This window comes from Pedobacter folensis (assembly GCF_056490665.1).
This window is the reverse complement of record NZ_JBWJIF010000003.1, coordinates 230,685-288,355: the sequence shown is the minus strand read 5'-3', so window position 1 is coordinate 288,355 and position 57,671 is coordinate 230,685. Positions and strand designations below refer to the sequence as shown.

Below are 57,671 nucleotides of genomic sequence, written 5' to 3'. Positions count from 1 at the left end.
CATATCGCCCTTTTTTAAACTTTACGACTACGGAGTCATTGTATTTTGTTTCATTTTTAATCTTCTTAAGTACCTCCGATAACTTTGATGTACTGTTTTTTCCATTGTTGGGTATAATTCCGTAAGTAGAAAGATGATAAACTTTCACTTTTGTCTGCGCACTTAAGGAAAGGGTTAAACTAAAAAATATAGTGGATAGGCTTATAATTTTTAAGCGCTTCAATGCATTCGGTAAGCTCATCATATGATTATCTTAATATTAAATAGGCTTTGGTTAGAAATGACCATAGGCATATCATTAATATACCCTGTGCCATCATAATTGTTATGGTAAAAATTTGTTCTCTAAAGTTATAAAAGCAGCATCATTATTAGCCAAATAAAAGCCTTTAATTTTAGCTCAAACGTTTGTTCGACCGCAACAATATCAGGTACAAATAAAAAGCTGTCTGATAAGATTTCATAAACAAATAACTGATTTAAGCGCTATTAACCAAAACAAAAAACCATGGTTATGGCATACTTGTGAATTGTTGAGTTTATTATAAATATATTATCAGACAAACGTTTGCTGAAAAAAACTAAATGGCAGCAAAAAATGTATTGCAAGCAATTTACATTATCGCATCTGCATTTTATATTACTGTACCAGCGTTTTATATTATCGCATCCGCATTTTATATTATTGCATGTGCATCTTATATAATCGCATGCGCATTTTGTATTATCGCATGTGCATTTTATATTATTACATGTGCATTTTATATTATTGTATCCGCATTTTATATAATTATATCCGCATTGGCTTATATAAGCCTTCAATTTCCCATCGCGAACCAATTGTCAGATGGTTTTGTATTGAAGGATTATTTCAGTTTTTCGAACATCATAATGGTGGTATACAAAACGCCGGCTTCGCCCCTAAAAGTTCCCGAGCCTCTTGGTTTATTATCTACCGAATACCATTCATAGAAACCATTATTGTCTTTTACCCTTTTCACCATCGGAAGCATTTGTTCATACGCTTCTTCAACAAATCCATACTTAATTAACTGCTGAATCATTCGGCCGCCAAACCAGGTCCAATCGCCACCATTTTGGTAACTGTACTCGGGGTTCATAATTTTGTTTTCGAAATATCCCTTCGGGTAAGGCGGATATAAGGTTAATCCTATTGAGCCGGCGCCCGCCTGTTTTACCCTTTTCACCATTTCATCCAACGATACTTTTATTTCTTTTTTACTCAACAGTCCGGCTTCAATGGCAATGGTAGTCCCCCCGAAATAGTAGATCTTATGCTCATCAAAATCCGCAGGGAAAGGAGAACCTTTCAGATAAATATGCGGAATAAACTTTTGCGCTTTTTTATCCCATAAATACTTCCGGCAGTTTTGGGCTACTTCTTTTTTGATCACATTCCATTTTTGCTGACTTGCCGGCAGCATTTCCGTCAGGTTATTCAAAGCGATAAGAAACATGGCATTATCGTAAATATCAATAGCCGTGTGAGTATTGTGATCCAAATCAACTCCCCAACCGTGTTCAGGTTGTACATCGCCCCAATCGGCTGTTGTAGCGCCTATAATTAACCCGTATTGTTTGTTAAAACGGTTTTTCATCAGGAAATCCATAGCCCACTCCAATCGTTTACCAACCGTTTTATCGCCTACTTTTTCGCCCAAAATACTTCGATCGCCTGTTAGTTGAATGTATTTGTAAACGGCCTGAACCAAAGAGCTTTCCTGATCGGTTTCGACGGTATTCTTGTGCGCGGCATAACGAGACTCTAATTTCGAATATGAAAAATCGGATGCAGCAGTACCTACTTTTTCAATCGGGGTAAATCCATCTATTATATTGCCATCTTCCCCCTGCATTCTGCAAAAAACCAACAGGTTTTCTTTCAAAACTTCCTTTGGATTTACCTGGGCGGCCAGTTCGATAAAAGTGTTGTAATCGCGGATCCATACTTCGCGATAGCCATCGCCAGCATTAAATCCTGATTTCATTACTTCCAGGGCTTTGTTTTTTACAAATGGGAAATAAGCCTCGTTCTGGATTTTAAATTCACCATTTTTGACTTGTGCGGAACTACTTGCAAAGGCAAATAATAATCCTATTAACGCATAATAACTTCTCATATATTTTTAGTTTTTGAACCAGCTGATTAAAAATTATTTATTTCGAAATGATTTCCGGGTTGCCTATGGTTTTAATAATAAAGCGATTGGTTAATTCTTGATCTTCCGTAAACTGGCAATCAAATTTTATCATGTGTTTTCCAGCTTTTAGCACAGGAATCGTTTGTTTTAAAGCAATATTCTTCATAAAAGCACCTTTCTTGTTATACAACTTGATGCTGGTTCCATCACAAACCAATGAACTTCCCGCTTCGTAGTCGCCAGGTAATTCCATTTTAAAATAACCATCTAATTCGAACCAGGGATTGCTGATTTTCCCTTCTTTACCCATAAAGGTTAAGGTAAAATTAAGCGGCTGTTCTGCTTCTTTGTTTGTAAATTCCCATTGAGAAAAAGTAGGCTCGCCCGGTTGAAGGTTTTTCTTCTCATGTTCAAATTTGTATTTCTTAAAGGGATACAGTTTCCAGCTGTTATTTACTTTTTCAAGATGAAAATCGTTTTCCGGTTTTTTCAATCGGGCAGTCTGTTCAGCAGAGAAAATGTTCGACCTGTAGGCTTCCTGCCAAAGTTTAACCAATGCAAGTAACTTGCCCGTATTCGGGTTGGTTTGAAGGCTTTTATATCGGGCCACCAATGCAAAACCTGCATGATAACCAGCAGCACGGGCCATCATCCATTCAATATCCTCTTCGGTAGTTGTTGATGAAAGTAAAAACCATCCCAACATATTGGGCATGTAATTACGCTCAAGAAAAGGCTGGTTTTCTAAACGGTAATCGCCCTGAGATTCGCGGAATCCACCATACCAGGGCTCTCCCCAATTCCAGTAATGACAAAGATGCCAGTAGTAGTGGTAAGAGCGGCTTGTACCATTTACCAAAGTCTGTTTGGTATCCTTAATTACTTTATCGGCAAAAACCTGCATCCCATATTCACCTTCACCTGCCGACAAACAACCTTCATGGCCATCAAAATCCATATGCGAAACACCAGTTTCATTAAAGAAACGACTCAGATTCCCCGCGATTTCCTGTTGTAATTCGAAATTAGGAAACAAAGTATTATATGGATAATCGAACAGCATACCGGCCGTTTCACCTTTTGGATGATCAGCAGCTTTTGTACCATACATGCCCCGCTGGCAATCCAATAATTTATATGGCGCCACTGCCGAAACCTCTCTAAAGCGAATGATTTCATCTCCAATTTTTACCGCATGTAACGTACTGGATTTTATATTTTTAAAATATTGATCAGATAAAACCGGGATTTCATTTGCAGTTGCGCTTACATTTTCAGTCAAAACCGATGAACCTGTTATGGAAAGACGTTTATCGGGAATTGGTGTGACATAGGGGTCGTTGGTATTAATAAAAGTGCTCAAGGTATGTACCCCAATTCGTAAACCTTTTTTACTGGCTTTATCCACACAGGCTTTCATCCCCGCTAGTCCGTTTGGAAAAGCATTTGAATCCAAAATAAAATGCCCCCAGGATTTAAAGGGTCCCTCGTGATACAATGAAGCCAAACCGGCCTGCTGCGTATAATCCAGCATGGCATCGACTGTTTTTTCATTGAAATCAGAGATTAGATAGGCGCTTCCGGTTTCGGGCGATTGTTTGAACCAAACGCCGTTAATCAGTGCATGAGGGAGACCTTCTGCAACCTCAATGGCGCCAATGAGTGATAAAACCTGTGGCTCAGCACATCCAAAAAGGGCAATTTTAGAACCTATGGTGGTTTCGTTTGGAATGGCTTTTACAGGCATTTCAGGGCGGCCCCAAACAGTAATTTTTCGATCTTTCGAACGATCCAAACTAAAGGCCTGCAAACTACTTCCATAAGATTGTGCAAGCGCAGTTGAACCGCGTAATTCATTGGCACCTTCTTCATTATTTAAAATACCACCAATAGTTTTTGGATTTAAAGCCTGGATGCCGATAGCGTATTCCCCATCGCGCACCACCCCGACCACTTCACCAATCGTTTTATTGATAATGGTTGGGTAAGATCCCCAAATCACTGCATTTACTTTATCCTTCTCCTCCATTTTCAGCAACTCAAAAGTGAGGTGTGTTTTCTTTTGGGCTACTTTAACCTGAACTGTAACTTTTACCGGTTGATAAACGAGCGTAATTATGCCCGATTTAAAAGTAGCTTCAGCGGGCTGATACCACTCACTACCTACCCGGATTTGTAACAATGGTGCTTTTTCGCCAGTGGCGAGGTAATTTTTACCTGAACCAGGGTTCGACAATGCAGTTATTTGTCCTTTAGCAGACAAATTAAGGCTCAAACCTTCGCTTTTTAGACTGATCTGCTGTGCCGAGGTGCTCAGAAATGGTATAAAGAAGATTAAAAAAATAGTGGTTATTTTTTTCATGTATGCAATTGGTTAATTTTTAATTAATAAACAACCCTTGTTAATGGTTGATGGCAGTGGCTACTGTGGCTTTCCTTTCATGAAAATCCGGTTTCAAAATAAAGCTGGCAGGTGCATATGCTTTTAACGGAAGAATCAGCCTGCCCCCTTTTACAGGGATTGGCTTACCGACTATTTCGCCACGAAGATTTACAGGTGTTGCACTCGTGTAATTAGATCTGTTGGGCAAAGTAACGATGACGTTGTCCGAAATACCTCCCTGTTCCCACAAGCGCAAAAGCGTTCCCTTACCATCAGGATTTTCGCCAAAGGCGGTTACTAAAACACTTGCCCTTGAAATTGATATGCCCTGATTTTTTAAAGGTAGTTTTCCTGCTTCTCCGTTAGCAACTCCGGTTAACAGGGGTAAACGAGCCTCCCATGAATTTCGGGTGAGATTTGGAGCGGTTGGTGTATGCTGATCAATTGCCCATATGCGAACCCGTTCAGTCCATGAACCTTCCTGCCATAATGGAAAATTAGTATTCCACATGTTATTATAAATGTTGACAAATATGGATGGTGTCTTTGGTACATGATGCAGGGAAAATTTCCATAACCCAGGTTCGCCCAGGCTAATCAAAGGAGAATCCATTGGCGATAGGGCAACTCCTGACTGATCTGTCTGTGTAATTGAAACGCCAGAATTTACAGCCATCAAATAACTATTGGTGCCGGAAATAATATCTCTTGCCGGATTTACCGGACCTCCTAAACGCCCTACCGTAAATGTCGGTTCCTTAACCGCAAAAGGGAAACAAAGCCAGCCACCTTCAGGTTGTTTGTCTGGTGTTTTAGCATTAACAGACCATTCAACGTCTACATAAGCCGCATTTCGGGGAAAGGTAAATGTTAAGGTGTATTTACCGGCAAAACCTTTTGTATCAGAAACGGTCAGGGTTGCAATATCGGCCAAGTCAGCATGAGATACTAAGATTTTCCAGTCATCTGGCGTAAATGCAACATAAGGTGCTTTCTCAGCATTAAGCATTCCGGGTTTTCCCAAATCATTTAAACCCCAACCGTCTTTTATCCTGCTGTAGGCATTAAACCATTGATCTACTTCATTTGTACTGAAGCGTTCGTGTAAAAACTGCCCTACAACATATTTTGAAGATTGATCAACTAATTCACGACCTGTCTTTTTTTCTATTAATGACGATATGCCTCCTCTTTTTAAATCAAAAACTACGTTGAAATAGGGCGTACTAAACGACGTTTTTTCATCGGTAGAAATGGTTTCTTTTTTCATTTCCGAGGCCGATATGGAAACATATCCTCCTGCCGGCACATCTTTCACAAAAATAGATTCCCCTGGATTCCAGGGATTCGCAACCATTCCGGATCGGGCCCATGACAGTGGGTTGTATACCGTCATGCGTTTTCCTTTTATATTCACCGCTTTCGCCAGTAAATCGAGATGGGTCTTTAATTCGCCGCTTACGATGTCATTTGTGTTGAGGATATACTGACGTTTTACATCATAAGAATTCAGCCACTTTCTTTTACTCCCCGCTTTGGTATTATGCGCGTCGCTGTTTTTCAGTTTTGAATAATCTCCATTTTCAGGAACAGGCTCTGCAGCAGCTTCCGCCATCCACTTTTTCCAGTCCTCACCATAGCTATAACGCGGACCATATTCGGCATTCATACCCCAGGTATGTTCAGCATATAAAAGACTCTGTTCGTAGCTTTTGGCCAGTTTTCCTGAAATGGATCCGGCAGGTATGCCCCAAATCCCCATTTGTGTATGCAGTCCGTCGAGTGCTGATTCTAATGGACGAATATTGCGGGCAATTTTGGTTTCCTGCGGATTTGACAGTAATCCATGAATCCAGGTGTCTGGTGTATCTCCTTTGACCGTAGGCAGGTTTGGTTTTTCAGCTAAAACAGCTTTGGCAAAATCATCAAGGGTTCCAAAATGGATCTTTATCCCTGGCATTTCCTTTTTTGCGTAGGCTAATAATCTGGCGATATCTTGCTCATTAGGCGGGCCATGGTTATCACCGGTCATTTGCATGGCTAAATAATTTTTGCTGGGCCAGTCTTTTGTTGGTTTAATATCCGATCCGTATAAAGCGGTATAGTTGCATAATATCTTTGAACCATCAGCTCCTTCCCACCAGAAAAGTTCAGGAAAGCGCGGATACTGACTGGCGGGATTACAGCCCAACTGCAAAAATTTTATACCTGCATGGCTTAATAAAGTTGGCAATATCCAGGAATGGCTGGGCACATCGGTCATTTTTGCGCTAATGGTTAAGGGAATTCCATAGGTGCGTGAAATTTTAGATGAATAACCAAGACCTCGAACTAAATCCTCATAATCCAATGACTCTGTATGCGTACTAAACGGGAGTCCATGGGCTACAATTGAGCCCGCTTTAATTGCTTTCTCTATCCGTGCTTTACGTTCCGGACTTTGCAAAGGTCCCAGAATTTGGGCATACAAAGGCCAGCCAGGCACCGTCCAGGCAAACTGTTTTCCGTTTCCAGTGTTTTTTTCTATTACACTCAACGCATTATCCATCATTTCTTCACGGTAGCGTTTAAAAACATTTTCAGGTAAATCGGTAAAGCCCAGATCAAAATGCGTTTTAAATACGACCCATACATCGGTCACTTTTGAATTCACCGTTTTCTGCTCTTGTGCAGCTAATCCCGAAGTGAGCAGGACAAGAATAAAAAGTGCCTTTAGCTTCTTTATCATAAAAATTTCAATTCTACAGTTTCATTCATGGCTGTTTTAAAAGAAAGTTGAGCGCCTTCAATTATTTCAGCCTTTTTACCATTTCTGACCAATTGTACTTTGTGATCAGTCCATGGATTGACGACGTTACAACGTCTTCCTTTTTCACTTACAATTTTAACATCAGCAATAATTTCATTCTTTAAACTTGCGGAAACCAAAAAAGCACCCCATGTTCTGATGTTCTTAAAACTTGCCTGCTTATTTTTTGGGAAGCCGTTAAACAAACGAATGTTATTTCCTGCGCTCATACAAAACATTTCATTGATTGCATTGGCTACCGTACAACTGTTTTCGATACCATGCGGATTGTTCAACTGGAAGCCGTTTGGATGCGTGTGAAGAGCGTATTGATGCAGTTCGTTCAGAATCACTTCGCGATCATATCCTACCCTAATGGCGGCTACAAAAAAACTACTCGATGTATTATTGTCCTGCCAGCGTTTCATTTCTCCGATGGTATTTCTGGAAACGGTGAGTAATTCTTCACTGCTATCAAGCGTAACTGCATTCGCCGGATAAATATGTTGTATACCTAAACCATTGTCGTTCCACCAGGCCGTACCTACTTCGGTATAACGGAAAACCTTTTTCCCTTCCCGCATTTGAACCGGAAAAGCACTTAGATTGGCTAAAATTTCTTTCCACTTTGCCTGTTTGTTTTCATCTATTTTCAATGTAGAACTTAGGTCAATGATGAGGTTCAGCGCATTGCGGATCAACCCGAGCGATAAAACAGGGTTTTTATCATTTCCTGAACCTTCATGAATTGCATCTCCATAGATGACATATCTTCCATTTTCAAACTTTAGATAATCCTCCCAGAAATTCACAACCGCAAGTGCGTAGGGATATATCTTTTTACCGTAATTCGCGTCATAAGTACAGCGCCAGTGTTGTGCCATGTTTATTAACCCATAAGCTGCATTAGAGCGTTGACCTAAGAACAAACCTCCCTGTTCCTCATCTTTGCTATTCAGGTGAGCAGGGTGATTACGGGTTACTTCGATTCCAAGCGGACCAATGCCTACAGGATATAAAACTCCCCTTGTATGCGTTATATTTTTGGCATACCACTCACCTCTTTGCATAAAATCAATCAGCGGCGCATCATGTGGTTTTCCTTGCGCTAAACGGTTGGCAGAGTACAGGGCGTAAAACGGGGCCTGAAAATTATAATTCAAATGATAATCTCCGTTCCAGGCTGGTTTATCGGTAGTTGTCCAGCCAAATATTCCCGGTGGAAATTTTGGATCACGACTGCAGGCAGCCATGGTGTAAAGTCCCTGATAATAAGCTTTCATCAGTACAGTATCTTCCAGAGAAACAACCGATTTATTCCAATACTGATCCCACCATTGATTATGCTGCCGCATCAAGGTTACCGTAGCATTTTTATTGATTTTTTTGATTTGACCCAGCACATATCCCAGTGGTTCTTTCTTTTTAAACCTGCTTTCAACAGCCAGGGCAACAATCATTTTTTTTCCGGGCTGTATTACAAGGTTACTGCCAGTATAATTGATAGATTTTAAGGCAAGAGCCACTTCAGTAGCGATATCTACACTGTCGACAAATGCACGGGTAAGCCAGTAAGTATCATTTACTTTACCGCTTTTTAGTTTCGCATGTGGGGATTCAGGCGCTGTTAGCTTAATGGAGACTTTTGCGGCTTTATTAATCGCATTGAGTTCAATAAATATTAAATTATCAGTTGCCGATACCCATGATTTTATTTCAATTTTTTGCCCGTTTTTATGAAGCAGGCAAGTCGTAACACCATTCTTGAGGCCTTGTTCAGCAGAAAAACCGGCGCCATCAAAACCTCCAATGTTAAGATCAACAAAACCGGCTACACGCGGTCCGGACAAATTATCCGATTGTGATTTTAACCTCCAAAAATCATTTTTCGATACATAATAACGCAACTGATTGGTCTGATACCCTACACTCATTTCCACATCTCCATTTCCCATTAAAGGGGCATCAATAGAAACATGGTTTGGGATATGAACAGGTGGCTTTGTCCAGTTATTTTTAAATTCAGGGGCATAACTTTGCGCAAAAGCCACGCTATTGCCTAACAACAATAAAAAAAACAGCTTGATTACTTTCATGATTCTTTATTTATAGCTATAATTCCAGTTTATGCTTTTGTGATTTTCTCCTGCTTGATATCGTTATTACGCCAATCTAAATCTACTTCAGTAATAAAAACTCCGAAACACCCATAGCCGCCATATTCACTTTAGTTGTAGCTGACCTGTTCTCTCCTGATTTCATTTCGATAAAAGATTTTGGTTGCAATGATTTCCACACAAATTGTGTTTGCTGAACAGCTTGTTCCGGATTAAACAAACGCACTATATATGTTCCGTCTGCATTTGGTGTAATGCTGGTCACCACAATTTTTGGATTGCTTAATTCGAAAAGTGTTGCTGGAAGTGTCTGCTCCTTTTTAACTGGCACAGCAATTAAAGGCTGTGTAAACTCGGCTGCAGCTTTTTCCATTTCAACATCATTCACCATATTGTGTGGACGCAAAGCATATTTAAAATGAACCGCTCCTTCCTGATCAGCCTTGTAATTGGTATGCCAATAATTGTTCATCACATAACTGAACCAGGTTGAAGTGGGTTGCCCTTCTTTTTTCCATTCTTTATGCTTTGGTGGCATGGTTTGCCTTTCATCAATCATATTTCCTGGTTCTATTAAAGGCATTTCGAGCAACATCCATTGTATCCCTTTATCGGCTTTTGATACATCCAGCCACCTGCGACCATACAGATAATCCATATTCGAACCTGGCAACTGATCTTTTAAATAACGCATGGTGCCATAACCGGCATCGATAGTTGTTTCGGTTAGCGCGGCATCAAAGGGATAACCGAAGTGAACGGCTTCTTTAGAACGAACTGATTTTTTATCTAAAATATTCTCGATCAACAGGGCATCGCTCCCCGCGAATAAAGACAATGTTCTTTCCAGTTTATTCGCGCCTGGTGCATCCGAAATAATCGACACTTTGGTCAGCACCGGCCCGTTCTCTATTACTTTTACCTGCACCTTTCCATTACTTACGGCCTCTTGTGGATTCATGCCCGGCACATACCAATAGCTGTTTAATCCCTGGTTGCTAAAACCACCCGCATAATTGAAATTATTTTCTGCTTTTAATCCTGTAATACTTCCATTGATTTTGTCCCATGTAAATCCAATTTTCCCGTTCGAGATCGAATTTTCGGCAACAGTAAACTGACTTGCTGAACCATTTGGGGCATCATTAGAAATTTCATAAGTCGCGGTACCTAAAGCGGGTACATCGACCATAAACACATAGCTTCCGTTACTCAGTTTTTGCAAAGGTTTTTTGTTGCCTGCTGCATCTATTACCGATCGCCCTGCTACCGTTCCCGATAATACGACCGGTCCGGTCCGTTTCCAGGATGAAGTATTGAATACCGCAATTTTTTTAGACTTTGAATCGATTAAAGGTTGCAGTAAATTTTCTTCCAGATTATTAATTTGCGCGTCTCCATCGAGCATAAATTGTTTTTTAATGCGCCATTGTTCGGTAACAAATGGTACATCAGGCTCGGTGATGCTGTTGTACGCGCCCCAGGTATGCTCATGAAACATGATAATATTCGTCCAGGCCTCGTAAAACTGCTGCGCGTTGTATTGCTTGGCGTTTAACATCGAATACAATGTTGTTAATTGCTGCAAATGCAAACTATTGGCTCTGTTTTTTCCTTCTTCAGAAGCGGTAGAAACCGCCCCATCTTCCCAGTATGGACTAATATCTCCTTTAACCGTTGGGATCTGCGCTCCGTATCGTTTTTCAAAAGTTTCAAAAAGTTTTTCGGTTGTATTGAGTACAATTTTTGGAGAAGCATATTTTTCATTCCATTGTTTTACAAAATCGGAGATTCCGGTATCAATTGGTCCATTATCTGCCACAATATTGTACCTCCATTGTACTGTTTCATAAGGATAATTTTTGGCGGTAAGCTCTTGTAAATAGGCTGCTATTTTCTTTGGTCCGCGATCAAATACGCCACCTATGGCTGTTCCATGCCAGGAGGAATAGCCTTTGGCACCCGTCCAGAATAATACTTTTTCTTCTCCTGAGGGTGATGTCCACCATACCGGTTTATCGCCCCAGGCTTTCACAAAATATCCTGCCCTATCACCCAGATAAGGGTGATCTTCGCCCATAAAATTTGGTCCGCTCGAAAAATATTTTACTCCTCCTTTGGATAGAGCGGTTACTGTAGACCAGGCAAAACCCGGGATATCCGAAATCATGGCACTGTTAATTTCGAAACCAAATTCTTTTCTGAGTTGAGCAGCATAATCTGTGTAATGAAACATTTCTTCAGGCTGGCTTAAACCCGTAAGAATATTGGCATACAGAGCAGATAAACAGATACTTCCTTCTTTTACGGCTTTAACAAATTTTTCCTTTTGTGTTGGTGAGGCCTGTTTCAAATAATTTTCGACTGCCCATAACGATTCTATATTCCATTTGAATTTGGCTTCAACGGGATAATCTTTCGTTTTTTCGATCATCGCCAAAGCATCATCAATATTTTTAAGGTGAATTTTTAAAACCTCAGGTTGAAGGTGGGAATAACCAATATCGGTATGGGAGTGGTGTATGAAATTTAATTCGCGGTAAACAACCGGTTTTACGGCGATAAACTTATTAACCAATGTTTTTCCAGCCGAAACGGCCAAAATCCGAACACTGTCATCCTTTTTTACGGCATTTACGGGGATATCAAAATTGTTTACACCATCTTTTATCACGAAAGAATAAGATTCGCTATTATTTACTTTAACCTTAAGTTGTTCATCTTTTCCAAAATGCAAAGCGGTTAATACAATAGGCTGTTTTCCATTTTTCAACAGAAAAGGCATGGGATTAATATCTACTTTTTCTTCGAATGAAAATTTAAAGGTCATGTACCAATCATTGCTATTTTGCGCCTGGCCAATCACTTTAATCCGTATCGCCTGTCCCGGTTTTACCTTACTCGCAGGCAAGCGCAGGAAAGCCAGCCCGTGGGCATCATTGGCACCATCTCTTTTCGTTTGTTGAAAAACCAATGCAGAACCATCTACTGTTTTAAAAATCCAATCGGGTGTCTTATTTCCTGGTAGTGTAGTAAAGGTTAATAATTTCTGATCGTTAACATATAAATCAAAATTGCGGTTACCGCTACTGGTAGCCGTAGAATGTGCGGCTACCCAACTGAAATAAACATAATCACCTTTACTGTTTTGCGGAATTTTAGCAGTTTCCCATTCGATGGTTTTCTTTCCATCAGTAGCCCGGGTTAACAAAGCGCTTGTGGCATAATCCGGAAAAGCCGAAAAGTAAGTGATGTTTTCGCCACTTATTTCCTTTGCGAAACCGTTGATCCAGTTGATTTTCCCAAAATAGGGCACTTCCTTCTGCGCCAATGCTGTTTGCGCAAACAGGGTAATGATCAATAACAGTATTGCATTTTTAAGACTGCCGTAAAAGTTATTTAAAAACATATCTGATTTATTTAGATGTGGTATATAAAATTTCATTTTTAAGGGAAAAATATTTTTCGAATTATTGGGTATCGTAATCGTATAACTCCTTATAATCCACTTTAGGGATTGTTTTTCCGAAAGCTGCTAATTCTTTATCTCCATCAAATAAAAGGGGGAAAAATTTACTATCAAGCTGTTGATCCTGGGGCATTGGCGGAAAGCTGCTTAAGGCTTCCTGCCTATGGTACCCCGCAGTGTTTCCAAGCGTATGCGCATTCATTGTATTCAGCACTGTTGCTCTTCTTGGTCGGTTAGCAGTATTGGCATAAGAGCCGTGCACCATCAGGGGGTGATGAAAACTGGCGTAACCCTTTGGCAGTTCATTAGGTACCCGTTTTTCAAATGCCGCCAATTGTTCTTTACTTAATATCGTTCTTACGGCATCCATATCACCTGTTAATCCGGTAATGGGGAGCAATCCCCATTTATGACTTCCTGGAACAAAATAAAGGCAGCCATTTTCGGTATTGGCATCATCCAATCCGATCCAGCAGGTAAGGTGATGCATGGGCTTGGTAAAGGTCCAGTAGGAGAAATCCTGATGCCAGGCCACTACGCCGCCATGTTTAGCCGGCTTGCAGAACAATTGATCATGAAAAATCCTAAAAGATTGCCCCAACAACTGATAAGCAGCCATGCGAAAGGCAGGTGCCCATAATAAATCGTGAAAGCCAGGCGTTAAACGCCAGGCGCCAATGGCATGAAAAAGTACTTTGTCAGGATCTTCTGATTCGTTGCTTTCATAGTGGTAAAATAGTTTTTTATCGGCTTCATTTAAGGACTGTAATTTAATCAGCTCTGCATTAAGCAGATCTACCTGTTCTTCAGACAAAATTTTAATCCCTTTGATGAAACCGTCTTTTTTAAAAGCAGCCACCTGTTCATCAGACAACATGTATTGCTCCCATTCTTTTGCAGATTTTGGTTGAACAAAAATATTGGCGATTGGATGGCTATAATCGGCCAGATCATTAGACAGATGGAGATTTACCTTTTCCATATTATTTTTCTTAAAGCTTAAAATCAACTATTTACAATATCTCTCCTTTAGTAACTGCATCATATACAAATTGATATCCCACTGATTGGCTATCGGCATATTGGTAGCGGGTAAATGAACCATGTATGGAGCAGGACCAAATTCAGTGGTGATGGTTAACACCTCTTTTTTATTATCCTGATATGCTTTTACAATGGCATCCCACCAGTTCAAATGGGCATTCAACTCGGCTTTAAACTCTGGCAGCCGTGGATCTATTACTTGTGCACTTTGTGAGTGGCCTATTCTTGAATGGAGATGTTCAACCTGTTTACATGCCAGAGCAAGGGCCTCTTCCTGATCTTCCAATAAACTCTCGGCTACATTACACCAATGAGAAAAATCGGCTGTTATTTTTAAATCAGGAAGCCTTTTTAAAAAATCATGCGTTATATGAGCGGCAAACAGTGCTTTATTACGATGCGTTTCATGACATGTAGTAATCCCGGTTTCGTGAGTTACTGTATCTGCAATAGCAAACAGTTCGGCATTCTGCTCAAAACTGAAATAATCTTTTCCCGTTTGTGCGTTTATCTTTACCGGTTGTAGCGAAGCATAAAAGCGTAAATATTTTGTATAGTTGGCTTTATGTTCTTCAAAATCCTTTTCGAAAGATTGATAATACTGCGCGATCAAAAACAGCTTATATTTTTTCAGTGCAGTGATCATGATGTTTTGCTCATCTGAATTTTCAGGAACAGGAGCTTCAACACCGTCGTACCCTGCCGCTTTTACATCATGGCAAAACTGATCCCAATTGATATTTTCAGAACCCCAGCGCGGATAATAGAATTGTATCTTCATGATCTATTTTACTTCCGAATTCCAGGCTTTTTCAATTTCTTCCAGACTTTTCCCTTTGGTTTCAAACAACTTTTTCTTGGCATACAAGAAGGAAAGGATACAGAAGAAAGAGAAGATAAAAAAGGTGGTTGAGATACCCAGTCCATCCCTCATAATTGGGAATAACATGTTGACAACCCAATCTGAAACCCACATGGTCATAATACACATCGATAAAGCGGTTCCTCTGATGTGGGTGGGGAATATTTCTGTAGAGATTACAAATTTTAACGGACCTAGTGAAAACGCGAAGAACAGGAGAAACAGAATAATACTAAATAACATGAACCATCCGGTGATGTCCATTAAAAAGCAAAAACCCGTTAAAGCCAAAGCACCTGCAGCACATAATGAACCGATGATGTATAAAGGCCTGCGTCCCCAGGTATCAACTTTTGAAATGGCAATAAAAGTAAACAGCACATTGGCCGATCCTAATATGACCTGGTAAAACAGCGCATCGCTGGTTACAATACCTGCTGATTTTAAAATGGTCGGGCCATAAAAAATAACGCCATTAATTCCACTAAACTGTGATAAAGCGGTAAGAATTGTAGCCAGTGCGAGTAGCTTACTTAATGGCAAACGCATCAGCTCTTTATAACCACCCGATTTTTGACTGGCCATTTCTTTAATGGAATCGAGTTCTAGACGGCCTGTTTCCGCTCCGTTTATTTTGATCAGCGTGTTTAAAGCCTCTTCATTTCTGCCGTATTGCACCAACCAGCGTGGGCTTTCGGGCACAATTAACAATAACAAACAAAATGCAGCTGCCGGAACAACCCCAACAATAAACATTCCACGCCAAACATTTTCTACAAATAACCAATGTAATATACCCTCGCCGGCACCCGCATGGGCAGTGGCGTAACGTTGCAAGAATAAATTGCTGATATAAGCTGCTAAAATACCTATGGTAATGGCAAGCTGATAAAAAACGACTAAACGACCTCTCTTTTGTGAAGGGGCTACTTCAGAAATATAAAGTGGCGATACATTGGAAGCCACACCCACCCCCATACCGGCCAGCACCCGGAAGAAAATTAATACAGGATAAGCTGCTGAAAATGCAAAACCAACTGCACTCACTAAAAATAATATGGCAGCCAAAAACAAGACTTTTCTTCTGCCAACTTTATCACTGAGGTAACCCGAAAAGGATACCCCCACAATACAGCCCAATAAAGCGCAGGATACAAATAATCCTTCCTGTGCGGACGACAATCCATATTGTGACTTTAAAGGCTCGATGATACCGCTGACCACGGCCATATCAAAGCCGAATAAAAAACCACCTAATGCCGCAATAAGCGTGATTAGGAAGATAAAATAATTTGCTCCTTGTTTTCTCATAATGGTTTGGTTATTTGGTTGTTTTTTTAATTGATGATTTGGTTAGCTTTCAACAACAATCTTCTTTTACATAGGCCACAACCAAAAAGGCTTTTTGCGCTCCCTGGTACCGAACGGTATACTGGCTTATGGCTGCAGGTATGACAAAAGTTTCGGCATAGCTGAACTGGCTGGTTGTATTGCCTGCAATAACTGTTACCGCTTCTCCTTCAACCAGCATGCAAATATGACATTGGCCATTGGTGCTAATAACCGTGTCTCCAACAAACTCATATCGGTCTACTGCATAAAAATGTTCCTGATGGGTTGAAAGTGATAACTTCCTTCCATTATCCCATTCGGCTGATACCTGTTGTTTAGAAATTAGCTCCTGCGAAACATAATCGCCTTTTCGGTCAAAATAAAGGTTCTTAAAAGCGTGTTCTATATTAATTGGACGGGGTTTGCCATTTAAGCCCAGTCGCAACCAATCGTACATTTTGAAAGTGAAGATGTATGGCGTACTGCTGATCTCCAGTACCATATTGTTCTTTCCCGATGCATGAACAGTTCCATTTGGAATGAGAAAGAGATCATGCTTGTTTGCCTTAAATTTCTGCACATATTTTTCGGCATCCATTTCGATGCCTTTATTTTGTGCATCCAGTAAGGCCGTTTTAAACTCATCCGGATTAATATCTTCCTGAAAACCCAGATAAACATCGGCATCAGGCTCACAATCCAGGATATAATAGGTTTCATCCTGTGTGAAATTTTCACCAAAATTCTCTTTGATATAAGCTGTACGCGGATGGCATTGAATAGAAAGATTGCCACCGTCATAGGTATCCAGAAAATCAAAACGGATCGGAAATTCTATTCCAAACCTTCGGGCTGCTTTTCCCAAAAGTTTCTCATTATTATAAAATAACAGAAAATCGAATGATACTTCGAGTAGATATTGATTGCCCTCGATCACAATTCCATTTTCAGGCGTAATCAGTTCAAAAGACCAGGCGTAGTTTATTTCCTCCTCGTTAAGTCCTTTAATGTGTTTCTTCATCCAGTTCCCACCCCAAATTCCGGCCTCAAACCAAGGTCGTGCGCGAAGCGGCTGCTTGAGCATTTGATGTAAAGTATTTCTAAAATCATCACCGCACATCCATGTAATTTCCGTCACACGCTGTTCATCAACAATCACATCCATTTTAGAAAGCAACTGTTCTTTATGTTTATTCAATACAGGCCAATCCACAAAATAGGCCCGTTTGTACATTTGCGTCTGATCAGCCAGATCCGTACAGCCAATATTTTTTGCTGCACCAGCCCTCATTCTATATTGAATTTCATTTTTGGGCACATCAACATATACCAATAATCCTTTCCAATTAGCCAGTTCGGCGCCGGTTCCATAGAGGATACACAGGTCAACTGATGGATCGGGCTGCAACATTTCCAGTTTCTGCAGATCAAAAAAATCAGACAGACTGCCCTGATATTTATTCCCAAAAACCGGATCAGCTCCATTTAAATTGGCGCTTACCATAGCATCGATCTCCGCAGTAGGTTTGAGACAAGAATTGATATCGTACCAAAATACTTTTCTGTTTTTCGAAAGCAAATATGCATGTAACTGTGTCCTGAACTCCTCCCATAAAACACCTTCAAACCCGTCGATGATGATGGTTTTTTCCTGATCTATTTTGTCGGCCAGGGTATCAAATCCTGCGTAAACCTGGCCATCGGAGTGAAATGACGGAAAAACTTCGTAGCCCGAATGATTGGTTACAACTGCTTTTAGTGGTAAAACGGGTTGAGTTGTTTTTCTTTTTAATTTCTGATTAGTATCCATGTAAATATTTGTTTTTTCGCCTGCAATAACAGCTGCTCCGGTTAAAATGCATTCCTCGGTATCATTGCAGAAAGTAATTTTTATTGCTTTATTCAGGTGCTTTAAGCCTTCTTTTAGTGGTGTAAGAAATAGTGAACTGGCTTTTGCAATATTGCCGCCGATAACCAATTCATCACATTCGAAGCGCGCTAACCAGCTATGTAAAAAAGCGCTTAAATTGGTGCCGAACTGCTCGAAAATAGAAAGTGAAAGTTCACTGTCCATGAAGGCTATATCTTTAACGGATGTTGCCTCTATACCACTTAATGTTGTGTATTCATTCAGGAACCAGCGCACAGAAAAATAATCATCAGCTTTGGCATCTAAAAAATTCTGATCGTAAAAAGCGCCCGAAACAGGCAATGCCGGATGTTGGGTAAGCAGTGTTCCGTTCTCCATAAATGCGGAGCCAAAACCCGTCCCCAATGTTAAAAACACGGTTTTTTTACTATTCAGTTGATGGCGGTTATAAGTTCCTTCGGCAAAACAATGTGCATCATTTGAAAAAACAAATGTTGTATGGGTTAAACCTGTATAATCTGCTAATGCCTGTTGCAGATGAATTCCGAATGTCTGTTCAAATTTCCCGCCTACACCAGCTATGGTGCTCACCCCTTTCTCATAATTAAAAGGCCCCGGAAAAGCAATTCCTACCGCATCAGGTACAATCCCCGCTTTCGTCATCACTTCCCTGATCCCCTTACCAATCGCGGCTACAATGTTAAATCCTGTGTCAAAAGCATCAAGATCCTTTCGTACCAGAGCCGAGGATGTTTGCAATAGGTTATTTACATCAATGACACTTATTGTGACATGACTTCCGCCCACATCGATCCCAAATTTTTGATGGTTTGCCATTTTTACACCGATCGCTTAATTTCAATACTATAGGTAAACCAATCGTTACGGTAGTAGCAGATATTGTACTCTATGGGCTTTCTGCCTGCATCGAGCACCAATCTTTTCCTTTCCAGCACAGGTAAGCCCTTTTTTATGCCCAGCAGATCGGCTATTTCCGCTGTAGCAGCGATCGCCTTTATTTCTTCCTGAGAATACATGGGAACAATATTGTGGTCCATATCCAGTAAGTCGTATAAAGGCTTTTTAAAATCTTCATCTTCAGAGAGCCCGATACGGGGATGAAAGTATGATTCGAAACACACCATCGGACTTTCATCAATACTTCGGATACGTTTAAGACAGATTACATCGGTATCGGCTTCGATCTGCAAATATTTTGATACTTCTTCACTGGCCTTTTTTTTCTGCACATCGAGTACGAGATTTTTAAAAATCAATCCCATATCTTCCATTTCATGCGTGAAACTCATCCAGTTGGTTAGGTTAGTCGTTATTTTTCGTTGCGTAACCCTTGTCCCCACTCGCTTTTTCCTTTCCAGTAATCCCTCATTTACCAGGTTGTTGATGGCCTGTCGGAGTGTATTTCTGGAAATTCCCCATCGCATGGCCAAATCCGTTTCTTTTGGAAATAATTCTCCATTACTAAACTCAGGAAGCTGAATTAATTTTCTCAATTGCTCTTCTGCCTGATAATGCAGTGGTACTTTACTATCATGATCCAACTGAGGTATTTTGTTCATATGTTCATACATATTACAAATTTATAATATTTTACCACATTTCAAAAAAAAAATTAAAGCCTGTAAAATGGTCTTTTTATTGGCCTTAAGCGTGTTAATAAAATAGAAAAGCGCTCCAGCGGAAAATCTAAGCGGAGCTTCCAGGCTCAATACTTATAACAATCGTTAAATGGTTATTTGATAATGAGAATCGTTTTCGGACATGAGGAAAGTTTGAGGTATACATGTTTTTCGGTTGGGCGGCTTTTAATCTCCACAGTCAACAAAATGGCAGACATCCCCTTTTCGTCGGTGACTAACTGCCCCTCTCTTAAAGCTTCCAGCTGGTCAATAGATAAATTTCTATTGATACTTATTCCTGCAGGCATAGTACTTTCTATGATGTTCTCATCGGTAGTGTAGGTATTTTTTGCTCTTTTCATCATGTGTTTGGTTAAGTTAGAAAGAAGTAGATGAATCCTGAAGTTCAGCAATATGGTGTTATCGGCTAAATTAAAAATGCAGGCAGGCAGTATTTCATCCCGCTGCATTGACATAAACGGTCGCCGGGATTAATTTTTTTGTAAAATTGCTAGCAGGAATTCCGCCAGTTTCTCCATAATTATTCTTTTGAATATAGTTTCAATGATTTCCCTCTTGCGGCTAAACTCAGGAGAATAACCTGACGCAACTACCATTAATTTGATTATTTCTGATGTTTTTTTTGCATTTGCTTATTTTCGCGAAAATATTAGGGTATATTTAATACACCAAACGCTCTCGGTTGACCAAAAAAAACTAACCAGCATGCAGTATATTTATGAGAACTTCACTTTTCCGCCCGATCAGTCCTTTACGGTACGTTCGGAAATGCTGGAAATAAAAAAATACGCCTCATTAAAATCACATGTTAATTTTGAAATCGCCCTGATCGAAAATTGCTGTGGAAAACGTTTTGTAGGCGATCATATTGAAGACTTCAGCGGAACAGAGCTCGTTCTTTTGGGAAGTTATTTACCACATTGCTGGCAATATTATAGCACCGTAGACCCTGGTTTGCAGCCTAAGGTAATTGTGTTACATTTTTTCCCTGATTTCCTGGGGAAGGAACTCTTAACCAAACCTGAGGCAGCTGGTTTGAACGAACTTTTTAAAAATGCCGCAAAAGGTATTTTATTTACAGACACAACCATTGCAAGAGTTAAAACCATTATGAACGAGATGTTGTTTGAAACAGGCCTTTACCGGGCGGGTTTAATGCTGCAGCTTTTAGATGTGCTTGCCGGATCTGATTCTTATAAAACACTCTCCTCGCCTTCATTCAGTATTGTCGAAACCTCTAACGAAGCAAACAAGATTAACCGCGTTTTCGATTATATATTTAAAAACTTTAAGAAAGATATTTCATTAAACGATGTGGCCGATATTGTACCCATGTCTACAGGTGCCTTCTGCAGGTTCTTTAAACAAAAAACCAACCGCACTTTAGTAGAGTTTATTAAAGAAATAAGGGTTGGACACGCCGCCAAATTGTTAATGGAAGGCAATTATAACGTAACCGAAACCTGTTACCAGAGTGGTTATAATAACATTTCCAATTTCAACAAACACTTTAAAGATGTAAAAGGCTTATCGCCAAGAGAATTTGTTAAACAATATAAAATCAGCGCTTAATTAGTTACTGAACTTATAAAAAGGAATAACCTCCACCCATTTCTGCCCTGGCAAAGTACCGTTAACGCCCTTCTGATAATTATTCATTAATTTATTCCATTCGGCGCAACGGGGGCTAAAAGATTCTGACAACTGGCTCATTTTATTCAGATCGGCATCTTTCGGAAAAGTAACCCGCATCACAATAAGGTCGTTAAAACGATAGAGGCTAATACTTTTAAATCCAGCTTTTTTAAATCCCCCTTCTACCTCTGGCCATATATTCTTGTGGTACTTTAAGTATTCCTGCAGTTTTTTTTGATTATCAACGGTATTCACAACAAATACTTTTTCGGCATATTCATCCGCTTTACCTTCATTGCCTGACAAACCGCAGCCCAGCAAGGTACATCCAAAAATTACACATACAAGCAGAAGAACGCTATTTTTCATATTGATTTAGTTGAAAAGTAAATAAATTAAAACCATGATCACCGCCAGGCCGAGCCACATGAACCATATTGGTTTCGTGCTATCGGCCACCTGATGTTTCGTTTCAAGAAGTGATGGCTGTACCTGTACCACTGGTGGCTTTGTAATTAAGGTTAACACCACAATGGCAACACTTAGCGCTATAAATATATAAAATGATAATAGCAAAAAATGGGGCCAGTATCCTTTGTACGGATAATTCAATACGTGGCAGGTACCCAGAAGTAAACAGAGCAGGCCTCCCCCGTAAAGTACAGTTTCTACGGAGATGCTGTTCACGCGTTTCCAGATGATTCCGGCCAGAAAAACCACAGCCAATGGGGGCGAGAGTATAGAAACCAGGCCCTGGCTTAATTCAAAAAAGTTTTTGCCCGAATAAGAGAAAAGCATGGCAATCCCCACCCCCGCAATAGCGGCCACAATGGTAATCCATTTGCCCATTTTTATCTGCTGTTTCTGATTAAGCGGTGTAAACTGCGGAACAACATCTAGTGTAAAAACGGTACAGAAGGCGTTTAAACTCGACGATACCGTATCAATTAATGCAGCAATCAATGCGGCAATACTCAGGCCGAGCAGGCCATGCGGCATCAGCCTTTTAATCATGGTGATATAAGCCGTATCCGGCTGTGCCGAATCTTTAAATAACACATAACACATCACCCCTGGAAGAATGAATATGATGGGCATTATAATTTTAAGGGTACCGATAAATAAAGCCCCGTATTGTCCTTCTTTTAAGTTCTTAGCGGCCAGCATCTTTTGCACAATGGTCTGATCTGCACACCAATAATAAATAGCAACAACCGGGTAGCCCAAAACAATAGAAACCCATGAATATTCGGGATGTGATGCCGGCAGAAAAAGTTTCCAATAGGATTCTGGTGTTTGGCTAACCAATGCGTCCATACTTCCAATTTTCTGAAAACCCAAAAAGGTAAGTACTATAGAAGATATGATAATAATGATAGATTGAAAAATACCGGTACGCACCACAGCCTTTAGGCCACCAATGGCGGTAAAACTTGTGGCTACAAATGCGATGATGATAATTGCCGTAAATAACGAACAGTCAAATACTCCCGAAATGAGCAGGCCTCCGGCATAAAGGGCACTTCCAAGCCACACCACCAGTATCGAAATCAGGCTGTAGATGACCAGAAAGTTATAAGACCGGTTACCAAAACGGATTTTTAAAAACTGTGGAATAGTTGATATTTTGGCTTTAAGGTAATAAGGCAGAAAGACCATGGATAATAACATTAAAAATATCCAGGCTAATAATTCGAAATTACTGCCCACAATGCCATGTGAAAAACCAATGCCGGCAAAACCAATTAACATCATTGGGCCTGCATTTGCACTAAACATAGAAAAGCCGATCTGCCACCATTTCAGGCTTCGCCCCCCTAAGAAAATATCTTCATCATTTTTTCCCTTTTTACTAAAGCGAAAGCCAACAAAAAATAAGACAAGGGCGTAAAGGCCTAAAATTAAATAATCTATATAGTTGAATGATAAACTCACAGTCGGGTTCTTTTTTTACATGGATACCACAGGCGCATATTTTGGAACATCTTGTTGTTCCCATAACTGCTCCCTAATGATCTTATTTTCTTTTTTACAATATTCCCAGTCAATTCTTACCGGCAGTCCTTCTATTTCAGGGAGAAAAAATCTGCCGTTCTTCCATTCTGGTTTAAGCAGAAAATATTTTTCCAGTCCATACATAATGGAATACAAATATTCGATCATTGCATTATTATTGGCGGTGGTCATTAAGAAAGTTGAATACAAAGAATATCCTCCTGAAGAAAACTGTAGTTTTTCTGCTTCGCAAAGATCCCTTATTTCTAACCACTCTTTAATGCCCCCCAATTGCGTGGGAACAGGCTGCAAATGTTTCACTCCGCTATTCACCAGTGTCCTGAAAATTTTCGAGGTTCTCTCTGACTCGCCATAAGCTATGGTAAGGGAGGTTTTTCCACAGAGCATCTCGATCTGATCGTAAGCGGCCGAATGAATCGGTTCTTCCAGCCAGTGGATATTTTCTTCTCCTACGGCATCAATAAACTTAAACACCTGGGCACACGACCAGATTTGATTGGCATCTACCGCCAGCTTAATTTTATCACCAAGAAGGCTTTTTACAAATTTTACCCTTTTTATATCTTCATTCAATTTCTTTCCGAAATCCTTTCCAACCTTCATTTTGTAACAGTCAACCCCGGCATCTATAAATAAGCCAGCTTCTGTTTCTAATTGTTTTAGGCTATAATTGGTCCCGCCACCGCTTCCATACATTTTCACATCATTCCGAAGGCCCCCGATGTATTGGTGCAAGGGAACTTTTTTTCGCCTGGCGGCCAAATCGTACAGCGCCATATCAATCTGTCCCAGCAAAGCCGAAGCAGCGCCTTTAAACCCTTCATTCCGGATAGACCAGTATAATTTTGGATAAAATTCCTGATAAGGCATGCCCTGACTGTGGAATAATATAGGAAACAGGCAGGTTTCTAATATATTGGTATAGCTGTTATATATGGGTGCCTCTCCAATATTTCCGCCCACATCCTCAATGGTAATAATGGATATCGAATAATGCGGGAAGGGGCCCATAGTTGCATCCTGAAATGGGGTTATGGCTTTAACCTTTTCTAAAACTCTTATCCGAATCTTTTTTATATCAAAAATCTCGTTATCTATATTGTACATCTATCGTTGATTTAGCGTTTTAAATACCTCGGTATATACTTCCGGAGACAACCGGCCTTGCTCTATTGCCTTCAATGTGTCTGTTAACTGTTCTTTATCTGTCGCCCCCATTACCACTTTAAATTCGCCTTCGATTGTAAAAAGAAAGCGATGGGCAAGTTCATGAAGGGGCATATGGTACTTTTTGGCGATCGCATCTATCTTTTTAGCCTGTGTTACACTTTCCAAACCGAGCCAATAGGGTCGAGAGGCCGTAAATTCAGGAAACTTAGCCCCCAGCAGCCCCATATTTAGCGGGCTGGCTGCGTAATAGGCCTTATTATTTTGCGCACAAAAGGGAATGATGGTATCCAAAGCTTCAATATTGCAGGCATTAAGCCGGTTAAAGCCCATAATTACCTCGAACAGATCAGATTGAAGATAGGGTTCAAGTGCCGCGGGTGGATTTCCGCCTAAACCAATCTTTTTGGCATAACCAGCATGCTTAAAGTATTCGAGTTGTTTTAAAACACCATCGATATCCGCTTGAACAATGGCATCCGGATCGTGAAGAAAAAGGATGTCTATTTCAGGAATCCCGAGCGTTTCTAAGCTATTTTCGACACTTCTTAACATGCCATCAGGGGTAAAATCATAGTGACCATCGTCAACTGCATAACATTTCTTACGCCCAACTTTTGTACTGATTTGCGGGCGTTTACCTTCCCACTGGCGGAGCACTTCCCCTAATATATCTTCTGCATCGCCGTATGCCGGCGCGGTATCTATTGCCTGAATGCCATGTTCGAGGGCTGTAAAAATGGTAATAGCCGATTCCTCAGGTCGAATCTTTCCCCAGATCCCACCCAGGGCAGCAGTTCCTAAAATTACATTGTCTAATACTGAGCCTGTCATGATTTAATTATCGACGATTTTTTTTACCTATAAAACTGTAATGCCTTTTGAAGGGCTAATCTTTATCCGAATGGTTTCGCCCGCTTTAACCTTAACTTTGGGCCAGTCTAAAAATGCGGTATAAGCCATCGACTTTAGTTTCTCCTTTTCTGTTTCTGCCATCACCGATACATCAGCATCATATTTTGTAGAATTTTGGAGCTGTAAAATCATCCCAGCCCCATCGCCAGAAAGGAGTTCGGCATTAACATGATCAAAAACGTATAACTTCTTTGTATCTACATTCAGGTAAATTCCCGGAATTTCGAGGGCCATCAGCATGCCGTTGGTTTCGGTCCAGGAATTACGTGTTTGTATAAAGTTACCAATACTTCCCTTTCCTTCGGCATCGCTCAATTGAATCCTTTCCATAGAAGAGCCAATAAGATAATTGGTTGTGATGTGTCCGGGCATATTTATTGCCTCGGCATGGGCATGCTGAATGTCTCTGATCAAGTCGGCATACAACATATTTCCGGTTGCCCTAAATAACTTGAAGATATAATCGCCTGATGCCGTACATATACCCGGTGCGGCATGTTTATTCTGGATACTGGCCCAAATGGCTCCGGCCATATTACTTTTTAAACCGCCAATCGCACTCTTTGCTGGAAAAACCGGATCGTATGAAAATACCCACGATGCACCTAAAGCCGCCTGAACCTCAGCCTTATCTAACCACTCCTTTTGTCCGGTATAATAATACAAGGCCATTAATGATTCCAGAAATCCAAAGGCAGATTCAGAATCTGCATCCTGCGATATATCGCCACAATGCCCACCGGTTAAACCCTGCTTTTCTACATCTCTTTTATAGTAAAATTTTGCAGCATTAGCAGCAATTTCCATCCATTCTTTCTCCCTGAAGTAATCGGAGGCCATCGCTACACCTGCCGGCACAATTGCTCCACCAGTTGAATTGTATACCGCAATTTCTCCGGTTTCGGGAACAATGTACTGTCCAAATTGACCATCCTTTTTCCAGGTGCGAACGAAAGCTGTAGCCAGCTTTCTTGCAGCATTTTCCCATTCCGGCTTAATACTGGCTCCATAACCTTGTGCCTTTAACAATAACAAGTGTTTGGTTAACCAAAGCAGCACATCTGCATTCTTTCGCACCAGGGTTTGCATAGGCTTAAAGTACGGCGACATCTTTTCGGGGATAAGCTCGCCCGTGGCCTTAATGCCTCCAAAGAAATATCCGCTTTTCCCCTGGAGTTTATTTACGACAAAATCCAATTCGGCCATCACCCTCTCCCGTTCTTTTTTATCATTCAAAGCCAGCATGGGATAGGTATTCATCATCCCGCTTACCCAGCCCAGCTGAAAATCCTTATTATTTTCTGGCAGATAATAGGAGCCTGCCTCTACCTGCACAAAATTGCCCTTACATATATTCGTAGCCACTTCGAAAGTTTTGCTCATGGGCAATAAATTGCGTGGATGATTTAAACCTGACAGGCTTTTGCGCACTTCCATAAATTTCTTTAAAAGTGCAGGGATATTCTCCGCATTAAACACAAATACCTTAAACTTCAGTTCCACTTCATCGCCTTGTTTCCAGTCTGGGGCAAGATCCCCGCTCAAATGAAAATCGCCGAATCCGGCAGCCATTTTACGTACTGCAGGCACTGAAATGCCAAACGAAGCACTATCTTTCTTTGCAGTTTCGCTAATGGTTAAGCCATTAGCACCCAATTTTGTCAATTGCCCGGTAAGCACAATAAAACCCTTTTTCTCGGTTTCCGAAAAAAAGCACATGGCTGGCGTGGCTACATTGCCGGTCTGTAACTCAATTAATGATGCTTTTCCATCTTCATTGGAAAGCCTGGGATTATTGGAAATGGTAAGGGGTACCAGGGGATTATAATACATATCCTTTGGATAATCTGGATTATAACCATTACCAATTGATCTGTATCGGTTGCCATTGTATACCGCAGCAGGAACGAGTACGTAGTTTTTCGGATTCCACTTGCTAAAATCAAATGACACCGAAACTGCAGTAGATTTTGCTACGCCGCTATGCAGGCGAAAGCTGGCAACTGCTTCTATAACATCTCCCTGCCCGGGGGGGCTTGTTGTTTTTAACTGTAAAGCCCAGCTGCCCGTTTTAGTTTGAAGGAAATTTTTATGAAAAATATGTTCGGTTAATAAATCAGTGCCATTGAACTCTTTAACGGATCCTTTTAAAGAACCATTCAAATTCTTCAATAATTTATTAAGCGGTTGTTGCGCACCAGCAGCAATACCAGTGCCTGGCATTAACAAACAGATTAAAGCTATTTTTAAGTTCTTTATGCTCATCATTAATTTCATCCCTGTAAAGGTTCAATTTTGGTCAAATCTAAACTACCCTTAACTTAACTAATACCTATGTTTTTTTCGCAGCAGGTTATTAAATTAAACCACTTTGAACTGTAGCATTAAGAATATCATCAATTCAATAATTGAATGATTGCCACAGGACTTATCGGCTATAATTGAAATTAAATCTCCTTTTTGCGCCGTCTTGAGCAAGAATATTTAAAGGTATTGTAGGAGGGCACAAAAAAATAACTACAAATTCTATAGTTTTTATAGTCTTTTAATAAAAATTTTTATATTTGTCAAAACACGTTGAATATTAACGCTTAATAAAAATATATGTCACACTTACTTATTTTTTCTATGCGCATGTACCCTCCCTGTTGTTGCTAATTCAGTAGCATCGAACTCACCCTTATTAAAATGAAGTGCGGTTTAATGTCAAATTAAAAACATCCATCCTGTTTTTACAGCAAGGCATTATCTAAACTTTAATCATCTCTATAAAACCTAAAGAAAATGACATTATCAGATTTTACCATTTTGGGAAAAAAAATATTGGTTGGCATTGTTGTAACCTTAGTTCCTTTCATTATCATTTTTGGTGGGTTATACCTCACCAGGCATTTACTAAGCGATAAAAAATCAACCAACATCATTAATACAAAATAAGAACTCATCTATGAAAATTGAGGAAACTACCCGAAAGCGGATTATAAAAAACGCATTTTTAAGCCTTTTTATCTACGCACTACCCATCGCCCTTATGTTTGCCACTTTTACCATAACCGGTGAAAGACCCTGGCTAAAACAAAAGCATAAAACCGAAAAAAATAAATCTGTAACCCCTAAAAATGCGACAAACAATGGAACAAGTGATTAATTTTATCAAAAATATTATTGAAAACCTGAATGGTTTCGGTTTTCCTTTTTTAGTATTCTTTATTGGCTTACTGGAGTTTTCTTTTGGATTGTATAAAGGCAAATGGCCAAAAAATGAACGTTTTGTAGATATAGCCTGCTTTACCTTACCAAGACTGGTTATCAGACCAGTTGTTGCCTATTATGGGTTAAAGTTCTTGCCTGCTGTATTGCCGGATCTTAAAAATGCATTTGAATGGGTCCCTTTCTTCTGGGGCTGTTTCATTATTGCCGTAGCAGATGATCTGACCCAATACTGGTACCATAGGTTACACCACGAAATTCCCTGGTTATGGCGCTTTCATCGTACACATCATTCTGCATCTTACATGGGCATGGCCATGGCGAGCCGGCAAAATGCCATTTATACCTTGTTTTTCTCACAGACTTATTTAACCACAGCTTTGGTTTATTTAGGACTGGGCATTCCAGCCATTGTGGTAAAAGGCATAAAAAGTACAATTACTACACTGGCACACTCGAGTATACCATGGGATAAACCTTTTTATAAATACAAAATTTTGCATCCGCTGGCCTGGGTTTTGGAAAGAACAATTTCTACACCTGCAACCCATCATGCACATCATGCTGCTACTACCGATGACGGCATTGGCTATTACAAAGGAAATTTTGGCAACATGTTTTTCTTGTGGGATATCATTTTCGGTACAGCTTTAATTACCCGGAAATACCCTAAGGCTTATGGCATTTCGCACTATGAAGGCGACCAATGGTATGCACAATTGTTATGGCCTATCTTTAAATCGAAAGTGCCTGGTAGCGAACTTGCAAAAGACGGGCCGATGGTGAGGTTAGACGAACCAACACCTGTAATCCATATTCAGCATAAATCTGATGATGTTTTTGAGGAAGAGGAATATTATTACCGTCCGGGTGCAACACTCGCTAAAAATTAAAATCAAAAGGCCGGGCATAAAAGCCTGGCCTTTTGATTTACTGGCTGGCCTAAACAAGTGCCTTTAGGTTAAGCGTCCGGACTCACTTGACAAAATCCAACACCCTCTAATCATTCCCTACGTCCCCTGTGGCTTAGCCACCTGCTGCAAAAACAAATTCAGATCCTCATCTTTGCCTAAATCCAGTTTCTGTTTTAAGCGATAACGACTCATGCGCACACTTTTAGGTTCGATACCTAAACGGATAGAAACCTCCTTATTGGATAAGCCCATAAGCATGTACGAACAATATTTTAAATCAAGTCGGGTAAGCGTATGATTCGCTTTTTGTTGCAAACGTTCAAAGAAAACAGGATTGGTATCAAAAAAATCAGTTTTATGCTCTTCAAAGTCTTTATCCATTTTTTTCTGTTGATTCACAATTCGTTTAATCTGTTCATCAAGCGAAAGATGGCTTTCGTGATTTACCTTACCCGATAATAATTCCAACAGCTCATTTTTTTCCTCTATCTGTAAGTTACCCGCCAGCACCTCTTTCTCCAAACGTTCCTGCCGTTCTTTAAGCAGGGCCTGTTCTGTTTGAAGTTGAATAGCCTCTGCTTCTTTTAACTGTGCCCTCAGCTCAGCAGCATCTTTTTCCTGATCAATCAGTTCCTGCTTCCTCACCGATGCTTTAAGTTTATAATTATACGATATAAGCAGAAAAAGTAATGCGGCTATTCCACTTAGACCAGAAATAATGTAAAAAATATTCAGTTTTTTGGTAAATGCGGTTTGTTGATGGAGATAAGCAATTTCCTGTTCCTTTTTTTCTGACTGATATTGTGCTTCCACCCTTATTATACTGTTTACTTTCTCCTCATCGAAAGCTTTCTTATAATAAGTTAAATATTGCTTTAAATAGTTTAGCGCTGCTCCTTTATCTCCTTTTTTCTCGGCTATATTGGCAAGTCCCTGGAAAATCCTGGCCTGGGTAAGTGGCATTTTTACTACGCCATCGGCAATTTTGTTCAGTCCGGTTAACAATGTCTTTTCTGCCTCATCATAATTTCCATCACGCAGCGCATACTCGCTCTTTAAGCCATAACAGTTTAACAGCACCTCTTGCAAATTGGTTTTTGTTGCAATTTCTATCGCGATGTCTACATATTTTTCGGCACTATCACGGTAAGTGTTTGGAAAATATTGAAAATAAGTATTAGCCGTGTTTAAGGCAATTGCTGCTGTATTGCTGTGGATCAGCAGACGTCCTTCCTGTTTTTTAGAAAGCAATAGTGCTTTTTTGTAAACCAATAAAGCCGAATCGAGCAGATTACGTTTAATGGTATCCAGCTTAAATCTGTCGAAATAGGTCTGTCCAATAGTAAAATAGGCATTATTTAACAAATCTACCTGTTGGCTTTTCACAGCAGTGGAGTAGCATAAATCGGCGTATTTTTTTTGTTTTGCAGGGTTATTACCATATCCATAAAAGCTGGCTAAATAGTGATATATAGTGCTTTCGTATTCATATGCCTGTTGCCCCTTAAAAAAATCAAGGGCTTTAAGCAGTTTTGCTATAGATTTATCGCTTTCATCATTGATCAGGTCTAACCAACCACTCCTGAACCATACAAAGCCCAATGCAACCGGGTCTTTTGTTCTTTTTGCATAATACATAGCACTATCCAGGCTTTCGTAAGCATGCTTTAAGTCTTTTTTCCAAACATATAGGTGAACTAAGGTTGCATAGGTTATGGCTTTACTCTTTCCATCCTTTAGCCCTTCGCTGGTTTGGAGCGCCTGATTGGCCTGCTGGAAAGAAAGTGGCAGGTTCTTTTCAAAATTCGCTTTAGCCAGTTTACACAATAGTTGTACACGTACTTCTTTTGAAACACCATCCTTCGAAAGCAGGCCGCGTAACGAATCAAGGTATATCTGCTGAGCATCCGCACTTTTAAAAAAAATAAGGACAAATGATACTGTAATTAATAATGTTTTCAGTGGTAGCTGCATAATCAAAAATAGAAAAAAGAAACACTTTTGAGGAAGCAGAATTACAACAAATAACTGGAATATAACAGTTTAAACGCTTTCTGTAGACTCCTTGTAGTCGCTCTGATGAAAACAGGTAGTCGCAGAGTAGTCTCACTTTTCTTGGCTGCCCGTCCATACCCTGGTAATTTTGGATTATTCAATTCAACAAAAAAATTAATCCTATGAAACAGAAAACAATGGCTATCCTGGCCTACATTACATTGATCGGTTGGATCATTTCTTACCTCGAGTTTAAAAAATCAACAGAAAAAAGCACGCTGGTTAATTATCACCTGGGCCAATCGCTCGGGCTTATCATCACTTCTATCCTTTTAAGTATTGTAAGTGGCGTTGTGCTGGCCATCATCCCATCTTTGGGAAGTGTTTTTTATCTCATTTTATTAATTCCATTTGTATTGCTCTTGCTCGGCATTATAGCGGCCAATAATGAGGTAGAAAAACCTTTACCGCTTATCGGGAAAGTATTTGAGGGGAAATTCAATTTCACTCCATAAACAACACTAAAACCAGAAATTATGAAAACCAAATGGTATCGCGCTGCGCTAATGCTATTGTTGCTGTTATCTGGGTTCGGCGTATTTGCCCAGGTAGAAGAGCGCGGAGGAGAAGATTCAACGATTAAAATTGAATTTAAACTGACGGATCACGCAAGCAATAAAAGCCAGACTTATAAACTTTATGGCATCAATTATTCAGTAAACAATCCTTATTACATGCAAGATGAAAGTAAGCTGATAAATAATGGGAGCTGTGGAATTAGTATTGATATGGCGCAGGAAGCAGATGAATTTCTATTGAAATGGGTTGCAGGAGCCATCAAAAATGCCTCTGGAGAAATTACGATTGTACATATTGGCAGCGTAAAAAAACCACGAAAAATTGTCTTTACTGATGGAAAGACTGGCAGCTCATCTGAAAGCTTTTACACTGCCACGACAACCAATAGTTTTCCGCAAATCAGCATTTATGTAAAATCACTGACGGTAGACGGCATCACAATTTTTACCATGGCAAAACCAGCAGATAAAAGCGAATAGGTAGACAAAATTGTAAACCCTTTACATCAAATCCAATGAAAAAATTAATATTACTCCTGCTTATTGCCGCATCAGCACTCACCATAAGCAGTTGCAAAAAAGATAAAGCGCCAACTGAAAACCCAGCAGAAGCAGTTAAAGCCAAGGTACTAGGCAAATGGAATTTTGAATCAGGCACCATCATTACCACCAACCCGCCCAATCCAGAAAAAACAGAAAACCTTACCGGCAGGCCAGGTATGTATTTTGAATTCCGTACAAATGGGATTTCTTTCAATAATCTGGAGGGCGATGCAGAAGAACCGTATACCGTTACCAGCAATACTTCTATGCGCATAGGAGATTATACTTATAACATTAAAGAACTGACCGCCAACAGGTTCGTAATAGAATCAGTACAAAGCAACAATACTACAACTTCAAGATTTACCATGATTTTGAACAGGTAACAATTAAATTAGATAAAAATGAAAAAACACCTAATGATCATGCTGATTATGGCATTTGCAGTTTTCATAACCAGTTGCAAAAAAGATAAAGAAACCGATAGCAGCCAGGCCACTATAGCCAAATTACAGGGCAGATGGATGGCTACCTCACAGGTAGAAAAGGTTTACGAGAAGGCTGGCAACAAGCTGGTCTCCGAAAAAACAACCCCTTATAAAGCCAACCAAAGGGAAATTGAATACAAGGGAAATGAAATAACTTATTACTTTAACGGAACCCCTGAAGATACTTACAGCTATGCCATTATTGGTACCGAAATAAGGTTAAGAGAAGATAACAGTGGCGTTTATTATCAATTGAAATTTTATTCTGATACGCAGCACTCCCATACTGAAGAATATGATTATAAAAACAACGCTATTGAAATGAAAGAAGTGACAGAAACCATTTATAGCAGAAAATAACGAACAGCACCAAAACTTAAAATTATGAAACTTTATATATTGGTTTTATTAGTGACCGTAACTGCACTTACCGGATGTAAAAAAGATAAAGTGAGCGACAACGACATCAATAATCAAAAAATACAAGGCAAATGGGATCTGGTACTCACCCGGTCCGTTACTTTTAATAATGGCAAAAAGGTTGAAGATGAGGAAAAGATTGCAAGTGGCACGACTATTTTTGAATTTGCGGGCAACACACTAAATTATATCGAAAAAAGTGGTTCTAAACAGCGTTATTCGTTTACTATAGAGGGCGATGAAATGATCATGCGAGGAGATAGAAATGGTGCTGTTTTCTTTAAATTCAAATTTAATTCTGATACGCAATTGGAATTATCGCAGCGTGAAACAGAAACCATCAACAATGTGACTTATGAAGAATCATTTACCTATGTAATGAACAAGCTGTAATAATTACGTAGATAGTGATTAATTGCCCTAACAGCAGAAATGGCAAAATCTTTGAACTGGCTTAATAAAAAAACATGATGAACCCAGAACTCTACAAACAACAATTTACCCCTGAAGATACACCAGGATGGCAGGCGATAGATGATCAATTGGAGAAGATATACGGTGATTTGGAGGCACGCCATTACCCGCCATTGTGCGGAATCCACTACATGGCTGGTGGAACAGACCCGATAGATGGCGCCAGTATTTATGATAGCAGTCACCAAACCTTTCATCGGCACATCATCAGTTATGGCATGAGCGAACTGTATTACAGCGAAGATAAAGCCGGCGGAGAATTTAGCAAATGGGGTTTTGAATTTACGTTCAGGCTGGTCCCATTCAAAGATGATGAGCATGATCCCATCTGGGCCATAAACGTGATGAATAACCTGGCCAGGTATGTATTCTCGAGCGGGAAATGGTTTGAAGAGAACCACTTTATCCCAGCTAACGGCCCTATTAAACTAAATGACGACACTGAAATAACAGGATTTGTTTTTGCATTAGATCCAGAACTGGGGAAAATAGATACTCCACACGGCGAGGTAAGTTTTTTACAGTTGGTGGGCATTACCAATGCAGAAGTAGAACAACTTAAGCAAAATCCTTCAATGGCAGCTGTGAAAGAATTAATCGATCGTTTACAACAAGACAATCCATTATTAATAACCGATTTGAACAGGAAATAAAACTTAATGGTGAGTTTGCCTGGACGTAATCAGAATAAAATTAATGTCATGCCAACAAACATACCATACGATAATAACTGGGCCCTGTTACCTGGTGTTGGGCTGGGCAAAGTGGCATTTGAGATGACCCGATTACAGGTAAACGCATTTAAAAATATTTTAGGCGAGATTACTGCCGAAAGAAATTCTCTGTCACAAAAAGAACAGTTGCTGGACACTTTCCATATGCTTAAGGATTTTTTTACCGAAGAAGATTTAAAAACAGCTATGAAAGCTTTAGAGGAAACTGGTGCACAACGCGGATTTATTGAAACGGAGCACAGGGCAACAGGGATAACGCTGGAATACGAAGATGGCAAACTGACTGATTTTTTTGCCGATGACAGGGCCAGGCAACTTCATTTCCAGGGCACTGCTGTTTTCTCCAACCCATTAAGTTTAATCAAAAAAATGGCTTCTGCGTTGCAGGAAAATCCCTTGATTAAAGATGACGAACTGGTGTTTCAAAAACATAATATTTACCTGTTTTCTTTTATCCGCGAGGATTTTACTGAAGGCAGTACAGACAATAGATCTATGATGTGGAGAAAACACCCCAGACCTTTAGGCCTAAGTTTATTAGACTATCAAACCTTACAAATAGTATAACAGGAAAATAAAATAATAGCAATAACCAGGATACACAAAATATAATGGAGGAATTTATTCAGAACCATCCCGGCGAAACAGAAGCAAAGCCCAGGTACAATCCGCAGGATGGCAATACCAATAGTGCAGGTTGGGCGTTTTTAGTACTGGCCTGCGTACCCGTAGTAATTACTTATGCCGTGCTCTCCAGGCTAAAAGAAATTAACAAAATAGAAACCTGGATGTATTATGTGGGGCTTGCCATTGCATTGGTCATCGGAGCTTTACTGGGTAAAATTTTTATCCAGAAAATAACGCGGAGAAGAATAAACGAGCAGAAGAAATATTACAAATTAACGGGTGCAAACTGGTTGCCTCAACCAAAACGGGAAGCGCTGCAGTTAGATGCGCCTGATGGGTATAAATATGGAGAATGGATCGAAACCCTTGAATATTGGCCTTGCGAAATAAGGTTGCCTAAAAAAGTGGATTTTAAAACCTTTATCGTTACCACAAAAGAAGAACGGCTGGAAGGCAACGACCAAAGCTGGGGCGTATTGTCAGAAAAATCGTACAATGAAACTATTGATCGCCTTTTTAACGGCATGCATAGCGAACTGTTTGCTACCGAGAAACGCCTGATGCCAGCAGAAGAAATCAAAAAAATGATCACCCGCCTGGCCGACCTTACACAACTGCCCGAAAGTTATGTGCAAGCATGCTGGGAAGCAAAAGATGATCAACCTCCATTGTTACTTTGGGGTTTCGACCTCCAGCGCATTATAGAACTATCGCGAACTTCTTTTATGGCAGGCTTAATTACGGAAGAAACGGCATGGCAAAATATATTAAAAACATCAGCATATATCCATGCGCTATTTGATGATATGGATAGCTTTTATAACAATTTTAGGCTAGGTCACGCTTATCTGATTAACGATTTTAAAGTGACAAGCGAAAAGCTGAAAGCCCATAAAGCGTACAACGAAAACTGCGACTGGCCGATTAAAGAAATTACCTGGCGTAAAAATGATATTGACCTTTTGCCCGATGTGATCCAAAATGGCTGTAAAGTGTTTGTAGATCAGCAAATATTAAAAAGTAAACACCAGGTAATCAAAGGTTTTCAATCAGGCAATACTGATCACAAACAAAATTAGCTTACGATGATAAAAGAGAGCAGCTACAGCATATTAGCACATAGTATTGAATTTGAACGGTATAACCTGTTCTTTAGCACGCTCCACCAAAACCGAATAGTTAACCGGGATAGAATAAACGCTGTCGATCTCAACACCTCACCACATTCGCTAATTATAGATAACAGGGAAATTATTTTCCTAAATCATGGCGATACGGAATTGCTACCAGCATTTGCAGCGAGAAATAAAATCCCTCAAACTACGCATATCGATACCTGGGCCATACTGACCAGGGATTATCTGGATACTGAACTTAATCTGAAAGTAATGTTGCAACAGAACCAAAAACTAACAGGTATTGGAATCGATCAGCATGAATTTAAAAAAATAAGTAAAGCGCTTAAGTCAACTTTATTTGGCACCATGGAATGGAACTATCTCGGATTGTGGGATGTACTGGCAATGAAACAATACAGAAATCCATTTTATCGCTTTTTTGGAAGGAATTTTTATTGGCAGGCAATGGCCATAGCATTAAAGGGAAGTGATTACGAAAAACAGCAACTTAAATAATAAATAGCTGAAAACCTTATTTGCTCGTTTATTTAAGCGGTTACAATATTATGCCTGGAGTGAATCACCATTTTTTCACGAGTCTTAAATAAATCCACGATAGCAAGAACAATTCTAAATAACATAATGCAGCTTAGCTTAACATATACTTTAATTTCCGGAAACATGGGCCATGTAATTTTGCCTCAAACGGAAAACAAAACTTATGAACAAAACATTATTAAAGCAAAGGGCTTTAGCCCTTGCTGTGGCTGCATTCGTTACTTCGGCAGTTGTGATCAGTGCCTGTAAAAAGAATAATGAGCCAGAAAGCCCTGAAACCACTCCGGTTACGCTTAAAGATTATTCGGTAAACCCTTCATTGGTAAAAGCCATGCCTGGTTTCGAAAGTCTGAATATTACTACGCTGATCAGCTCGGATGATGTACTGGCAGAATCACCAAATTTTATTTTTGGTGCACAACCCGATGGAGCCGGAATTATTAAAAATCCAGCTGGAGAAGGCTTTATCATGATTAATAACCATGAAATTCTTCAATCGGTATCGAGGGTATATTTAGATAAAAATTTCAAACCTGTAAAAGGAGAATATATTGTAGATTCTGATGGCGGTATGACCCGTTTATGTTCTGCTACAATGGTAACGCCAGAAGAACATGGCTTTTCTAAACCAGTTTTCTTAACGGCCGGAGAAAGTGGTGCAGAATCAATGATCCACGCGATCGATCCACTTGCCGCTGCAGATAAAAAGAACAAACAAAGAACAGTCAGTGCATTGGGCAGATGGAGCGCTGAAAATGCGGTACCACTACCTAAAGCATCATATTCTGGCAAAACCGTTATCCTGATTGGTGAGGATGAAACAGATGGGCAATTGGCCATGTATGTATCTAACACCCAGGGTGATTTAGAAAATGGAAAGTTATATGTGATGAAACGCAGCAATAACGACCCTATAGAAACGAACATGGACAAAGGACAAAGCTACGATGTTGAATTTGTGGAGCTAGATAATGTAAAAAGCAGTACAGGGGCACAATTGCAGCAACAAACCATCGATAAAAAAGCTTTAATGCTGGCCCGTGTAGAAGATATCGATTATAGAAAAGGCAGTGCAGCAAACGGACGCGAAGTATATTTTACCGCAACCGGTGTTAGCCAGGGCGATAAACTTACACCTGTAAGTGGAAAAACCATGTGGGGTCGCGTATACAAATTAGTTTTGGATGCAAGCAATCCGTTAAAAGGTAAATTAGAAGTTGCGGTTGATGGCAATGACAACCCTGGAAAAAGCATTGTCAATCCCGATAACTTATGTGTAACTGAAAACTATGTGTACATCCAGGAAGATGGGGATTCGTTCTATAAAAACAATGATCATGATGGAACCATCTGGCAATTTTCTATGGCTTCAAAATCGTTAAAACCGATGTTACAAATGAACCACCGTAGAACAGATGCTGCATTTAACGCTAAATATAATCCATCAAACAGTGTACAATTAAGTACATGGGAATATGGTGCGATGTACGATATCTCTGCATTGACAGGCATTCCTGATACATTCATCGTTAATTTACACCCGCACACCTGGACAAGTGATAAATACAAAAATGCGGATGGTGGTACAACAAGATTGGTAAATAATAACGAAGGCGGACAAGTTGTAATTGTTCGCGGCGTTTCTAAATAACTCAAATCACCTCTCTATCCCTTCCGGCAAATGTTGGAAGGGATTTTTCTATTTTATTTCAACTCTTTCCTAAGCATGTTTAGCCTTAAAAAAATTGTTTTTTTCGTTGTATTGATTACCCTTATTAGCCTGTTGTCCATTTTCTGTAAAACGGAAAACAGATCAAACGCAGCACTGATAAAAGCAGATTTTGACCGGCGGCTCACTGAATTTCAAAGCATTATTGACCAAAAATTATCGAATGCAGTTCAAAACAGGAACGAAAAAGCCATAAAACAATCTTTTTTACAGGCCAGAAAAAAATACAAAGAGCTGGAGTATTATATCGAATACTTTTTTCCTTCAACTTCTGCCCTGCTTAACGGAGCACCCATAGATGAAATTGAACTGGGTGAAAATCTCATTGAAAATCCAACAGGCTTTCAGGTGATGGAAGAAATTATCTATGAAAAACCAACAACAGAAAACCGAAAAGAATTAGGGAACGAGGTAAAAAAAATGCAGCTCAACCTGCAGCGTGTTAGCCGTTTTAATGAACAGTACGAGATTACCGATGCACAATTATTTGATGCCATCCGTTTAGAAATTTTCAGGATTACCAGTTTAGGCATTACAGGTTTTGATACCCCAAACGCTTTACAATCGATACCCGAAACGGCTTCGGCACTACAGGGAATTGCAAATGTATTGGCAAAGTATGAAAATGATGCATCAGGTAAATTGATACCTTCAGCGATAAGCTACCTGGATAAAAACCCTGATTTCAATCATTTCGATCGTTTGACTTTTATAACCGAATATCTTGATCCAATCAGCAAGCACATCAATTTACTTCGTTTAGAAAAAAAAACACCCACTGCTGCCAGCGGTACTGCGCTATGCGATGATGCGACAAGTATGTTTCAGGTAAATGCCTTTAATGTAAACAAATTTGTAGGCAACAGTACCCTATTTATCAACGATGATAAAATTGCACTTGGGAAAATCCTGTTTAACGATGCTATACTTTCTAATGGAAATAACCGGAGCTGCGCCAGTTGCCATCAGCAATCACTTGCCTTTACCGATGGTTTAACTAAAGCGGCAGGAATAGCAAACGGAAAAGCATTACTGAGGAATACACCAACCTTAACTTATGCTGGTTTACAGCGTGGATTTTTTTATGATTTAAAGGCCGGAACCTTAGAAGATCAGGCGCTTGATGTGATTCATCATAAACAGGAAATGAATGGTTCACTAACCCAGGCCGCAACGAGAATTAACTCATCAAAAATCTATCTAACCTTATTTCAAAAAGCTTATCAGGATAAAACTGCAAAAGCCGATCCCTGGAAAATCCAGCATGCACTGGCATCTTATATCCGTTCCTTATCTCCGTTTAACGCCCGGTTTGACCGCTACATGCAGGGCGATAAAAAACAGTTAAATCAGGAAGAAAAAGCGGGTTTTAATCTTTTTATGGGAAAAGCAAAGTGTGGTAGCTGTCATTTTGCACCTTTATTTAATGGCACACAGGCACCACTCTTTATTAAAAGTGAAGCAGAAGTTTTAGGCGTACCCGCTACTACAGATACTTTAAAACCTAAAATAGATCCCGACCTGGGCCGATATGCCCTTTATGCTTACCCACAGTATAAACATTCCTTTAAAACTTCAACGGTAAGAAACATCACCAAAACAGGCCCATATATGCATAACGGTGTTTATAAAACCCTAGATCAGGTGATGGATTTTTATAATCGAGGTGGTGGCGCAGGCATGGGAATCGATGTTCAAAACCAGACTTTATCAGCCGATAAGCTGAACTTAAGCAAACCGGAGATCAAACAAATTATTGCATTTCTAGGCACACTGGAAGATCGTCCATAAATAGAATATGCTCGCGTCATCCTGAGTTTAGCTCAGGATCTTAAAAGATGGAAAATGTAAGATGGATGAGGGAATTAACCTTGAGTCCAATGTTAGCGAGAAATGCATTTGCTATGCACAACAAGTGTTTAGTGGCGATAAAATCGGCTTTCCCCCACTCATATGCCCCTGGCGTCATCCTGAGTTTAGCTCAGGATCTTAAAAGATGGAAAATGTAAGATGAATGAGAGAATTAACCATAATTAGCGAGACATGCATTTGTAGTGCACAACAAGTGTTTAGTGGCGACTAAATCGCCTTTCCCTCTCATCTACAACAAATCCTTCAATACCACCCAAACGTTTTCGGCAAGGATCTTATCGCCTTCGGCGGTTGGATGTATGCCATCGGCCTGGTTTAATTTCGGAATGCCGCCTACCTTATCCAATAAAAACGGGATCAGGGCCATTTGATTTTTCTTTGCCAGATCAGGAAACATGTTTTTAAAATCTGCAGCATATTTTGCGCCCATATTCGGCGGAACCTGCATACCGGCCAGCACCATTTTAGCATCCGGGTATTTAGCTTTTACACGGTCAATAATCGCCTGAAGGTTTTTAATCGTTTGCGATACGGGTAAGCCACGTAAACCATCATTTGCGCCAAGTTCGAGCACAAAAATATCCACACGCTGTTTAAGTAACCAATCAATCCGGCCTTTTCCACCAGCAGAAGTTTCTCCGCTTAAACCACCATTAATTACTTTGTAAGGCATTTGTAAAGAATCGATCCGGTTTTGGATCAATGCCGGGTAAGCTTCTGTTGGGTCGAGCCCATAACCTGCTGTTAAACTGGTGCCAAAAAAGAGGATATTCTTCTGTTTAACAGCTGTAACTGCAGTTTTTTGGTCAGCCGAATCTAAAGTTTTATCCGTATCGCGTTTACTTTCACGGTTTCCGCAGCTTAGCAGTACAAGGCTCAAAACAAATAGCCCCATTAATCGTTTTCGTAACATATCTATTTAATCTATATCTAATTATTATTTAAACCATTACCTTAACAGGCAGCGCCCTGTTATGTTTGGCCATCATCTATACGCAAACCCTAAAAATTCAGCTATTGGAAAGCATATTGAACATCCGAAATGTAAGCAAAATTTACCAAAGTGCCGGACGGGAACTCACCGTTTTGGATAACATTAACTTTTCGATCACAGCGGGCTCAACGGTAGCCATAACAGGCCCTTCGGGAAGTGGAAAAACAACCTTGCTCGGCTTATGTGCCGGATTAGACAGGGCCAGCAGCGGAACGGTTGAGCTGAATGGTATTGCCTTAGAAAAACTGAATGAAGATGAAAGGGCGGCGGTTAGAAATCAGTATGTGGGTTTCATTTTTCAGAACTTTCAACTCTTACCCACTTTAACGGCGCTCGAAAATGTAATGGTACCCTTAGAATTAAGGGGTGCAAAAAACATCCGTGCACATGCCTTAGAACTGCTGGATAAAGTTGGCCTGGCCGATCGTTCGCATCACTATCCTGTACAATTATCAGGCGGCGAGCAACAGCGCGTTTCGCTGGCCAGGGCATTTTCCAATCAACCGGCTATTCTCTTTGCAGATGAACCTACCGGAAACCTTGATGCAGAAACCAGCGAAAAGGTAATCAAATTGCTTTTTGATTTAAATAAAGATGCAGGAACCACCTTGATTATCGTAACACACGATCTAGAGCTGGCTGCCAGAACGGCAAGAAGCATTAAAATTAAAGGCGGCGTAATCATTTCAGACGAAAATCCTAGTTATGCCTAATAACCTCCCAAAACAATCTATAAAGTTTTCGTGGCTGTTTAAAATGGCCTGGCGCGATAGCAGAAAAAACCGTGCACGTTTATTGCTCTTCATCTCATCCATTGTTTTGGGTATTGCAGCCCTTGTTGCCGTTTATTCCTTTAAAGATAACCTGCAAAAAGATATTGATGCACAGGCAAAAGAGCTTACCGGCGCAGACCTTGTTTTAGATAGCCGCAAAGGGGTAAGCAAAGCCATGCAAAAAATGCTCGATACACTTGGTGATGAGCGATCGCAGGAGAAAACCTTTGCTTCGATGATTTATTTTCAGAAAGGTGGAGGCAGCCGTTTGGTACAAATGAAAGCCCTGGAGGGGAATTACCCTTATTACGGCACCATAGAAACCATTCCACTGGCTGCCGCAAAACATTTTCAATCGGGGAGAAATGCATTGGTAGATCAAACCCTCATGATGCAGTTTAATGCAAAAGTGGGCGATTCGGTAAAAATAGGCGATCTCAATTTTAATATCCTGGGTACGTTAACCAAAGCCCCTGGCCAAACCGGTATTGGTGCAAGTATTGCGCCTACGGTTTATATTCCACTACAAACGCTCGATAAAACCAATCTGATTAAAACCGGAAGCCGGATCAACAATAAATTTTATTTCCGGTATAACGATCCCTCCAAAATAGATGAATGGGTAAAAAAGCAGGACAGCAAATTAGAGAAAGAAGGTTTTGATGCCGACACCGTTGAATCGCGAAAAGAACAAACCGGAAGATCTTTTAAAGATGTAAACCGTTTCCTGGCTTTGTCTGGTTTTATCGCTTTACTACTCGGTTGTGTTGGTGTAGGTAGTGCCATCCATGTGTACATTCAGGAAAAATTAAGCGCGATTGCCACGCTGAGGTGTTTAGGACTAAAATCGCGTCATGCCTTTTTAATCTACCTCATCCAGGTGTTTTTCATTGGCTTAATTGCCTCCGTTTTAGGAGCAGCTTTGGGCACAGGCATACAGTTTTTACTTCCGCTGGTGTTAAAAGATTTTCTGCCGATCGAGATCAGCATGCAGGTTTCGTGGCTGGCGGTGGGCCAGGGTGTTTTATTGGGGCTCATCATCTCGGTGCTCTTTGCCCTCCCTTCACTCCTTTCCGTTAGAAGGATTTCACCTTTAAATGCCATCCGCATATCTTTCGAAAAAGCATCCGGAAAAAGAGATCCGCTAACCTGGCTGGTTTACCTGCTTATGGCAGTCTTTATTACAGCTTTTACGCACTTGCAGATGAAAACATGGATCCAAACGCTGGCTTTTACCGCCAGTATTGCCATCGCTTTTGTGCTGTTGATTATATTGTCTAAACTACTGATGTTTCTGGTGAGAAAACTCTTGCCTAATTCATCGCCTTATTTATGGCGGCAGGGTTTTGCTAACCTCTACCGGCCCAATAACCAAACCTTGATGCTTACCGTTTCTATAGGTTTATCCACTGCATTTATCTGCACACTGTTTTTTGTTCAGGGAATATTAATGAGTCGTGTTACGCTTTCATCAGGTGCCAACCAGCCCAATATGGTGATGTTCGACATCCAGAATACGCAAAAAGAAGGATTAGACAGTTTAACCAAAGCTTTCAAATTGCCGTTAATGAACCAGGTTCCCGTAATTACCATGCGGATTGAAGAAATTAACGGAAAGAAAGCCAGTGCCGACACCAATAACAGAAGGGCTTATCGCAACGAAATCAGGGCTACTTATCAGGATACTTTAACCGCAGCAGAAAAAATTACATCGGGAAAATGGATCGGAAAAATAAAACCCAATGAAACGGTTTACATTTCTCTCGATCAGCGTTATGCCCAGCAAATCCATGTGGAACTAAATGATAAAATCCTTTTCAATGTGCAGGGTATGATGATCCCTACGGTGGTTGGAAGTTTGAGGGAAGTAAACTGGAGCCGGATGCAGACCAATTTCAGGGTTGTTTTTCCGGCTGGGGTATTGGAAGAAGCACCACAGTTTCATGTATTAATGACCAGGGTACCATCGGGCGAAGTTTCAGCTCGTTTTCAGGGTGAAGTCGTGCAAAAATTTCCAAATGTTTCAGTCATCGATCTAGATCTCGTATTAAAACTCTTAGATGAGTTGCTAAGCAAGATCGGTTTTGTGATTCAGTTTATGGCTGGCTTTAGTATGGTTACCGGCTGGATTGTTTTAATATCTTCGGTATTAACCAGTAAAAACCAAAGGATAAAAGAAAGTATTTTATTGCGGACGATGGGCGCAAGCAGAAAACAGATTTTAGCGATAAACGCCATTGAGTATTTCTTTTTAGGGGCTTTTGCAGCCGGGGCAGGATTAATTTTAGCCATCAGCGGAAGCTGGGCATTAGCTAAATTTACTTTCGATGCAAGTTTCGTACCTCCGTTTATACCAACCTTATTGTTATTTGGCTCAATAGTGTTGCTGGTGGTAATTACAGGAATATTAAGTACCAGAAGCATCCTGAACCAGCCACCGCTGAAGATTTTAAGGACGGAAAGTTAAGCGGGGAGCGGAAAGTGTTAAGGGTTTAGAATCGGATAGTCGCCATACTGATCTGATGCTATCGGGGCTGAATGAAAATACCCCGTTACAAAACGCCATTCGCCAAACGCCATACTACCATGATTGAAAAATCTTAAAGGTTTTATTAATAATCGATACTTTTACATCATGATTAGATTAAACAACGATACGCCAAGCGACGTTCTTCAGGATGTAAAAATCGGCGATATGGTAACCGATACCTTTAGCAAAACAGGTTTGGTAGAAAATATAGAAATTAGTGATGATGGCCTGTACCGGGTTTACGAATTTAATCTGGTAACCGGACGAACCATTACTATTAAAAAGTAAATTACCTTAAGCCTTAACCAAATGTCATTATTTATCCTGCTTTTCGGTATCCTGTTGCTTTTCGTGCTGATCTTAAAAAAGATCAACCCCATGATTGCCCTGATTGCGGTGGCGATTATTACAGGTCTTTTATTAGGTATGCCAGCTACAAAAGTAATGGCTTCTATCAGCAATGGCATTGGCAGCACATTGGGCAGCATGGTTATGGTTTTGGCGCTTGGCGCGATGATGGGCAAATTGATTGAAGACAGCGGATCGGCAAAAAAGATCGTTTTCATTTTGATCGGTGCTTTTGGTAAAAAGAACATCCAATGGGCGGTGCTTCTCACCGGTTTACTAGTCGGGATTCCTTTATTTTACAATGCAGGTTTCGTGGTATTGATCCCTTTGGTTTTTGCCATTTCGGCCACAACAGGATTATCAAAATTATACATTGGCATTCCAATGGCCACAGCCCTTTCGGTAACACACGGTTTTTTACCACCTCATCCCGGTCCTGTTGCACTGGCTGGTATTTTCCATGCCGATATTGGTAAAACCTTAATTTACGGCTTAACTTTAAGTGTTCCTATTGCAGTTATTGCCGGAATCTATTTTCCACGATTGATCCTTAAACGAGATCAATCAGTAACTGTTCAACATTTTAGTATCAGCGAAGAAGAAAACCTTCCTTCTGCTTCAAGGAGTTTCATCACTGCATTGCTTCCGGTATTTTTAATCATCGCCGGAACCATAGGAAGCAGTTTCAAAATCGATTATATCGGTAAACCGTTGTTTATATTTTTAGCCGATCCTACTGCAGCCCTTTTAATCTCGGTTATTATTGCTTTAGCAGTTCAAAAAACTTCGATTACGAAAGCAATGGAATCTTGTGCCGAAGGGGTAAAAAGTATTGCCATGATTATCCTGATTATTGCAGCAGGCGGCGCCTTTAAACAGATTTTGATTGATAGTGGTATGGGCGAAACCGTAAAACAACTTACAGGCGGCCTAAATTTATCGCCATTATTACTGGCATGGTTAATCACCGCATCGCTTAGAGTGACCCTTGGTTCAGCAACAGTAGCAGCATTAACCGCTTCGGGTATGGTTTTGCCTTTAATAGGGCCTGGCACGCCACCCGAGTTAATGGTATTGTCAGTTGGCGCAGGGAGTTTAATGTTTTCGCATGTAAACGATACCGGTTTCTGGATGTTTAAAGAATATTTTAACCTGAGCCTGAAAGAAACATTTCGCACTTGGACAATGATGGAAAGCCTGGTTTCTGTTCTAGGGCTTGTTGGGGTGCTGGTGTTGAATCAATTTGTGTAAGGGAAATGAGTTGTCAACTTTTTATAGCCATGTCGCTAGTAAGTTGACAACTCTTATCCAAAGCCTGAGTATTTTTTTTCGGGAAAGCAATTGCAGAATCTTTTAGGTTAAAACAGCCCCGCTCTCCGTTCTTTTCGATGAAAAATCGAAACCACTTCGATCGGGTTTAGTGGGCTTAAATAATACTGCTATCCTGGGTAAAATTAACCCGACCGGCAGCGTTAGCCCATCCTTCACCTATTCCAAAGTCGATCGTCCTGCTGTCCTGAAGCTCCGGGACCAGCATCTTTCCTGCTAGTAAGAGCCCCTTGTCCTTAAAAACTATCTTGTGGTTACAAATATTATTTTTTCCGCTCTCTGCCGCGGGGGCATGGTACTTTGGAGCGCCAAAGTACCCAAAACGCTTTGTCAATCCGGCAAGGTGGCTTCTCACTGCTCCAGGCTCATCAAAAAAACAGCGGCACTTCGTTTGTGTTCAATACCTTTTAAAAGCCGTAAATCATGATTATTGAACACAAAACCACTGCGTTTAAGGTTTGGTAGTGCTATTTGTTCTATCCTGCAACTGTTTTTTTGATTTTTCTGCCACTTGGGATTGACGACGTTCTTCGGCAAAGCCTGAATTTTATCAACGTTGTTTAGCAAAATGCATAAAAAACCCAAATCAAAAGATGTGTTCACGATAAGTCTTTTACGCGATTAAGCAAAGGGCGGGACTAACGGCCCCTAAGCACTACAGGTAATGCTTTCCAAAAAAAATTGCTTGAATCTGAATGATTGCTTCCACACCTGGCTATAGGATTGTTTCGTTCCTCGAAATGACGAAACCATCAAAAACCTTAATTCTTCACCCTATTCTTTTCTGCATCGGCACCAGAAGATTCGTGTTTGGCGGGCGAAGAAAAAGCTTTACCAAAACGATAACTATAACTCAAAACAAAGTTTCTCGAATCCTGCTTGTTTTTCCAATTGGCCTCGGTTGCCGCCAGGTTGTTAATCACGCCATTAAATATCCGGTCTCTGAAAATATCATTTGCGGTTAATTTCAAGGTGCTTTTTGCCGAGAGCTTTTTCTGCACTGCTGCACCAAACTCATGCACCGATCCGAGTAAAAACTGAACATTAGAAAGTTTACTCTGGTAGCTCATACTCATTTCTGCATTCCATGTCGGACTGATTTTAAACTGCAGATTCGGGTTTGTTCTAAAATAACTGCCATTGGTCACCAAAAAACCCGTATAGAAATCGGTTTTTGAAACTATTTTGGCAAATTCCATATAGGCATTTAATTTTAACCATTTTGCGAGGTCGATCTCTGCATTTACCGAAACATTGGCCACTCTTGTTTTCCCCACATTTGCCGGTCTGCTATAGTAAGTTCCGTTTAAAATTTCGATGGTTTCGTTCACCTCATCCCGCACCCAGCTGTAACCAAATGTAGTGGTAATCTTATTTTTATACGTATGCGACAGTTCTACACTTTGCGTAAAAGAAGGCTTCAAAAAGGGATTACCAACATAATAAGTAAACTTATCCAAAGGAGAAAAGAATGGATTAAGGTCCTGATAATACGGACGATCGATCCTTCTTCCATAATTCAGCCCCAGTTGATTGTTCCCTGCAGTATCAAGTTTGTAGGAGAAATAAAACGTTGGAAATAAACTGTTATAGGTTCTTTTAAAACTCGAATCGGGTTTAATCAGATTCCCCAATTGATGCCCGTTAGAAACTGTGTTTTCATACCTTAGGCCAGCCTGAAGCGAAAACCGTTTTCCTTCCCTGCTGATGTTCAGGTAAACCGCATTGATATTTTCTTCATATAAAAAGTGATTACTCTTTTCATAATCGGCACTGGTTTTTCCGTTTGCAGTATTAAAGTAATCGGCAATGTTATCGGTTTTGGTATAAGCCGTTTTAGCCCCCGCATCAAGCTTCCACTTATTTTCCAGTGGATGTGAATAATCTACTTTAGCGGTGTAGATATCTATATTCGAAGGCAGATTACCTGTTAAAATATCCTGGTATTTTAAGGCTCCTCCAGGCAGGTAACTGAAGTTATAATACGTTTGATCGGTTTGATTGCGATAAAGCAGGTAATCCGCATCAAAGGTTAATTCTCGCCCTGCCTGCTTAAACTTGTGCCTGTAATTTAAATTTACACCCCCATTCTGGTATTTAATCTGATCGATATTTTCGGCCCTGATGATCGAATCTAACTGCATTGAAGCATTAGACAGGTTACTGGTATTGTTATTTACCTGTTTAGAAATCCGGTTCATTCCGGTGAGTACCACGCCCCAGGTTGTACGGTCTGACGCGTAATAATCAAGTCCGGTTTTTAGGTTAAAAGTATTGCCATGCCTGCGGAAATAAGAATTCTGATTAAAGTAGGATTTGGCACTACCATCAGCATTTTTATATTTCCGGTTCAGGTCAAGATCGGTAAAACTGTTATTGAGGTTATAACTCAGGTTGCCGAAAACATTAATCTTATCCTTGCGGTAATTAAAGTTGAAACTGTTGTTCGAGCGGCTTAACTCCCCCTGATTTAAACTCAGGTTAATCCCACCATTAAAACCAGCGGTTTTGGTTTTCTTGGTTTTGATGTTAATTACGCCTCCGTTTCCGGCCGCATCATATTTGGCCGGCGGATTGGTCATCAGTTCAATCTGATCAAGCGAAGAGGAAGGCAGCGAACGCAGGTAATTCTCCAGATCGGCACCCGATAAATAAGTTGGTTTATCATCAATAAAAATGGCCACCCCGTTTTTGCCTTTCAGCGAAATTGCCCCGTTCTGATCTACATTAACCCCAGGCGATTTACTCAGCACATCCAGTGCGGTTGTGCCTGCATTCGAAATCAAAGCATCAACATTCACAACAGTACGGTCTATTTTTCGCTCCACAAAAGCTTTCTGCCCAGAAATGTTTACCTCTTTTAAGTTGGTTACCCCCGCTTTGATCTTGATGTCTGATAGGCCAATAACAGCATGGCTGGCTGATAGCACCAATGTATCGGTTTGATATATTGGCGATCCGACTACCGATATTTTAATCTGGTATTTCCCATAAGCGAGCTGATCAAAACTAAACAGTCCATCCTTTCCGGTGAAGGTCGTTTTAACCAACACCGAATCTTTAAGCAGCGCAGCGGTGGCAAATTCTATATTTTTTCCTTCGGCATCCAATACACGACCATAAATTCTGGATTGAGGGGTTTGGGCTTGAGCAAAAGTAAAGGCAATATTTATCCATAAGGCTAAAAAAGCCAGGAGCTTATATTTCATGGGGTGTTGATTGGATTAGCGCTTTTAGGATCTATTGTTTATGATTTTCTACTAGGAAATTATACATCAGCGAATGATTTTCGTTTTTCAAAAACCGTTGCTTGTATTTTTTCTGCACATCAGCACTTTGTTTTACGCCATTTACAATTAAATCGTCTTTATTGAGTTTGTACGATAGTTTATTGGTACTGGTAATAATGCCATCTTTCATCAATTCCTGATTGATTTCTTTAGTATAATCACGTCCATCTCCGTTGGTTACACTTTTCGAGGTAACTGTACGCTGTACGCCTGTTCTGGTACTTGTCCTTTCGTTATACACAGGAGGCGTTGGTGGTGTAGGCGGAGCTGGTAGATTAGCTGGCACTGGCGGAGCCGGAGGTAGCGGTGGGGCCGGTGGCACAGCATATGTAGCAGCGCGGGGTGCCCTTGGCGCTCTTGGTGGGCGCGGCGGACGAGGTGCCCTTGGTACACGGTTTCCTCTACCTTCTTTATCATCCTGAGCCCATTTGGCATCTTCTATTGCCCATTTGGCGTCTTCCTTCGCTAATTTAGCATCTTCTTTTGCAAGTTTCTCGTCTGCTATCCTTAGTTTTTCGTCGGCAGTTCTGGCTTTGGCATCTTCTTTCCGCAGTCTCGCATCTTCTAATGCCTTTTTAGCATCTTCCTTTCTGGCCTGCTGATCAGCAATTCTCATTTTTGCATCTTCAGCGGTTTCATTACGTTTAATTCGCTTGTTTTCTGCTAGCTGTTTCAATTGACGATCCATTTTCGAATTGATTTCTTTTTCCAATTGATCGGCAGATTTCCCTTCAACAGGTTTAGATTTTTTAGCTGTATCCTGTAAAACCTGTATTGAAGTAGCTATTTTTTTTCTGGTAACTGTTTTTGCATGGCCTACGCTTTTAAAGGCGGCGCTGCAAACCACTACCGATACCAGGGCGATGGTTAATATTGTCTTTTCCATTTTGTTTAAAGTTGAATTGGTGTTGAATAACATCCTGCTTGCTCTATGCAGCAGGCTACCTTTCTTACCCGTTATCGCCATGGCATAAGCAGGTGCACGCTGCTTAAATTCCTGACAAATGATGAGGGCCTGAACGTAGTTTTTGCGATCGCTTACACTGGCAATGGCCAAATCATCACAGCAATGTTCGCGTTCTGTTTTTATTAATTGTGATACCCAAAGTACCGCTGGGTTAAAGAAGAAAACGATTTCGATAAAACTTTGTAATAGGTTTACCAGATAATCTTTGCGTTTAATGTGGGCCAGTTCGTGAGCCAGAATCGCCTCAACTTCTGCATCTGACAGGCCGGTAAGCAAACCTAAAGGAATTAAAATTAAGGGCTTAAAATGCCCCACCACCATTGGCGCCTGCGCAATACCCGATTGCATAATTTTAACCGATTGACTTAAACCTAATTTTTCGGCCAGCACAGCTAATTTTTCATCCCATTTTTTACCCGCAGCGTAGGTTTTATGTCTACGTAAATGATATACACCATTTAAACCTACCATTAACTGAATGCTTTTACCACAGATAATTAAAAACCAGATCAGTACAATCTGATAAGCATATGCATTCCACAAAGAAAGAATTTTGTTCAGGCCCGAATACATGTCCTGCTGAACGTTTGAAATTACAGGCTGTCCGGTATCAGGGAGATTAATTACGACCTGATCGGCACCAGAACCCACAGGCTTTTGCAGTTCTTTGCAAAAGGTGAAGAATATGGCCACAACAAACAGCACTAAACAAATGGTGAGCAGGTTATAGCGCATTACAGCACTTGCTTTTCGGGTGGTAAACATCACCAGGCCAGCAAGCAAGGCCAAAATTACCCCAAGCCATAGCGAGTGGAATAATGTAGCGCCGAGGGCATGCAACCAGTTTTCGGGTAAAAGGTTAATTAACTTAAATTCCATCATTGTGGTTCTTTAGAATCTGCTGTTATTAATTATTCCATGCTATCCAATAGCCGCTTTATCTCTTCTATTTCCTGTTTTGAGGTTTTTTCGTTACCCAGAAGCTGCATCATTAACTGCGAAGCAGATCCCTTATACAGCGTATGTACAAAACGGTCTAACAACTGCACTTTGGTTTTCTCTTCAGCCTCAACAGGAATATAAATGTGCTTCATTTGGCTTTCATCACGTTTTAATATCCCTTTCTCGGTTAAGATCTGCATCTGCTTTAAAGTTGAGGTATAATTCACCTCCCGCTGTTCGTTCAATTTATCGTTTACAAACCGAACCGTGGATGGACCGAACTCCCACAACACCTGAAGAATTTCCAATTCAGCTTTAGTAGGTTCGGGCAGGTTATTTTCAGTTTGATTAGTTTTCATACCCTAAAGGTACGACATTTTTCGTACGATACAAATATTAGGTTAAATATTTTTATAAAAAAACATAAAAACCTCATTTTGAACGATTTAAATAAAAATAAATTAACAAGAGATTGGTAAGGTCTTTCTTTCTAAGGAAAAACATGTTTATTATTTGGAGCGCAAAGCTTGTGCAAAACAATAAGCTCCTTCCCATTTTACGCTTTTATGTTTTCCCGAAACTTCGGGATGCCTCGTTGCTGCAGGGTAACGCTGCAACCGGGGCTAGATGGCGATAACTTAGTTCATTTGTTAGGTTGCAAGGCTACAATACTTTCTTCATAAACCTGATTGTAATGAAAAGCCCGCAAGCGAGGGACGAGCGAGGACTTGCAATGCAAAGCAGGACTAAGCCTCTCCTATGAAACACCATCCTTTCATTTCCTGATTTAACCAGACCTCTTCCATCACTAGCTTGTTGATGCTAACGCAGCACCTCAGGGCTTAACTCCAAATATCAATCATTAAGCCCTCAAACATTAGCGCAATTGCAAAATGATATTAACAAGACATTAAACATCTGATGTTTAAAATAAACATCGTACGTTTGTGCTGTAAATTCATCATCATGAAACAGGAGCACAAACTTTTCGAGCAGATAGCAGCAAAAATTCGTCAGGATATTAAAGAGGAAAAATTTAAAGTGGGCGAAAAAATTCCATCGGAACCTGCACTAATGGAGCTATATGGCGTTGGCCGTTCTACCATCAGGGAAGCCATCAAATCGCTTACTTTATCCGGAATTTTAAACGTTCAACAAGGATTTGGCACCAAGGTAAATGCCATTCCTACCGAACCGATAGAACAACGCTTGCGCAGCTCTGATTTTGAAGAGATCAATCAGGTAAGGGCTTTGCTTGAGCAGGAAATTGTTCGTTTGGCTACGCAAAACCGCAGCGAAACCGATCTCCTATTGATCAGTGAGGCACTCGAAAGAAGAAAAATTTCTATCGAACAGGCACTAAGGACCGAATGTACCAATGCCGATATCGAATTTCACATGGCTATTGCACGGGCATCAGGAAACCATGTACTGACCGATCTCTATGAAAGCTTTACGGTAATTATCCGCGATTTCTTTGCCAAACGTGCGCCCTCTGGCATTGCGCATTTTGCCATGAGTCACCATTTGCACCAGGCATTGTATAATGCAATAAAAGAAGGTAATGCAGAGCGTGCCAGAGAAATAACCGTTACAATACTGAATAATAATCACTAAATATCATGTCAATTTTAACTTTTACCCTGATTTTAATCCTTGGCGCCTACCTTGCTGGCCTGGTTGGTTCATTAACCGGTCTTGGCGGAGGAGTAGTTGTCATTCCGTTACTTACACTCGTTTTCCATGTCGATATTCGTTATGCAATAGGTGCAGCATTATTAGCCTCTATCGCCAATTCATCCGGCGCCGCAAGTGCATACATTAAAGAAGGAATTACCAATATACGCCTGGGGATGTTTTTGGAAATCGCCACCACAGTGGGTGCAGTAATTGGTGCCTTAATTGCTGTTTACACCCCTACAAATACCATTGCCATTCTTTTCGGCAGTGTACTGCTTTTCTCTGCAGCAATGACACTTAGGAAAAAGAACCAGGAAGCCTTAACGGAGGGCAGTAAACTTTCCGCCATCCTGAAGCTGAACAGCAGTTACCCCACACCAACCGGTACTGTGGAGTATAAACTCAGGAACATTGGTGCAGGTTTTTCAATCATGACTGTAGCCGGAGTAATGTCGGGTTTGCTAGGTATCGGATCCGGCGCTTTAAAAGTACTGGCCATGGACACCGCAATGAAAATTCCATTTAAGGTAAGTACAACCACCAGTAATTTCATGATTGGTGTTACCGCAGCAGCCAGTGCTGTAGTTTACCTGCAACGTGGCTATATGGATCCGGGAATAGCATTTCCAGTGGTGCTAGGTGTATTGGGAGGAGCATTTACAGGCGCAAAATTATTAACCCGCATCAATCCATCTACCTTAAGGATCATTTTCTGTATTGCCATCACATTTGTAGCCTTCGAAATGATCTACAATGGATATCAACATAAATTTTAATTAAAAAGTAATGAAAAATATCAGCTCAGCCCATCCCATACAAGACCGCGATATAGAAAAAATTGTTGGAAAATTATTAAGGTTTGGTGTAATAACCGCCAGTTTAATTGTTTTATCAGGCGGCATACTTTTCCTGATACAATATGGAACAGGAATAAGACCCGACTACCACATTTTCAAAGGGAAAGAAAGCAGCTACATTACTTTTGAAGGAATTTTTATGGGTGTTTTCACCCTAAAACCTATGGCAATTATTCAGTTCGGCGTTTTGCTTTTAATCATCACCCCCATTATGCGGATCGCATTTTCGTTATTTGCCTTTATCCAGGAAAAAGATAAACTATATGTGGTCATTACCTTAATTGTACTGGCAATTATATTAGGCAGCACTTTTGGTGGATTAAATATATAGCCCTTTGATAAGAATAACTGAAAATGCTGTTTTTACCATGGCATTTTCAGTTATCAAAATTAATTGCCGCTAAGCTGTTTAATGACCGCAATAATATCTTCTTCTCCATATTTTGCAGCGGCATCTCCGAAAGTATTTAATGCGGTTTTAGCCAAAGGCGACGAAATGCCTTCTGCTTTAGCCAGGTTCAGATCTTTTACAATATGTTTAAGCGCAAAAGCAGCTTGATAATGATCAGCAATAATAGCATCACCTTTAATTTTGGTGAAAATATTGCCGATGGCCGCGTTATTGATCAATTCTAATAAATCCGCTGTTTTAATCCCTTGTTCGTTGGCAAACAAAACGGTTTCGGCCAAGCCTTGGGCATATAAAGCCAAAAGTGAATTGATGGCCAGTTTTGCACTGTTACCCGCGCCATTTTCGCCGACAAGCTTAGCAAGTTTGCCCATTTTTTCAAGAATCGGTTTTACCTGGTTAAATGCATCTTCTTCACCACCCACCATAATAACCAGCTGACCGGTTTCTGCCTGTTTTACACTTCCTGAAACTGGCGCATCTAAATAAAAATTTCCTTTCGCTTTACACAGCGCAGCCATTTCTTTTGAAATCGAAGGAGAAACCGTGCTCATATTGATGATGATCTTACCCGAAGTTTCTACACGCAAAAGACCTCCTTCTCCATTAAAAATCTGTGCTATGGCGGCATCGTCAGAAACCATAACGATTATCACATCGGTAGTGGTAATCAGCTCTTGAGGTGTTTGGGCAATTGATGCGCCCATCTCTTTCAACGAAGCTTCCTTACCCTCACTCCTGTTATAAACCGTAACTGTATAACCTGCTTTTATCAATTGCTCTGCCATCGGGATACCCATGTTCCCTAACCCGATCCAACCTATTTTTGTATGATTCATTTCGCTATTTTTATGATTAAACAAATGTGGCAAAGAAAAAGCTGAAATTATTAAATGCCAGGTAAAAATGATACGATGAAACAATTATTTGATTGAAGCACATTCTAATACTAATTTTTTTAGTAAATTTACATTATATTATACCCTTGATACCTCACTTCATTATTATCAAACAATATGGCCAGCCCGCTTAAAGATTTATATTCACCTGCCTTTTACGATAGATTAACCCATGCATTAGCGACTACCATTCCCGGTTTCGACAAAGGGAAATTTATCAAAAAGATTTTCACTCCCGAATTTGAATCAAAAGAATTGAAAGAACGGATGAAACATACCTCGAAGGTATTACACGATTTTTTGCCAGAAGATTATCCGCTGACGATCGCACTGATCAAAAAAACAATCACACAGTTAAGGATTCAGGGTATTGGAGAGGATGGCCTGGCTTATATGTTCCTTCCTGACTACATTGAAACCTATGGCATTGATGATTTCGAAAACTCTGTGGAGGCACTCGAATTTGTGACGCAGTTTGTAAGCTGCGAATTTGCCGTTCGTCCTTTCATTTTAAAATACGAAAATGAAATGATTTTAAAAATGCAGCAATGGTCCTTACACGAAAGCCATAAAGTGAGAAGGCTCGCCAGCGAAGGCAGCCGCCCGCGGTTGCCCTGGGCTATGGGTATCCCCTTTCTGAAAAAAGATCCGACATCTATTTTACCCATACTGGAAAACCTTAAAACAGATCCATCTGAATATGTAAGGCGGAGTGTTGCCAACAGTTTAAATGATATTGCAAAAGATCATCCTCAGGTGGTTTTAAATGTGGCTAAAAACTGGTCGGGTTTGGGCACCGCAACAGATGCCATTATTAAACATGGCAGCCGTACCTTACTTAAACAGGGCCATAGCGATATCCTTAAACATTATGGACTAGATGATGCAGGGATTTTATTAAAAGATTTCAAAATTTTAACGCCCGAGATCAAAATCGGCGAAAGCCTGGAATTTTCTTTTTCCGTTCTCAACGAAAATCCAACTGAACAAAAAGTAAGGCTGGAATATGCTATTTATTATAAAAAACAAAATGGGCAGAATACCAGGAAAGTGTACAAAATTTCGGAACGGATTTATCCTGCAGGTGCAACAATAAACGTGATCAGAAAACAAAAATTCGTGCTGATTACTACGCGTAAATTCCATTTGGGCGACCACCAAATTTCGATAATTATTAATGGTGCCGAGAAGGAAATCTCACACTTTGAATTAAAGGCTTAGTTTGGATTTTAATTCATCGAGTAAAGCAATCTGCTTTTCATTGATGTATGTAATGGCTTTACTGTAAGTGAACCATTCAGCTTTATCTATCTCCGCAAAACTTTGTTTTTTATCTGATCGGGGTGGCCATTCTATTTCGAAGGTATTGCTAACGATTATTGAAGGATCAAGATCTCCTTCTAAGGCCCAGCACAATACTTTTTTGCCGCCCTTCTGTACTATTGGAGCTAATTCAATAAAGTCGCCGGCTAAATCTTGACCAGTTTCCTCCTTAAATTCGCGGATAGCAGCCGTTAAGGCTTCTTCACTATCATTTAATTCGCCTTTGGGTACTGTCCAAAAGCCAAGATCTTTTTTGGCAAAAAACGGTCCGCCAGGATGAACCAGAAAAAATTCTACCTGCTGATTTTTTTTTCTGAAGAGCAATATTCCTGCGCTTTGTTTCATAAGGGTAAGGTAGGGATTTGGAATTAAAAACTAAAAGTTAGCTTGCTTAACATCTTTCTATAAAGATCCTGAAACAAGTTCAGGATGACGACACTTTCTAGGAATTAACAACGACAAACCTTACGTTACGTCTTGCTGAACTTGTTTCAGCATCTGTTTTGCAACAGGATATCTTTGATTACTTTCAATGACCTAAAAGTGCTTGGGATCATCTATAACAATAGACTACCGTTTATCGCAATAAAAAAGCAGCCAGGGTTTTTAAATCCTGGCTGCTTTATATAATCTAATATGTTGAGATTTG

47 protein-coding genes (1 of these 47 only partly in view) are annotated in these 57,671 nt (G+C 40.3%); 23 read left to right on the top strand and 24 right to left on the bottom strand.

The window, feature by feature from the left end:
• The 12 genes from AC04QZ_RS15775 to AC04QZ_RS15720 all read right to left on the bottom strand — a co-directional run.
• Positions 1-244: the 5' end (the start) of an alpha-1,3-galactosidase-related protein gene (locus AC04QZ_RS15775; protein ID WP_478358550.1), read on the bottom strand. The gene continues 1,601 nt to the left of window position 1, outside the view; the window shows 244 of its 1,845 coding nt (coding positions 1-244); it begins with the start codon at positions 242-244; its stop codon lies beyond the left edge, outside the window.
• 622 nt (positions 245-866) lie between these two features.
• Positions 867-2,141 (bottom strand): GH36-type glycosyl hydrolase domain-containing protein, encoded by a 1,275-nt coding sequence (locus tag AC04QZ_RS15770; RefSeq protein WP_478358549.1) that lies wholly within the window; start codon positions 2,139-2,141, stop codon positions 867-869.
• Between the two features lie 37 nt (positions 2,142-2,178).
• Positions 2,179-4,524, bottom strand: a complete 2,346-nt coding sequence (locus AC04QZ_RS15765) for a hypothetical protein (protein ID WP_478358548.1) — start codon at positions 4,522-4,524, stop codon at positions 2,179-2,181.
• A gap of 40 nt (positions 4,525-4,564) precedes the next feature.
• Positions 4,565-7,273, bottom strand: coding sequence for a glycoside hydrolase family 38 N-terminal domain-containing protein (locus AC04QZ_RS15760; protein ID WP_478358547.1), 2,709 nt, complete (start codon positions 7,271-7,273; stop codon positions 4,565-4,567).
• Positions 7,270-9,429: a glycosyl hydrolase family 95 catalytic domain-containing protein gene (locus AC04QZ_RS15755; RefSeq protein ID WP_478358546.1), complete on the bottom strand. Its 2,160-nt coding sequence runs from the start codon at positions 9,427-9,429 to the stop codon at positions 7,270-7,272. The genes AC04QZ_RS15760 and AC04QZ_RS15755 overlap by 4 nt, the downstream gene beginning before the upstream one ends.
• Before the next feature lie 82 nt (positions 9,430-9,511).
• Positions 9,512-12,895, bottom strand: a complete 3,384-nt coding sequence (locus tag AC04QZ_RS15750; protein ID WP_478358545.1) for a glycoside hydrolase family 38 N-terminal domain-containing protein — start codon at positions 12,893-12,895, stop codon at positions 9,512-9,514.
• Positions 12,896-12,920: 25 nt separating this feature from the next.
• The gene (locus AC04QZ_RS15745) at positions 12,921-13,901 is read right to left on the bottom strand and encodes a phytanoyl-CoA dioxygenase family protein (RefSeq protein ID WP_478358544.1); all 981 of its coding nucleotides are present in this window, start codon (positions 13,899-13,901) and stop codon (positions 12,921-12,923) included.
• Between the two features lie 27 nt (positions 13,902-13,928).
• Positions 13,929-14,744 carry a sugar phosphate isomerase/epimerase gene (locus AC04QZ_RS15740; protein WP_478358543.1) on the bottom strand — a complete coding sequence of 272 codons (816 nt, stop codon included), beginning with the start codon at positions 14,742-14,744 and terminating at the stop codon, positions 13,929-13,931.
• 3 nt (positions 14,745-14,747) lie between these two features.
• Positions 14,748-16,139 (bottom strand): sugar porter family MFS transporter, encoded by a 1,392-nt coding sequence (locus AC04QZ_RS15735; RefSeq protein ID WP_478359151.1) that lies wholly within the window; start codon positions 16,137-16,139, stop codon positions 14,748-14,750.
• Positions 16,140-16,185: 46 nt separating this feature from the next.
• A complete protein-coding gene (locus tag AC04QZ_RS15730) occupies positions 16,186-18,864 on the bottom strand; it encodes an ROK family protein (protein ID WP_478358542.1) in 2,679 nt (892 codons plus the stop codon).
• A gap of 2 nt (positions 18,865-18,866) precedes the next feature.
• Positions 18,867-19,607, bottom strand: coding sequence for a GntR family transcriptional regulator (locus AC04QZ_RS15725; RefSeq protein WP_478358541.1), 741 nt, complete (start codon positions 19,605-19,607; stop codon positions 18,867-18,869).
• A gap of 173 nt (positions 19,608-19,780) precedes the next feature.
• The gene (locus AC04QZ_RS15720; RefSeq protein WP_478358540.1) at positions 19,781-20,143 is read right to left on the bottom strand and encodes a hypothetical protein; all 363 of its coding nucleotides are present in this window, start codon (positions 20,141-20,143) and stop codon (positions 19,781-19,783) included.
• A gap of 250 nt (positions 20,144-20,393) precedes the next feature.
• On the opposite strand from AC04QZ_RS15720, the gene AC04QZ_RS15715 reads away from it, so the two are divergent.
• Complete coding sequence (locus tag AC04QZ_RS15715) at positions 20,394-21,260, top strand: AraC family transcriptional regulator (protein ID WP_478358539.1); 867 nt, start codon at positions 20,394-20,396, stop codon at positions 21,258-21,260.
• Here the strand turns inward: AC04QZ_RS15715 and AC04QZ_RS15710 are convergent, their stop codons facing one another.
• Genes AC04QZ_RS15710 through AC04QZ_RS15690 form a run of 5 tightly spaced genes read right to left on the bottom strand, consistent with a single transcriptional unit; the run spans position 21,261 to position 27,689 of the window.
• Positions 21,261-21,692, bottom strand: coding sequence for an L-rhamnose mutarotase (locus AC04QZ_RS15710; RefSeq protein WP_478358538.1), 432 nt, complete (start codon positions 21,690-21,692; stop codon positions 21,261-21,263).
• A 6-nt stretch (positions 21,693-21,698) separates the two neighbouring features.
• A complete protein-coding gene (locus tag AC04QZ_RS15705) occupies positions 21,699-23,258 on the bottom strand; it encodes a sodium:solute symporter family transporter (protein ID WP_478358537.1) in 1,560 nt (519 codons plus the stop codon).
• A gap of 15 nt (positions 23,259-23,273) precedes the next feature.
• A complete protein-coding gene (locus tag AC04QZ_RS15700; RefSeq protein ID WP_478358536.1) occupies positions 23,274-24,446 on the bottom strand; it encodes an enolase C-terminal domain-like protein in 1,173 nt (390 codons plus the stop codon).
• Positions 24,447-25,340 (bottom strand): aldo/keto reductase, encoded by an 894-nt coding sequence (locus AC04QZ_RS15695; RefSeq protein WP_478358535.1) that lies wholly within the window; start codon positions 25,338-25,340, stop codon positions 24,447-24,449. It lies immediately after the preceding gene.
• 27 nt (positions 25,341-25,367) lie between these two features.
• Entirely contained in the window at positions 25,368-27,689 is a 2,322-nt protein-coding gene (locus AC04QZ_RS15690; RefSeq protein ID WP_478358534.1) for a hypothetical protein, read from the bottom strand.
• 516 nt (positions 27,690-28,205) lie between these two features.
• On the opposite strand from AC04QZ_RS15690, the gene AC04QZ_RS15685 reads away from it, so the two are divergent.
• Genes AC04QZ_RS15685 through AC04QZ_RS15675 form a run of 3 tightly spaced genes read left to right on the top strand, consistent with a single transcriptional unit; the run spans position 28,206 to position 29,524 of the window.
• The gene (locus AC04QZ_RS15685; RefSeq protein WP_478358533.1) at positions 28,206-28,358 is read left to right on the top strand and encodes a hypothetical protein; all 153 of its coding nucleotides are present in this window, start codon (positions 28,206-28,208) and stop codon (positions 28,356-28,358) included.
• Between the two features lie 10 nt (positions 28,359-28,368).
• Positions 28,369-28,569, top strand: a complete 201-nt coding sequence (locus AC04QZ_RS15680) for a hypothetical protein (protein ID WP_086544870.1) — start codon at positions 28,369-28,371, stop codon at positions 28,567-28,569.
• Positions 28,553-29,524, top strand: coding sequence for a sterol desaturase family protein (locus AC04QZ_RS15675; protein ID WP_478358532.1), 972 nt, complete (start codon positions 28,553-28,555; stop codon positions 29,522-29,524). Before AC04QZ_RS15680 ends, AC04QZ_RS15675 begins: the two co-directional genes overlap by 17 nt.
• 117 nt (positions 29,525-29,641) lie before the next feature.
• On the opposite strand, the gene AC04QZ_RS15670 is transcribed toward AC04QZ_RS15675, so the two are convergent.
• Positions 29,642-31,519 (bottom strand): tetratricopeptide repeat protein, encoded by a 1,878-nt coding sequence (locus AC04QZ_RS15670; RefSeq protein WP_478358531.1) that lies wholly within the window; start codon positions 31,517-31,519, stop codon positions 29,642-29,644.
• 203 nt (positions 31,520-31,722) lie between these two features.
• Between AC04QZ_RS15670 and AC04QZ_RS15665 the strand changes: the two genes are divergently transcribed.
• The 11 genes from AC04QZ_RS15665 (at position 31,723) to AC04QZ_RS15615 (ending at position 40,600) form a co-directional block, all read left to right on the top strand.
• Positions 31,723-32,055, top strand: coding sequence for a magnetosome magnetite crystal formation protein family (locus tag AC04QZ_RS15665; protein WP_478358530.1), 333 nt, complete (start codon positions 31,723-31,725; stop codon positions 32,053-32,055).
• A 21-nt stretch (positions 32,056-32,076) separates the two neighbouring features.
• Entirely contained in the window at positions 32,077-32,598 is a 522-nt protein-coding gene (locus tag AC04QZ_RS15660) for a hypothetical protein (protein WP_478358529.1), read from the top strand.
• Between the two features lie 35 nt (positions 32,599-32,633).
• Positions 32,634-33,047, top strand: a complete 414-nt coding sequence (locus AC04QZ_RS15655; protein WP_086544866.1) for a hypothetical protein — start codon at positions 32,634-32,636, stop codon at positions 33,045-33,047.
• Positions 33,048-33,065: 18 nt separating this feature from the next.
• Positions 33,066-33,509: a hypothetical protein gene (locus AC04QZ_RS15650; protein WP_478358528.1), complete on the top strand. Its 444-nt coding sequence runs from the start codon at positions 33,066-33,068 to the stop codon at positions 33,507-33,509.
• A gap of 24 nt (positions 33,510-33,533) precedes the next feature.
• Positions 33,534-33,962: a hypothetical protein gene (locus AC04QZ_RS15645; protein ID WP_478358527.1), complete on the top strand. Its 429-nt coding sequence runs from the start codon at positions 33,534-33,536 to the stop codon at positions 33,960-33,962.
• 74 nt (positions 33,963-34,036) lie between these two features.
• Positions 34,037-34,696: a suppressor of fused domain protein gene (locus AC04QZ_RS15640; RefSeq protein ID WP_478358526.1), complete on the top strand. Its 660-nt coding sequence runs from the start codon at positions 34,037-34,039 to the stop codon at positions 34,694-34,696.
• Positions 34,697-34,744: 48 nt separating this feature from the next.
• A complete protein-coding gene (locus AC04QZ_RS15635) occupies positions 34,745-35,344 on the top strand; it encodes a hypothetical protein (protein WP_478358525.1) in 600 nt (199 codons plus the stop codon).
• Positions 35,345-35,388: 44 nt separating this feature from the next.
• Positions 35,389-36,483, top strand: a complete 1,095-nt coding sequence (locus AC04QZ_RS15630) for a DUF1266 domain-containing protein (protein WP_478358524.1) — start codon at positions 35,389-35,391, stop codon at positions 36,481-36,483.
• Positions 36,484-36,489: 6 nt separating this feature from the next.
• Complete coding sequence (locus tag AC04QZ_RS15625; RefSeq protein ID WP_478358523.1) at positions 36,490-37,038, top strand: hypothetical protein; 549 nt, start codon at positions 36,490-36,492, stop codon at positions 37,036-37,038.
• A 205-nt stretch (positions 37,039-37,243) separates the two neighbouring features.
• The gene (locus tag AC04QZ_RS15620) at positions 37,244-38,731 is read left to right on the top strand and encodes a PhoX family protein (RefSeq protein ID WP_478358522.1); all 1,488 of its coding nucleotides are present in this window, start codon (positions 37,244-37,246) and stop codon (positions 38,729-38,731) included.
• 75 nt (positions 38,732-38,806) lie between these two features.
• Positions 38,807-40,600 (top strand): cytochrome-c peroxidase, encoded by a 1,794-nt coding sequence (locus AC04QZ_RS15615; protein ID WP_478358521.1) that lies wholly within the window; start codon positions 38,807-38,809, stop codon positions 40,598-40,600.
• A 310-nt stretch (positions 40,601-40,910) separates the two neighbouring features.
• On the opposite strand, the gene AC04QZ_RS15610 is transcribed toward AC04QZ_RS15615, so the two are convergent.
• Positions 40,911-41,594, bottom strand: a complete 684-nt coding sequence (locus tag AC04QZ_RS15610) for an arylesterase (RefSeq protein ID WP_478358520.1) — start codon at positions 41,592-41,594, stop codon at positions 40,911-40,913.
• Between the two features lie 104 nt (positions 41,595-41,698).
• Between AC04QZ_RS15610 and AC04QZ_RS15605 the strand changes: the two genes are divergently transcribed.
• The 4 genes from AC04QZ_RS15605 (at position 41,699) to AC04QZ_RS15590 (ending at position 46,577) form a co-directional block, all read left to right on the top strand.
• Positions 41,699-42,388 carry an ABC transporter ATP-binding protein gene (locus AC04QZ_RS15605; protein ID WP_478358519.1) on the top strand — a complete coding sequence of 230 codons (690 nt, stop codon included), beginning with the start codon at positions 41,699-41,701 and terminating at the stop codon, positions 42,386-42,388.
• Positions 42,381-44,915 carry an ABC transporter permease gene (locus AC04QZ_RS15600; protein ID WP_478358518.1) on the top strand — a complete coding sequence of 845 codons (2,535 nt, stop codon included), beginning with the start codon at positions 42,381-42,383 and terminating at the stop codon, positions 44,913-44,915. The genes AC04QZ_RS15605 and AC04QZ_RS15600 overlap by 8 nt, the downstream gene beginning before the upstream one ends.
• A gap of 168 nt (positions 44,916-45,083) precedes the next feature.
• Positions 45,084-45,266: a hypothetical protein gene (locus AC04QZ_RS15595; RefSeq protein WP_086544855.1), complete on the top strand. Its 183-nt coding sequence runs from the start codon at positions 45,084-45,086 to the stop codon at positions 45,264-45,266.
• A gap of 21 nt (positions 45,267-45,287) precedes the next feature.
• Complete coding sequence (locus AC04QZ_RS15590) at positions 45,288-46,577, top strand: gluconate:H+ symporter (protein WP_478358517.1); 1,290 nt, start codon at positions 45,288-45,290, stop codon at positions 46,575-46,577.
• An 839-nt stretch (positions 46,578-47,416) separates the two neighbouring features.
• Here the strand turns inward: AC04QZ_RS15590 and AC04QZ_RS15585 are convergent.
• Genes AC04QZ_RS15585 through AC04QZ_RS15575 form a run of 3 tightly spaced genes read right to left on the bottom strand, consistent with a single transcriptional unit; the run spans position 47,417 to position 52,213 of the window.
• Positions 47,417-49,864 carry an outer membrane beta-barrel protein gene (locus AC04QZ_RS15585; protein WP_478358516.1) on the bottom strand — a complete coding sequence of 816 codons (2,448 nt, stop codon included), beginning with the start codon at positions 49,862-49,864 and terminating at the stop codon, positions 47,417-47,419.
• 31 nt (positions 49,865-49,895) lie between these two features.
• Positions 49,896-51,794 carry a M56 family metallopeptidase gene (locus AC04QZ_RS15580; RefSeq protein WP_478358515.1) on the bottom strand — a complete coding sequence of 633 codons (1,899 nt, stop codon included), beginning with the start codon at positions 51,792-51,794 and terminating at the stop codon, positions 49,896-49,898.
• A gap of 29 nt (positions 51,795-51,823) precedes the next feature.
• Positions 51,824-52,213, bottom strand: coding sequence for a BlaI/MecI/CopY family transcriptional regulator (locus AC04QZ_RS15575; RefSeq protein WP_478358514.1), 390 nt, complete (start codon positions 52,211-52,213; stop codon positions 51,824-51,826).
• A 562-nt stretch (positions 52,214-52,775) separates the two neighbouring features.
• Here AC04QZ_RS15575 and AC04QZ_RS15570 point away from each other — a divergent pair.
• From AC04QZ_RS15570 to AC04QZ_RS15560, 3 genes are read left to right on the top strand one after another with little or no spacing between them, the layout of a single operon-like run.
• Positions 52,776-53,471 carry a FadR/GntR family transcriptional regulator gene (locus tag AC04QZ_RS15570; RefSeq protein WP_478358513.1) on the top strand — a complete coding sequence of 232 codons (696 nt, stop codon included), beginning with the start codon at positions 52,776-52,778 and terminating at the stop codon, positions 53,469-53,471.
• 5 nt (positions 53,472-53,476) lie between these two features.
• Positions 53,477-54,310 carry a sulfite exporter TauE/SafE family protein gene (locus AC04QZ_RS15565; RefSeq protein WP_478358512.1) on the top strand — a complete coding sequence of 278 codons (834 nt, stop codon included), beginning with the start codon at positions 53,477-53,479 and terminating at the stop codon, positions 54,308-54,310.
• A gap of 10 nt (positions 54,311-54,320) precedes the next feature.
• Positions 54,321-54,722 (top strand): DUF1634 domain-containing protein, encoded by a 402-nt coding sequence (locus AC04QZ_RS15560; RefSeq protein ID WP_478358511.1) that lies wholly within the window; start codon positions 54,321-54,323, stop codon positions 54,720-54,722.
• A 59-nt stretch (positions 54,723-54,781) separates the two neighbouring features.
• Here the strand turns inward: AC04QZ_RS15560 and AC04QZ_RS15555 are convergent, their stop codons facing one another.
• Positions 54,782-55,663, bottom strand: a complete 882-nt coding sequence (locus AC04QZ_RS15555; RefSeq protein ID WP_478358510.1) for an NAD(P)-dependent oxidoreductase — start codon at positions 55,661-55,663, stop codon at positions 54,782-54,784.
• 153 nt (positions 55,664-55,816) lie between these two features.
• Between AC04QZ_RS15555 and AC04QZ_RS15550 the strand changes: the two genes are divergently transcribed.
• Positions 55,817-56,920, top strand: a complete 1,104-nt coding sequence (locus AC04QZ_RS15550; RefSeq protein WP_478358509.1) for a DNA alkylation repair protein — start codon at positions 55,817-55,819, stop codon at positions 56,918-56,920.
• On the opposite strand, the gene AC04QZ_RS15545 is transcribed toward AC04QZ_RS15550, so the two are convergent.
• Positions 56,909-57,367: an NUDIX hydrolase gene (locus tag AC04QZ_RS15545; protein WP_478358508.1), complete on the bottom strand. Its 459-nt coding sequence runs from the start codon at positions 57,365-57,367 to the stop codon at positions 56,909-56,911. The genes AC04QZ_RS15550 and AC04QZ_RS15545 overlap by 12 nt on opposite strands.
• Positions 57,368-57,671: the final 304 nt, after the last annotated feature.

Excerpts from the sequence above, each read along its gene's own strand:
- AC04QZ_RS15770 (WP_478358549.1), bottom strand. The coding sequence starts at position 2,141 with ATGAGAAGTTATTATGCGTTAATAGGATTATTATTTGCCTTTGCAAGT.
- AC04QZ_RS15765 (WP_478358548.1), bottom strand. The coding sequence starts at position 4,524 with ATGAAAAAAATAACCACTATTTTTTTAATCTTCTTTATACCATTTCTG.
- AC04QZ_RS15760 (WP_478358547.1), bottom strand. The coding sequence starts at position 7,273 with ATGATAAAGAAGCTAAAGGCACTTTTTATTCTTGTCCTGCTCACTTCG.
- AC04QZ_RS15755 (WP_478358546.1), bottom strand. The coding sequence starts at position 9,429 with ATGAAAGTAATCAAGCTGTTTTTTTTATTGTTGTTAGGCAATAGCGTG.
- AC04QZ_RS15750 (WP_478358545.1), bottom strand. The coding sequence starts at position 12,895 with ATGAAATTTTATATACCACATCTAAATAAATCAGATATGTTTTTAAAT.
- AC04QZ_RS15745 (WP_478358544.1), bottom strand. The coding sequence starts at position 13,901 with ATGGAAAAGGTAAATCTCCATCTGTCTAATGATCTGGCCGATTATAGC.
- AC04QZ_RS15740 (WP_478358543.1), bottom strand. The coding sequence starts at position 14,744 with ATGAAGATACAATTCTATTATCCGCGCTGGGGTTCTGAAAATATCAAT.
- AC04QZ_RS15730 (WP_478358542.1), bottom strand. The coding sequence starts at position 18,864 with ATGGCAAACCATCAAAAATTTGGGATCGATGTGGGCGGAAGTCATGTC.
- AC04QZ_RS15725 (WP_478358541.1), bottom strand. The coding sequence starts at position 19,607 with ATGAACAAAATACCTCAGTTGGATCATGATAGTAAAGTACCACTGCAT.
- AC04QZ_RS15720 (WP_478358540.1), bottom strand. The coding sequence starts at position 20,143 with ATGTCAATGCAGCGGGATGAAATACTGCCTGCCTGCATTTTTAATTTA.
- AC04QZ_RS15715 (WP_478358539.1), top strand. The coding sequence starts at position 20,394 with ATGCAGTATATTTATGAGAACTTCACTTTTCCGCCCGATCAGTCCTTT.
- AC04QZ_RS15710 (WP_478358538.1), bottom strand. The coding sequence starts at position 21,692 with ATGAAAAATAGCGTTCTTCTGCTTGTATGTGTAATTTTTGGATGTACC.
- AC04QZ_RS15700 (WP_478358536.1), bottom strand. The coding sequence starts at position 24,446 with ATGTACAATATAGATAACGAGATTTTTGATATAAAAAAGATTCGGATA.
- AC04QZ_RS15695 (WP_478358535.1), bottom strand. The coding sequence starts at position 25,340 with ATGACAGGCTCAGTATTAGACAATGTAATTTTAGGAACTGCTGCCCTG.
- AC04QZ_RS15690 (WP_478358534.1), bottom strand. The coding sequence starts at position 27,689 with ATGATGAGCATAAAGAACTTAAAAATAGCTTTAATCTGTTTGTTAATG.
- AC04QZ_RS15685 (WP_478358533.1), top strand. The coding sequence starts at position 28,206 with ATGACATTATCAGATTTTACCATTTTGGGAAAAAAAATATTGGTTGGC.
- AC04QZ_RS15680 (WP_086544870.1), top strand. The coding sequence starts at position 28,369 with ATGAAAATTGAGGAAACTACCCGAAAGCGGATTATAAAAAACGCATTT.
- AC04QZ_RS15675 (WP_478358532.1), top strand. The coding sequence starts at position 28,553 with ATGGAACAAGTGATTAATTTTATCAAAAATATTATTGAAAACCTGAAT.
- AC04QZ_RS15670 (WP_478358531.1), bottom strand. The coding sequence starts at position 31,519 with ATGCAGCTACCACTGAAAACATTATTAATTACAGTATCATTTGTCCTT.
- AC04QZ_RS15665 (WP_478358530.1), top strand. The coding sequence starts at position 31,723 with ATGAAACAGAAAACAATGGCTATCCTGGCCTACATTACATTGATCGGT.
- AC04QZ_RS15660 (WP_478358529.1), top strand. The coding sequence starts at position 32,077 with ATGAAAACCAAATGGTATCGCGCTGCGCTAATGCTATTGTTGCTGTTA.
- AC04QZ_RS15655 (WP_086544866.1), top strand. The coding sequence starts at position 32,634 with ATGAAAAAATTAATATTACTCCTGCTTATTGCCGCATCAGCACTCACC.
- AC04QZ_RS15650 (WP_478358528.1), top strand. The coding sequence starts at position 33,066 with ATGAAAAAACACCTAATGATCATGCTGATTATGGCATTTGCAGTTTTC.
- AC04QZ_RS15645 (WP_478358527.1), top strand. The coding sequence starts at position 33,534 with ATGAAACTTTATATATTGGTTTTATTAGTGACCGTAACTGCACTTACC.
- AC04QZ_RS15640 (WP_478358526.1), top strand. The coding sequence starts at position 34,037 with ATGATGAACCCAGAACTCTACAAACAACAATTTACCCCTGAAGATACA.
- AC04QZ_RS15635 (WP_478358525.1), top strand. The coding sequence starts at position 34,745 with ATGCCAACAAACATACCATACGATAATAACTGGGCCCTGTTACCTGGT.
- AC04QZ_RS15630 (WP_478358524.1), top strand. The coding sequence starts at position 35,389 with ATGGAGGAATTTATTCAGAACCATCCCGGCGAAACAGAAGCAAAGCCC.
- AC04QZ_RS15625 (WP_478358523.1), top strand. The coding sequence starts at position 36,490 with ATGATAAAAGAGAGCAGCTACAGCATATTAGCACATAGTATTGAATTT.
- AC04QZ_RS15620 (WP_478358522.1), top strand. The coding sequence starts at position 37,244 with ATGAACAAAACATTATTAAAGCAAAGGGCTTTAGCCCTTGCTGTGGCT.
- AC04QZ_RS15615 (WP_478358521.1), top strand. The coding sequence starts at position 38,807 with ATGTTTAGCCTTAAAAAAATTGTTTTTTTCGTTGTATTGATTACCCTT.
- AC04QZ_RS15610 (WP_478358520.1), bottom strand. The coding sequence starts at position 41,594 with ATGTTACGAAAACGATTAATGGGGCTATTTGTTTTGAGCCTTGTACTG.
- AC04QZ_RS15600 (WP_478358518.1), top strand. The coding sequence starts at position 42,381 with ATGCCTAATAACCTCCCAAAACAATCTATAAAGTTTTCGTGGCTGTTT.
- AC04QZ_RS15595 (WP_086544855.1), top strand. The coding sequence starts at position 45,084 with ATGATTAGATTAAACAACGATACGCCAAGCGACGTTCTTCAGGATGTA.
- AC04QZ_RS15590 (WP_478358517.1), top strand. The coding sequence starts at position 45,288 with ATGTCATTATTTATCCTGCTTTTCGGTATCCTGTTGCTTTTCGTGCTG.
- AC04QZ_RS15585 (WP_478358516.1), bottom strand. The coding sequence starts at position 49,864 with ATGAAATATAAGCTCCTGGCTTTTTTAGCCTTATGGATAAATATTGCC.
- AC04QZ_RS15580 (WP_478358515.1), bottom strand. The coding sequence starts at position 51,794 with ATGATGGAATTTAAGTTAATTAACCTTTTACCCGAAAACTGGTTGCAT.
- AC04QZ_RS15575 (WP_478358514.1), bottom strand. The coding sequence starts at position 52,213 with ATGAAAACTAATCAAACTGAAAATAACCTGCCCGAACCTACTAAAGCT.
- AC04QZ_RS15570 (WP_478358513.1), top strand. The coding sequence starts at position 52,776 with ATGTTTAAAATAAACATCGTACGTTTGTGCTGTAAATTCATCATCATG.
- AC04QZ_RS15565 (WP_478358512.1), top strand. The coding sequence starts at position 53,477 with ATGTCAATTTTAACTTTTACCCTGATTTTAATCCTTGGCGCCTACCTT.
- AC04QZ_RS15560 (WP_478358511.1), top strand. The coding sequence starts at position 54,321 with ATGAAAAATATCAGCTCAGCCCATCCCATACAAGACCGCGATATAGAA.
- AC04QZ_RS15550 (WP_478358509.1), top strand. The coding sequence starts at position 55,817 with ATGGCCAGCCCGCTTAAAGATTTATATTCACCTGCCTTTTACGATAGA.
- AC04QZ_RS15545 (WP_478358508.1), bottom strand. The coding sequence starts at position 57,367 with ATGAAACAAAGCGCAGGAATATTGCTCTTCAGAAAAAAAAATCAGCAG.